We start from the raw sequence: 55,170 nt of genomic DNA on the forward strand, positions 1-55,170 counted from the left end.
GCGCGGATCAGGCCGCCGGCGATGCGGCGCGCCCGCGCGTGCACCTCGGTCCATGTCGTGCGGGTCAGCGCGGCCGGATCGCCGGTGCGCATGCCCGCGTCGCCGCGCCGGGCGCTGTCGATCAGGGCGGTGAGGAATGGGTTCACTTGCCGGCCACCAGCCGCTGCAGGTCACCGAGGGTGCGGCAGGAGAAGACCTCGTCCTTGGTCAACGTCACGCCCAGCCGTTCGCGGATCTCGGCGACGCCGGTGGCGAACGACAGCGAGTCGAAGCCGAGATCGGCGATCAGGTCCGCGTCGGGACGCAGGTCGGCGGGGGACAATTCGAGATCCTCGACGAGGATGTCGCGCAGGGTCTGTTCGACGACGGCGCTCACGATGAATTCCTTTCGGTTCACAGGCCGATGCGGCGCTGGGCCAGCCGCCGCAGCAGCAGGTGCAGGACAACGAAAACCGCTGCCGCGACGGCCGTTCCGAGCAGCAGCCGACCGGGCCGGAAATCGCCGTACATCAGCGTGGCCGCGGCGGCAACCACGTGCGAGAACGGATTTAGCTCGATCGCCACCCGCAGCCAGGTGGGTAGGAACTCGGTCGGCATGAGTGCCTGGCTGACGAACAGCACCGGTAATGCCAACGGCAGCAGCGCGATCGGCGCCTGGGGATTGAGCGTGCGCACGGCGGCGAGATAGAACAGCGAGCTGTAGGCCGCCGACCACAGGCACATGAGCGCGAGCAGGGCGACGGCGGTCGCCGCCCCGGCTCGCAGCGGTGCGCCGAGCACCGCGAGCAGCCCGATCACCACCACTCCGGCGGGTAGGATGCGCACCGCCTCGAATCCGATCTTGGCGGCGAGCAGCTGCCGCGACGAGATCCCCTGCAGCCGCAGCCGATCCACGAATCCGGAGCCGATCTCCTCGAGCAGGGTGCTCGCGCCGTACCCGGACCCGATCATCGGGATGAGCATGACGATGCCGGGCGCGATATAGGCGGTATAGGAGCTCAGCGGAAATCCGGGCAGCTGTGCCACCCGCTGGAACATGGCCCGCACGAACACGACCAGCACCACCGGGAACACGATCGGGAACAGGAAGCCGAACACCGGTTGCCGCAGCCCCACGACCAGGTATCGCGCGAACAGCATGCCCGTGGTCACCGCGGCCGCGGGCCGCCGGGTCGCGGTCATCGGGTGGCCTCCAGAAAGGCGTCGCGCAGCGAGGTCGTCTCCACGCGCACCTCGGCTGCGGCGAGACCGGCGCCGTCCAATGCCTGTGCGAGGCGGGCGATCTCGCGCGCGCTGGCCGCACCGAGGGGGACGGTCAGCGCCGCGGTCCCGGCCACGACCGGCTCGAAGCCCGCGGCGCGCAGATCGCCGGCCACGTCCGCGGCGATGGCACGGTCGGCGGTGACATGCGCGCGGGCCCCGCGCGAACGCGTCAGCTCGTCGGCGGGTCCGGAGGCGATCAGGGCGCCCGCCTTGATGATCCCCACCCGGTCGGCCAGGGCCACCGCCTCCTCCATGTCGTGGGTGGTCAGCACGACCGTCCGTCCTTCCTCGCGCAGGTGCGAGATCACCTGCCACAGTTCGTCCTTGCCCTCGAGGTCCAGCCCGCTGGAGGGCTCGTCGAGAAACAGCAGCCGCGGGTCGTGCGAGACCGCCAGCGCGACATCGACGCGGCGGCGCAGACCGCCCGACAGCGTCCCGATCCGCTCTCCCCGCACGGCCGCCAGGCCGAACCGATCGAGCAGCGCGGCCACCCGGCGACGGCGGTCGGCATGCGACCAGCCCGCCAGGGCCAGCCCGAGTTCCAGCTGTTCGCCGACGTTCAGCCAGGCGTCCAGCGCCACCTCCTGCAGCGCCACCCCGATCAGCGGCCGCAGCCGCCGCACCTCGTCCAGCGGCACCCCGAGCACCCGCGCGGTCCCGCTCGTCGGCGCCAACAGGGTGGTGAGCATGCGGATCGTCGTGCTCTTGCCGGCGCCGTTGCGGCCGAGCAGGCAGTACACGCTGCCGCTCGGCACCTCGAGATCCAGGTTGCGCACCGCGCTGCGGTCGGCCCCGGGGTAGGTGTGCGACAGCCCCGTGGTGACGATGGCGTTCATCGCTCGGCTCCGCGCCGCACCGCGCCGAGGGTGCGGATCAGATGCTGTCTATACCGCGCGCCGCCGGCGTCGAGGTCGACCTCGGTCTCGGTGCGGACCGGCGTCGCCGACCCCTCGGCGAACTCCGTGGTCTGGTGGATCGTCCCGCGCACCGGCCCGCTCAGCGTCAGCTCGGCGTCGATGGTGGTGAGCCGCACCGGTTTTCCATTCCATTCCCCGTCCCGATCGGGACCGCGCCCACTGGCGCCGGTGAGGTCGACGCCGCCCGCGCAGTGACCGCGCACCGCTTGCCGCGTCGCCTCCGGGTCCAGACGCGGCGGATCGGTGAGCACGCAGTGCACGGCCAGGCGGGTGTCGCTCGGATCGGTGAGGGCCAGCGCGGTGAGGTAGCGTCCGGACTCGGTGGTGACGATCGTGGTCACCTCGTAGGGGAACGGCCGATCCGCGCCGTAGTGGCTGACGACCGACTCGCCCGGCGCGGCACCCGGGCCGACGGTCGCCACACCGGTGCCGGTGAGATCGGTCGTCGTTCCCAGCGAGGTCATCGATCCGGTCAGCCCCTCGGCGAACGCGCCGTGCGCGAGCGCGGTGTCGCGCACGGCCCCCGGCGGGTTCGCCGCCCGGGATGGCAGTGCGTACCGATCCGCCACCGGCGCGCCCGCCTCCGGATGCACCGCGCCACACCCACTCACGGCCCCGAGGGCGACCATCGCCGCGGCGTACCGTCGGATCATCCTCGCCCCGTCAGGTGCGCCTGAAGCCGACGATGACGGTGCCGGAACAGCAATGACAGGCAGACGCGCAGCACCGAACCCCAGCCGGGAATCAGGCCCAGCGGGGTGCGCGGCACGAAGGAGACGGCGTCGACGACCTCGGTGCGCTCGCCCAGCGGGCGCAGCGTGCGCTCGTGCACCCAGGTGCTCATCGACATCATGGTGGACTGCTCGCGGAAGCGGCGGCCCGGGTCGATCTCGGCGACGGTGATGTCGTCGAAGTCGATGGGCACCGCGCCGAACAGCAGAAAGAAGCTGCGGCCCAGGCGGGTTCCCGGTTCGATATCGGCGATCGTGCGGCCGCGGAAGGGGGCCGGGACGGTCATCTTCAGGTAGGGGCTCAGTTCGGCGTTGATGCCCGCCGGGGAGGTGACCGCGGCCCAGACCTCCTCGATAGGGGCGTCGACGACGCTCGTCATGTCGATGCGCTGGGTCGTTCGTTCGAATGTCATGGTGTCGCTTTCGTGGTCGGTGACATCAGTCGGTGCAGGTCGATAACGGCGGGAATGCTGTCCGCGCCGATGTAGTCGGGCAGCAGCGGGCCGATCTGTTCGAGGGCGGGCCCGAAAACCAGCCGGTACCACTCGAACAGGGGGACGACCAGCGCCACGGTCAGGTAGCGCACGCCCTCGCGGGTGAGCTCGTCGGCGAAGGACGCCCACAGCCGCTCGACGACGCCGACGCCGCGGTGCGAGCGCCGCACCGCCTGGGTGGCCAGCTCGGCGACGGCCTGCGGGGCAATGTGTTCCACGCGCCGCGCCCACTCGGGGAACAGCGCCGCGTCGGCGAGTGTGCTGAAACTGTGGTGACCCAGGCCGGGCTGCCAGCGCAGGGCGCGCAGCACCGCGATGGGCTCGGTAGCCGGGGCGGCGAGGCCGAGATAGAACTCCGACCCCGACTCCCAGCGCCGGTAGTGCACCATCTCCCCCGCCGCGTCGTCGGCCGGTGCGGTGTAGCCGTTCTCCCGCCCGAACACTTCGTACTCCCAGCGCTTGGCGCCCGCGAATTCCTCGTCGCCGCACCGGATTCGACGCACCGTCAGCTCAGATCCGGACATCGGCGCTCCGTTCGGCCCGCACGCGCGCGAGATCGGCTCCGCAGGAGGCGATCTCGGCGATCAGCTCGCGGGCGAGATCGACGGTGCACACCGGGTTGACGAAGGTCAGCTTGAGCGCGGCCGCGCCGCCGACCCGGGTCCGCCCGATCAGGGCGCGCCCGGTCTCGGCCAGGACGCGCCGGATGTCGGTATTGAGCGCGTCGAGTGCCTCGTGATCGAGGTCGGCTGTCTCCCAGCGGATCACGACCGTATTGGTGGTTCCCGCGCCGAGCACCCGCAGCGCGGGCTCGGCGTTCGCCGCGGCCCGCGCCGCCGCCGCGGCCGCCACGGTCGCGTCGATCCACCGCGCAACCGTGGCGCGGCCGAGGGCGCGCAGGGTGACCCACACCTTCAACGCGTCGAAGCGCCGCGTGGTCTGCAGCGACTTGCCGACCAGGTGCAGCGCGTCCGCACCCTCGTCGTCGACCGGATTGAGGTAGTCGGCATGCCCGGCGATCAGCGCCAGGCTGTGCGCGTGGCGCACGACCAGCGCACCGCAGCTGATCGCCTGGAACAGCAGCTTGTGGAAGTCGATCGCCACCGAATCGGCGGACTCGATGCCCGCGAGCAGGCCGCGATGCCGGTCGCTGAGCAGCAGGCAACCGCCCGCGCAGGCGTCGACGTGTACCCAGACACCGCGTTCGCGCGCGATGGCCGCCACCCGGGCGAGCGGGTCGATGACGCCGAAATCGGTGGTGCCCGCGTTGGCCACGATCGCGATGACGCGCTCACCGGCCCGTTCGCAGTCGTCGAGCGTCCGCACGAGCGCGCTCGGATCGAGCCGACCCTGCCCGGTGGTGGCCACCGGCACGACGGCCCGCGCGCCGAGCCCGAGCACGCTCATCGCGCGGGCGATGGTGAAATGCGTCTCGGCGGTGCACACCACGCGCCAGCGGGCGGCCTCGGGCGGCAGCCCCTCGGCGCGAATGTCGCACCCCAACCGGGTCCGGGCGTAGTGGTCGCGCGCCAGCAGCAGCCCTTGCAGATTGGATTGTGTTCCGCCGCTGGTGAATACGCCGTCGGAGGACTCGTCGTAGCCCACGGCCGCGCACATCCAGCGCACCACGTGCTCCTCGACCACGCTGGCCGCGGGGCCCTGATCGAAAGAGTCCATCGACTGGTTCAGCGCGCTGAGCACGGTCTCGGCCGCCAGCGAGGAGATCGTCGGCGGGCAGTGCAGGTGCGCGGTGTAGCGGGGGTCGGCCACCGGCGTCGAATACGGGATCATCAGGCGCGCGACCTCGTCGAGCGCGGCGTCGAGCCCCACGCCCCGCTCCGGAGCCACCGGGACCGCGCGAATGCGCTGTCGCAGTTGGCCGTACCCGATCGGGACGGTCGGCTCGGCCAGGCCCGCGGTCACCAGGTCGGCGGCATGGATCAGCACCTCGCGGTAGCGCCCGAAGCCCGCGGGGGTGAGGAATTCGGTGCGGGGATCCGGGGAGCTCACGCGACCTCCACCGCGCCCGGGGCGTGGCACACCCTCGCCACGGCGTCGGCGAAGATGTCGACCACGGCGGCGATCTCGGCGGCCTCGATGGTCAGCGGCGGCAGGAAGCGGATCACACTGCCGTAGCGGCCACCGGTTTCCACGATCAGGCCGGAGTTCAGGCATTCCCGCTGGAGCTCGGCCGCGAGCGCCGGTGCCGGTGCGCCGGTGCCGCGGGCATCGGCGGACAGCGCGGGATCGATGATCTCCACCCCGGCCATGAGTCCGGCGGTGCGCACCTCGCCGATCAGGTCGGTCTCGGCGGCGATGGCGCGCAGACCTTCACCCAGCAGCGCGCCCATGGCGGTGACATGCTCGCCCAGCCGGTTCTCGGCGGCATAGCGCAGGACGGCGGTCGCCGCGGCGAAGGCCAGCGCATTGCCGCGGAAGGTACCGGTGAACACGCCGGGCTCCCAGACATCGAACTCGCGGCGGATCACCAGGACCGCGATCGGGATACCCGAGCCGAGGCCCTTGGAGATCGCGATCATGTCCGGTTCGATCCCGCAGTGCTCGAAGGCCCACGCCCGGCCGGTGCGGTAGACGCCGGCCTGGATCTCGTCGGCGATCAACGGGATCGCCGACGCATCGGCGGCCCGGCGCAGCGCCCGCGCCCAGCGCGGCGGCGCGGGAACGACACCGCCCTCGCCGAGCACGAATTCGCTCACGATCGACGCCGGATCCACCAGACCGCTGTGCGGATCGGTGAACGCGTCCGCCACCGCGCGCACGGCCAGGTCCACACCCGCCTCGCCGCCGACGCCGAACGGGCACCGATAGCTCTGCGGGAACGGCAGGAACCGCACGTGCGGGCCCAGCGCCACCCGCGGGGTGCGCAGCGCCCCACCGGAACTCACCGACCGCGCCGCCCGGCTGCAGCCGTGGAAGCCGCCCTGCACCGCGACGTGTTCGCGGCCGCCGGTGGCGATCTCGGCCGCGGTGAGCGCGGCTTCGATGGCATTGGCCCCGCTGGGCGCGCACAGGTGCACCACGCAGTCCTTTGCCAACCCCGGCGGCAGTGTCTCGGTCAGCGCCTCGACGAAGGCGTCACGGGTGGGGGTGTGAAAGTCCAACGACAGCAGCGGTTCTCCCGAATCGAGGGTTCGCCGCACCGCCTCGGTCACCACGGGATGATTCCAGCCGAGCGAGACCGCGCCCGCTCCCGCCAGGCAGTCCAGGTACCAGCGACCGTCGTTGCCGCGCAATCGAACTCCGCGCGCCTGCACCGGAACGATCGGCAGCCGCCGGGAATAGGTCGACACCCGCGACTCGTAGGCACCGATGCCGGTCATGGCCGCACGTCCTTTCTGATCGTCTCGTCCTTGCGGGTTCGCGCGAGCAGCCGCCGCAGCGTCGCCCACAGCGACGGATCGGCGGTGTCCCAATAGCCGCCGCCGGCGGGAATGGCCGCGGCGAGCCGCCGCCGCGCCCGCGGCAACGCGTGATACGGCAGCCACGGAAACAGGTGATGCACGGCGTGATACCGCAGCCCCAGCGGCGCCCACAGCTCGGCCAGCAGCGCACACGAGGTGTGGTCGACCGAATCCAGGATCTGGTCCGGGAACGACATGGGCGCGCCCGCGCTCTCGTAGCGGTGCGACGCCAGCACCCGCAGCCAGTTCACAAACAGCACGACCGTGATCACCGCGTAGGCCTCGGCCAGTCGAATCCACGGAATGCGGCCCGTGGCCAGCAGCACGGCGACCAGCACGCAGTAGCCGAAGCACGCCGCCTCCTGCACGAGCCAATGCCGCGGCAACCGTCCGGCGGGCAGGGGGCGCACGAATTCGGCGTCGATCGCCAGTGCCGACCCGCGCGTCAGCACCCACCCGCGCACGCCGGGCAGGATCCAGCTCACCGGGGCCAGCACCAGAAACCGCGCGATGAACACCGGCAGCCCCACCACCGCGGTCAGCGGCGTGAGCAGCACCCGCCACCGCGGACCGGTCGCGTAGTCGACATACTCGCCGTCGGCCGCGGTCCCGTAGGTGCGCGAGGCGTGATGCTCCCGATGGAATTCGTAGATGAATTTCGGTACCAGCAGGGGAATTCCGACCAGCAGATGCCAGACGAGGGAGAATCCGCGCAGGCCTTCTGCGGCATGGACCAGCTCGTGTACGAACAGCACCGCCCGATAGAACGCCGTGGCCGCCACCAGCACGCACGCCGCGGCCCACACCGACACCGGGTCGTGCACCGGGAACAGCGCGAACGCCGTCGCCCCGACCGCGACCGAGGCCAGCAGGTCCGTCCAGTAGATCCACGCCACCGGCCGCTTCAGATCGATCACCAGACGTCGCGCGTCGGACAGAGAAATACCCAGGGCCCCTTGCGATCCCACCCCGGCGACGACGGTCATCGAGCACTCCCCTCGACCAGATCACGGAACAGCCGCTCGACCGAGGTCTGCCCCAGTCCCAGCTCGTCGATCGCCCGCCGCTGGCTGTAGTACAGCCGCCGCGTCATCAGCTCGGCGTTCTCGGGGACCAGCAGCGACGATCGCAGCGGATCGGCGCGCCGACGAGCCAGGCCCGCATTGAGGCGCGCGACGGCGCGCAGCGCCGGGGCGGGCACCGTCCGGATGCGGTCGTCGCGGCCGAGCGCGGCCGACAGCGCCGCGCCGATCTCGAGGTAGGTCAGGTTCGCGGTACTGAGGAGGTAGCGGCGCCCGGATCGGCCGTGCCGCATGGCCTTTCGGGTTCCGTCGAGGAAATCGCGCACCGCGCACACGGCCGTGCCGCCGGGCGGCGCCGCCCGCAGGAGTCCGCGCCGGGCGGCATCGACCAGCCGCGACCAGCCCCAGCGCGGATCGCCGCCGGGCGCGTAGACCGCGGTCGGATTGACCACGACGACCTCGAAATCGTCCGTCGCGGCATCCAGGACGAGCCGCTCGCCCCAGAATTTCGTGGTGCCGTACGCGGTGGCGGCCACCGAGGTCCGGGCGTCGAAGGTCTCGTCGGCGACCGTCCCGTCCGGCGGGTACCCGACGGCGGCGCTGGAGGACACGTGCACCATGCGCCGCACCCCGGCCGCCGCGGCGGCCCGCGCCAGGTGATACGACCCGAGCGCGTTCACCTGCCACATCCGCGCGGCCAGCGCGTCGAGCGGCACCGCGATGCCCGCGAGGTGGTACACCCGCGTCACGCCCCGCACCGCCCGCGCCACGGCCTCGGGATCGGTGATATCGCCGTAGCGAATCTCGAGGTGCTCCACCAGATCCGCCAGCCCGCCCGACCCGTCCTCCGGCCGCACCAGCGCCACCACCGACTCCCCCTCGGCGACCAGCGCACGGGTCAGCGCCGAACCCAGACACCCGCTCGCCCCCGTGACCAGAATCGGTTCGCTCATCCGATCGCCCTCTCGTAGATCCGGTACCGGCGCGCCGGAGCGGCCTTCATCTGCGCCACCAGCGCCTTCGACCAGTGGTTGCGTTCGTGGATCCAGGTGGTGGCGACCTGGCGGTAGCGACCCGACAGCACCACGTCCGCGATCTCGCCCGCCACCACGCGGCCCACGCCCAGCCCGGCGTGCTCGGGCGCGACGCCGATCATCACCACCACCGCGGTATCGATGCCGCGAATACGGTTGTCGCGCTGGGCGATCAGGCGCGCCGCCAGCGCCGGGGTCACCCGGCCCGACCTCGGGGTGATCTGATTGAGATCCGGCACGAGCATGGCGAATCCGGCGGGTCGCCCGTCGACTTCGACGATGCGGATCAGCGCCGGATCCAGCACGGCCCGCAGATCCTTCGCGAGCGCGGCGAAGACCGGCGCGCTGATCGGCACGTGCTCGGGGTGATCGTGAAACGAGTCGTTGTAGATGCGGCGCAGCAGCTCCACCTCCGCGCCGAAATCGCTCATATCCGGTGCCCGCACCCGGATCCGATCGGCGGCCAGCACCTTCCGCGCCCGCTGCCGCAGCCGCTCGGCCTGCGCACCGTGAGCCTCGCGAGTCCAGCGGTAGGTCGTGGTATCGAAGCGGCGCTCGAATCCGCACGCGGCCAGCAGCCCGGCGTAGTAAGGCGGATTGTGCGGCTGCATCAAGGTCGGCGAGTGGTCGAAACCCTCGACCAGCAACCCCATCTCGTGCCGCGGCGAGTAGTTGTAGGGCCCGGTCAGCGTGGCCGCGCCGCGCTCGCCCGCCCAGCGCCGCGCGGTCCCGAGCAGCTTCCGCGCCACCGCGACATCGTCGGCGCAGTCGAAGAAGCCGAACAGGCCGTAATCGCCGTAGCGGCGGCGGTACTCGCGATCGATGCTCACGGCGATGCGGCCGACCGGTCGCCGGTCGCGGTAGGCGACGAAGTGCGCGATCTCGGCCTCGGCGTGAAATGGATCGGTCTCGCGCATCCCGGCCGCCACGGTGCGGCGCAGTCCCGGCCGCCAGTGCGGGTCGGCGCCGCGAACAAGCCACGGCATGGCCACGAAATCACGCCTGTGCGAACGCTTTTCGACGGGACGAATGGTGACGGTCATCGCTTCGGCATCGCGATGCCGAGATCATAGGCGAGCTCCGGATTGCCCTTGCCCTTCCACAGCGCACCGTCCATGTAGAAGTGATGGAAGACGAAGGTCAGCGGGATCACGCCCAGCAGCACGGTATCCAGCTGCCCCGCGACCACGCCGAGCACCGCGAAGCCCAGGACATACAGCGGCAGGGCCCTGCGACTGGACAGCCTCGCCAGCAGCAGCCGCCGCTCGGCCGGATCGGTCGACAGCCGGAACCGGGTGTTGTTGCGGGTCCAGTTGATCAGGTGGTACTGCAGGCTGTGCGTGGTCGTCGCGATGAGGATGAGCGCGAACAGATCCGACACCAGCAGATACGACAGGTTGTACGACACCACGGCCAGCCCGAAGGTCGCCCACGACATCGCGGGCAGACCCCGCCGCCCGGCGCGGCGCAGCCGCAGCTGCTCGCCCGCCAGCAGCGCCAGCAGGATCGCGGCGATACCGAAGCCCGCGTACACCACCGGCATCGCGATCGGCGGCGTCGGCACCGTCAGCTCCGAGAACGGCAGCCGGTGCCCCAGCACCTCGTACTCCGAGAAGCGCAGTCCCTGGCTCGCCCGGTAGACGAACGGCGCGAGGCACGCGGCGAACAGGCTGTATTTCAGCAGCTTGCGCGGACCCTTGTAGCCGTTCTTGGCGGCATAGATGTTGATGATCCCGAAATGCTGCTTGAGCACATGGAACACCTGCCAGTACGCCCACACGGCCACCACGATCACCGTGGCCCCGGAGAACATCAGCGCGCTCAACACGGCCGCGACCGCCACCCAGCTCACCAGGTAGTGCCGCCAATACCGCTGCCGCTCACGCGGATCCAGCCACACCCGCGCCGAGGTCGCCAGCACGTGCGGATAGTCCGACAGCACCGCGAAGGCCACGGCCGCCACCAGGAACGCACCCTTGTGCACGGTCGTCAGCGACAGGACGACCGACAGCAGCGCACCCAACCCCAGCACCAGCACGATGTCGACGCGGGGGCTCACGAACCAGCCCGGCCGCGCGGACCGCTCCTCGCGCACTATCGGCTCCTCGACAGTGGTTGACATGACTCCTCCTCGGAACGGCGACCCGGACATCGACACATTATTGAAAACGACTTTCATTATCAATCACTGTGATCCGGATCTCGAATGTGATCTTCGGTGCTCACCGAGGACGAACTGCCCTGCTTATCACCGGGAGATCGCCGAGAATTTCTCCCGCGACGGCGCGTGGGGCGGCTGGGTGGGACGGTGACGGCCGAGGAGATGCGCCACGGCACCGTGCTGCGCGACTCTCTGGTGGTGACCCGCGGCGTGGATCCGGTCGCGCTCGAGCGGGCCCGCATGACGCATCTGACCCAGGGGTTCGCCCCGCCAGTGGATCGGCAACCCGACGGCGAGGCCGGCTTCCTGTATTCGGTTGCCTACGTGAGCTTTCAGGAGTTGGCGACCCCGATCAGCCACCGCAATACCGCGAGGATGTGCGGCGATCCGGTGGCCGATCGGATGCTTACAGCGCGTCGCCCTCGACGAGAACCTGCACATGATCTTCTACCGAACCCTGTGCGGCACCGCCCTGGATCTGGTTCCCGCTCGGACCATGGCCGCGATCGGCACCCTCGTCGAGAACTTCCGCATGCGCGGCCCCGGGATGCCCGACTTCCGCCGCAACGGGACCGGAGCCCGACCCGAGGGGTCACATGTCGATGCCGCCGTTGACGCTCCAGACCTGCCCGGTGATGTAGGAGGAGGCGTCTGCCGCGAGGAAAGCTACGGCGCGCGCGATTTCATCGGGGTGTCCGGCTCGCCCGACCGGGATCTGGCCGGTGAGTTTGGTCATGACCTTGTCGGGGATGGCGGCGGTCATCTCGGTGGTGATCAGTCCTGGGGTGACGGTGTTGACGGTGACGCCGATGCTGTCGTCGGTTTGCCTGCCGGCTTTGGCCAGGTGGTAGGCCGCCTCCCTGGCGAGGGTCTTGGTGAGTCCGAACAGGCCGGATTGGAGGCGGCGTAGTTGGCTTGGCCGATGTTGCCGGTCTCGCCGACGAGGGAGGAGACGTTGACGATGCGGCCGGTGCCGCGGTCGAGCATGTGGGCGAGGGCGGCTTGGGAGAGGAAGAAGGAGCCGGAGAGGTTGACGGCGAGGACGCTGTTCCAATCGTCCTCGGTCATGGTGGCGACGGTGCGGTCCTTGGTGATGCCGGCGTTGTTGATCAGGATGTCGAGTCGTCCGTGGGTGTCGATGACCTCGGTGATGGTGCGGCGGCAGTCGGCGGCCGAGCCGACATTTCCGCGGTGCGCCGAAACGGCGGCGGCGTGCGGATCGGTGTGTTCGCTGAGTTCGGCGACGAATTGTGTTGCGCGGTCGCGGTTTCGGCGGTAGCCGACCGCTACGGACGCGCCCTGGTCGGCGAGGCGGCGGGCGATGGCCGCGCCGATGCCGCGGGTGCCGCCGGTGACGAAGGCGACGCGGCCGTGCAGCGCGTCGGTGGTGGATGCGGGAGCGGGTGCCGGGAGTGTGCTCACGGGTGGTTCACCTGTTCTGGAAGATGGCGCGGTGGGGGGATCCGGCGTCAGTGGCGGAGGGTTCCGGCATCGGTGACGGAGAGCTGTGGGGCGTCAGCGGCGGAGATAGCGGAGGGCCGCTGCGGCGGCGTTCGCGCCGCACATGCCGTGTGCGCCGGGTCCGGGCGGGGTGGCCGCCGAGCAGATGTATCCGCCGGGCACGCCGATGGCGTACGGCGACAGCGTGATTCGAGGTCCGAACAGCAGTTGGCGGATGTCCTTGGAGCCGGTCATGATGTCGCCGCCGACGTAGTTGGGGTTGTAGGCGGCCATCTGAGTGGTGCTGCGGACGGTGTAGCCGAGGACGCGGTCACGGAATCCGGGTGCGAAGCGCTCGATTCGGGCGATGATCGCGGTGGTCGCGTCACCGGTGTAGCCGTTGGGCACGTGTGCGTAGGTCCACACCGGATGGACACCGCCGACGGAGCGGGTCGGATCGGCGAGATACTGCTGTCCGACGAGGACGAACGGCTGTTCGGGCATGAGTCCCGCGTGAATTCGGCGTTCGGCGGCGGCGAGTTCGGCGAAGGTGCCGCCGAGGTGGACGGTTCCGGCGCGGCGGGCGTCGGGGTTGGTCCAGGGCACGCCGTCCTGGACAGCGAAATCGACCTTGAACGCGCCCGGCCCTTGCCGGAATCGGCGGAAGGAACGGGCAATTCGCGGCGGGAGCGCATCGCCGAGGATTCCGGCGATCGCGTCGGGCGCGAGGTCGAACAGGGTGACATCGGCTCGCGGCAACTGCGACGCGGTCTCGATGCGGGCGCCGGTTTCGATCTTGCCGCCGAGGTCGCCCAGCAGGCGCGCCAGCGCATTGGTGATCGATTGCGAACCGCCGACCGCTACCGGCCAGCCGTGGCGGTGTCCGGCGGTGAGGATGCCGAGCCCGATCGCGGAGGTCATCGGGTAGTTCAGTGGCCGGAAGGCATGCGCGGCAACGCCTCCGAACAGGGCGCGAGCCTGCGCTGTCCGGAAGCCTCGGGCCAGCGTGGCGGCCGGAAGCAGGGTCGGGAGGCCGAAGCGGGCCAGCGTCAGGGGATGGTGCGGAGCGCGCAGCAAGGGTCGCATGATGTCCTGAGCCAAGGCGTCGTACCGGTCCGAGGGCCCATCGAACAGCATCCGCCACCGGCGGGCGTCCTCGCCGAGTCCGGCGCAGGTCGTCTCGACCGAGCGATGCAGTACTCCGGCGCTACCGTTGTCGAGTGGATGGACACAGTCGATTTCCGGTGTCCGCCAGGTCAATCCGTAACGCTCCAGGCCGAGTCCGGACAGGAACGGCGAGCCGACGGCCATCGGATGGGTGGCCGAGCACTGGTCGTGCAGCAGACCGGGGATGATGGCCTCATGAGTGCGGGTGCCGCCACCGATCTCGGTCGCGGCCTCGAGCACGGTGACCTGAACGCCGGCGAAGGCGAGGTGGACGGCGGCAGCGAGCCCGTTGGGTCCGCTGCCGACCACGATGGCGGTGGTCATGCCCGTGCTCCGTGTCTCTGCTCGTGCCGCACGGGTTCGGATCCGGGAGCGAGATCGGCTTGGGGGGCAGCCTCTTTCGCCGCGGGGATCGACCAGCTCACCTGCAGTGGGATCGGGCCGTTGGGCAACCAGGGTTGTTCGGCGACCGCGTCGGCGACCGTCCAGACGCCGCGCTCGATCACGCCCAGCGCGGCGTCGATGACCTTGTAGTGCTGGACTCTGCTGCCCCACGCCTGCGACTCCACCCAGACCACGATCAGTTCGCCGGGTTCGAATCGCGCCTCGCGTTGCACGGCGGCGATGAGATCCTCGTTGTGCAGATGGCCGTCACCGAAGTTGAAGCCGATCAACGAGTTACACGTGAATTCGCCCTCGCGGACCGACCGGCTGTCGATGTCGGGCAGCTTCTTCAGGAGCACCGAGAACAGTCCACGGCCCTGACTGTGCATGGTGCGCCAGCCGATGGTCTGCTGCAAGGTGATCTCGGCCCATGGCGGTTCGTAGCCGAATTCGGTGAACTGATCCACCTGATTCTTCGCCGAGCGGGTGACCCGGTTCAGCTTGGCCTCGGCGCCGGGGGTGAAAGCCCATACCGCCGAGGCCCAGTTGCCGGCGTACTGGCGCATCGAAGGCAGGAACGAGACCTTGTCGGGCCGGAGGTTGCCCAGGATCGGGAAGAACAGCAATCCGGCGATGAGTATGACGGCCAGCCAGGGCGAGGATATGTCGGTGACCGCGTAGCCGTGCCAGTTGGGGAAGCCGAGGAACAGGAAGACCGCCGCGTAGGCGAACAGGATGTTCCACTCCAGCGGGACGGCCAGCGGGAACGTCGAGGTGATGAACAGGTGGAACACGACCATCACCACCACCGCGGGCACGGTCAGCCACGGCGTGGGCGAGAGCAGCAGGGTCAGCGGGGCGACGATCTCGACGGCCGTGCCGCCCACATGCGCCATCAGGCTCGCCACATGGGAGGGGCGCAGGTCTCGCGGGAAGTCGCGGTAGTGCGCACGTTTGATCCGAGCGAACGGCATCGACGGGCTGTTGCTCACCATCGGCGGCACCACGAGGGCGAAATGCTTGCCGAACTTCGAGACGCCCGCGCCCACCCAAACCACCACGATCAGCAGCTTCAGCGCGATGATCATGTCGGTGAACGGCAGCACGGCGAAGAAGAACAACGCGGGCAGATACTGTTCGCCGCGGGCGGCGAGGAATACGGTTTTGTCCCGCAAGCCATTCAGGATCAGCAGTGCGATCGGTGCGATCAGCAGCGCCGGACTCACCAGGCCCGAGGTGTTGTCCGCCAGTACCGACGTGAGTGAATCGCTGTGCACGCCAGGGGAGACCAGCGCGACCGTGACGCTCACCAGGAACGCGGTGTACAGGGCCACATCGAACAGCGAGCGCCGATCGCCCGAGGTGAATGGCACCCACTTCCAGGGCCTCAGCCGAATAGTGCCCGGACGGGCCCAGAACAGGATTCCGCCGGTCATCGGTTTCACCTTGCCCGCCAGTGGGCCCCAGGACCCGGCGACGCCGATGGCTTCCAGCAGGACGGTCCAGAGGATGGCCTTCTGGTAGACGATCGGCTGGTTCCACCATTGCGAGACGTGCCAGAAGGCGGGCAGGTGCGAGGTGGTCGTGGCGATGGCGATGCCGCCGAGGGCGTACAGCAGCACGAGTTTGGTGATGTAGACCAGGTGCACCATGCGGGGGGAGCCGAATCCATGTTCGGCCCAATGGGTGGCCAGTATTCGCATGCGGTCCATGAGCGGGAGGTTCAGGAAGGTGTCGGGGTCGACCTTCGGCAGGTCGGGTGTGGTGAATCCCATGATCGAATTCCTTGTCGGCGAGTTGTTTCGGGGTCAGTGACCGCTGGCGGCGGGGGTAGCGAGGCGGCGGAGCGCGGGTTTGTCGATCTTGCCGACAGCGTTCTTGGGAAGGTCGTCGAGGATCGTGATCTGCACGGGCAGTTTGTATTTCGATAGGGCGCGGCGGAGGTGACGGTCGATCGCACCGACGTCGAGCTCATCGCCGGAGGCGAACGCGACGAACAGCACCGGCTGCTCGCCGTAGACGGGGTCGGCGCGCCCGATGGCGGCTGCCTCGGCGATCTGCGGCAATTGGTATGCGGCGGTTTCGATTTCCTTGGGATAGATATTCTCCCCACCTCGAATGATCATGTCCTTGGCGCGATCGACGAGCACCAGGTACCCGGCGGAATCGATGCGGCCGATATCGCCGGTGCGCAGCCACCCGTCGACCAGGGTTTCGGCGGTTTCCTCGGGCCTGTTCAGGTAGCCGCGCATCACATTCGGGCCGGCGATGAGCACTTCACCGGGCTCGCCGTCGGGGACCGGCGAGCCGTCGGCGGCGACGATGCGAATCGTCTGACCGGGCAAGGGAATTCCGACCGTGCCCGGCTTGCGTGGACCGGCGAGCGGGTTGAGTGTGCTGGCGCACGTGCCTTCCGAGAGCCCGTAGCCCTCGATGATCGGCACGCCGTAACGGGATTCGAACCCGTTGAGCAGTTCCACGCTGGCCGGGGCCGCGCCGCAGATCGCGAACCGCACTGCGGACAGATCCGGTCGAACCTGCTCGGGCAGATTCGACAGCATGGTGTAGATGGTGGGGACGGCCGAGAAATAGGTGGCGCGGCCGGCTTCGAGCCGAGCGAAGAAGCTCTGCGCGCTGAATCGGCCGGCGATGCTCGTGCTGCCTCCGGCGAGCAGGGGCGACAACACCGAGACGACGATGCCGTTGACGTGGAACAGCGGCAGGATCAGCAGGCATCGGTCGGTGACGGTGAGCGACAGCGCACCGATGATCATGCGGCACATGGCGTTCAGATTCGCGTGATCGAGCATCACGCCTTTGGGGCGACCGGTGGTGCCGCTGGTGTAGATCAGCAGCGCGAGCGCGTTTTCGGCGTGGTCGGCGGGAACCGGCGCGGCGTCCGGGTCCGCGGCGGTCAGCTCCCGGACCGTGATCGTCTTCGCTGCCGGAAGTTCTTCCGAGAACCCCAGGGCGACAAGGACTTTCGCTTCGGCGTCGACAAGCTGATACGCCGCCTCGGCAGGTACCAGGGACGGGTTCATCGGGGTGACCGCCGCGCCCAGTCGCCAAGCGGCGAACAGACACACGATGAGATCGGCGGTGTTGGGGAGCATGACCGCGACCACGTCTCCCGCCCCGATGCCGTGCGTGCGCAGTGCATTGGCCGCCCGGCGGACGGCGGTGAGAAAATCGGTGTTGTCCAGTACGTTTTCGTCGTCGGCGAGGGCGGGTCCGTGCGGGTGCGCGGCGGCTCGGCAATCCGGTAGAGCGGAGAGGTTCATCGGCAGTCCTTGCGAGCGGTGATGCGATCGAGGGCCAACGATAGGGTTCGGCGGCCTGGGGATCGCCGTCGCGAAGTGACGACATTCACACCGTCCTTTGTCTCCGGAAGACAAAGGACGGAGCCGGAAACCACGACGGTCACCGGCCGCGGAATCTAGGGTGGAGCAGTGACGAGCACACGTCACGAGGACGCCAACGCAGACCGCTTCGTCGCGGCGATAGCCGCCCGCATGACCGCACGGGTGACGCAGGTCAGCGCTGCCATCCGGGCCTCGCTCGAGGAAGACATCACCCAACTTCGCGGGGATCCGCGCACGGCGGAACTGCTCGGGGCGAGCGTCGAAGCCAATGTCGTCACCATCTTGCAGGCGCTGCGCTACGACTTGCCCGTCGCCGGTATCCAGGCGCCGCCCGCGGCGATCGAGTACGCCAGACGGCTTGCCCAGCAAGGAATCCCGGCTACCGCCTTGATTCGGGCCTACCGCCTCGGCCAGCGTCGCATGACCGATCTGGTCTTCACCGAACTGCACACCCTGGCCATCCCGCCGGACGAGCGGATCGCCGTGGTAGAGCAGATCACCGCGATCCTGTTCGACTACATCGACCGCATCACCGAACACGTGGTGAGCGTTTACGACGACGAGCGTGAGCGCTGGCTCGACAATCAGCACAGCATCCGGGCGCTGCGCGTGCGTGAGGTGTTGGGTGGGCGCAAGGCCGTCGATGCCGATGCCCTCAGCGAGACCATCCGATATCCGCTGCGCTGGCGTCACCTCGCCCTGGTGCTCTGGTACCCCGAATCCGAGGCCGACAGCGACGCGATCGCACGCCTGCAACGGTTCGTTCGAGAGCTGGCCGAAACCCTGGGTGCGGCGGCGAGTCCGCTGTCGGTGACCGCGGATCGGGTCAGCATGTGGGCCTGGCTGCCCTACCGCGCCGAGCCTGGCGATGTGGTCGGTCAGCTGCGCGCGTTCGTCGCCGGCCGCCGCGATGCCCCGGACATCGCGGCGGGCGCCATCGGCGCGGGTGTCGAGGGTTTCCGAGGTTCGCACCGCACCGCGCAGCGGGCCCGCACCGCCGCCGTGGCCCGTGGCCTGCCCACGGCGACCGTGGTCGCGGCGAGCGATCCCGGGCTGATGACTGCGGCACTGCTGGGCGGTCATGTCGGCGAGACCCGCGAATGGGTGGACGAGGTGCTCGGTGAGTTGGCCGGCGACAACGAGAACGACGAACGCCTGCGCGACACTTTGCGGGTCTTCCTGCGGACCGGATCCAGCTACAAGGCCGCTGCCAGCGAGCTGGATCTGCACTTCAATTCCGTGAAATACCGGGTGGGCCGGGCCGTCGCGCGACGCGGCAGGCCGATCGGCGACGACCGGCTCGATATCGAACTCGCCCTGCTGGTGTGCCACTGGTTCGGATCCGCGGTGCTGCGCCCGGCCCCGAGTCGATAGCCACGCCGTGACGACAACGATTGCCCGCTGTTTCGTCTTCCCGAGACAAAGGCATGCGGTTGCGCGCGTCCTACCGTTGTCCCAGGCAGCAATGGTGCGACCGGAATTCAAATCGCTACAGCGATGGGAACACGGCTACAACAACCTCGGCGCTGGCTGGACGCTTCCGTTGAGATGGCTGCCCCGGCGAGGGCACGGCGCATGGTCAGGGTGTAGGTGATCGGGCATACCCCGACGCCGAGGGTGTGATCACGGAATCCGAGACTGATAGCGAACCAGTATCGGCGGCAGTAGGATCATGAGCGGGTCGATTCGGGTCGGTGCGGACCTGCGAGCGGACCCGGTTCTGTCCCACCAGTTTGGGAAATACCATGTCCAAAGCCACATTCTCAGTAGATGGACTGCACTGTCAGGGTTGCGTCCACACCGTTGAGCAGACGCTGTCCGCGCTGGCGGACGTGCATTCGGTCACCGTCGACCTCGATATGCGGGGCGTGTCAGCGGTGACCGTCGACGCAGACCGCGAGATACGCGCGGAGGAGGTGCAGAAGGCCCTCGATACGACGGGGAATTTCACCGTCGTCTGAGCCTCGGCCGACGCACGGATTGCCAAGGGGTATCAAGAGTTCGTCGGGTGGTTCCGAGCGCTCGGTCATGCCGGTCACGGTGTAGACGTTTGGCTCGTCGCCGAATCCTCTCTCGAGCGCGTCATCCCGCGGCTGCACCCAGATGTTCGGCCTCGGCCTCACCGCCCACACCCTGGGCATGCGGCACGCCTGCGCCGCCGACCACATCGCCGCGATCGACAACACCACCCGCAAGCTGATGGCCGACGACGACTCGACCGCCCGCCACGATCTTGGCCTGGTCGCGACCTCGGCTCGGGCCTATTCGGCGACTGGCCGAAGTCGAGAGCCGTTGGCAACCAGGCGCCCAGACGATCAGCTGGGCCAACGACGCGCACCACGCTGCTCCGGGTCTGTGCTGGGTCTATCCAGGCGGCTGGGCAATCCCCGCGGCGCAGTCGGGGCAGGTGCCGTAGAGGTCGATGTGGTGTTCGAGGTCTACGTATCGGTGGCGGTGGGCAATGCGTTCGGTGTGGTGTTCGAGTTCGTCGATGGCGAATTGTTCGGCGCGGCCGCAGATTCGGCACAGCAGGTTGTGGTGATGACGGGTGTCGTGGCGGAGGCGGTAGAGGAATTCACCGTCCTCGGCACGTTGAGTCTCCACCACCTGTTCCGCGGTGAGGCGGTGCAGGATTCGGTACACGCTGGTGAGGCCGATGCTGAGGGCGGACTCGGCGCGGAGTTCGGTGTGGAGCTGTTGGGCACTGCGGAAGCGGTCGTCGCGCGCCAGCAGTGCGAGCAGGGCGCGCTGGCGCTTGGTGCGGCGGGTGGCCGCGCCGGTCTCAGGTGAGCGAGGGTGCCGTGGTGGCATGTTCTCGGTGGCGTCGGAAACGGTCGAAGAGGAAGGCGGCCAGGTAGCCCGATGCCGCGACGGCGATGATGGTGAAACTGGCTGGAGCGGCGGGGATTTCGTAGGAGAGCACGATGCCCGCCCAGACCGCCAGAGTGGACAGTGCGGCGGAGAGCCAGAACGCGGTCCATGGTCGATCGGTGAGGCGGGCGGCGGCCGCGGCCGGCGCGGCGAGCAATCCGAGCACCACGACGGACCCGACGAGCGGGGTGGCCTCGGCGACGGTGGTGCCGACGATGGCCAGGAACACCGCGCCGAGGACGCGGGCCGGTACGCCCGTCGCGCGGGCCACGGCGGGGTCGATGGTGGCGAACAGCAGCGGCCGCGAGATCACCAGGAGCACACCGATCGTCACCGCCGCGATGACCGCCGCGATGCTCGCCGCCGCGGCATTGATCCCGAAAATGCTGCCGAACAGGATATTCGCGTTCGCGGCGCCGTTTCCGGTGCTGCGGTGGGTGGTGTAGTAGGTCAAGAAGAGCACGCCGAGCCCGAGCGTCCAGGAAAAGAACGATCCGATCGCGACATCGTCCGTGCCGCCGCGGATTCCGCCCAGACCCAGCGCGGCTCCGGCCACGATCGCCGCCACGAAGAGCCCGAGTCGTAAATTCATCCCGGCCGCCAGTGCGGCCATGGCCCCGGTGTAGGCGACGTGACCGAGCGCGTCACCGGCGAAGACCTCGCCGCGTTGCACCAGGAAATACCCTGCCAGGCCGCACAACACGGCCACCGCGGTGCCCGCCAGGAAGGCGTGGGCGATGAAGGGATGGGAGAACATGCCGGGCAGAGAACTCATGCCGTCACCTCCACCGGTGATCGATCGGCTCGCCGGAACGACGCCCGGGCTCGCCCTCGATCGCGCCAGCGACGCCAGCCGAGGCTGAGCAGATAGCAACTGAAGGCGAAGGTGCTGACCCAGAATCCGATCGGATAGGAGGAGAAGAACGCGCATCCCATCCCCGCCCAGGTGACGGCGAGCGCGATCGCGATCGACACGACGATCCCGCGCCCGGGACGCGTGGCCAGCTGGTGAGCCGCGGCGGCCGGGGCGACGAGCAGCGTGAAGACCAGCAGGCTGCCGGTGACCTGGCTGGTACCCGCCGCGGCGACACCCAGCAGCACCAGGAAGCACGCACCCACGATGCGCACCGGAATCCCCTGCGCGGCGGCTGTTTCCGAGTCGATCGAGGCCCACAGCAGTGGCCGTCCCAGCATCGCGAGCAGTGTCAGGCACGGTACCGCGGCGACGAGCAGCAGCGTGACTTGCTCGTCGGTCACGCCCGCGATGGTGCCGAACAGCAAGTTGGTCAGCCCGGACAGGAACCCCTTGTACAGGCTCACGAACAGCATCCCTGCCGCCAGCGCGAACGCCTGCACGGTCCCGATCACCGCCGACTGCTCTCCGCCGCTCCGCGACCGGACCGACCGCGGCAAGGCCGCGATGACCAGCGCCGCGGTGATGCAGATCCCGAAATATCCGTAGCCGACCGCTATTCCGAGCCAGGTGGCGGCCGCCGCACCGGGGAACCCGACCACCGCCAGAGTGTGCCCGGCGAAACTCTCGCGCCGCAACACCATCACCCAGCCGACCGCCCCCGCCACCACCGCGACGATGGTGCCCGCGCGCACGGCGTTGACCATGAACGGGTAGGACAGCATCAGTCGCAGGTCCTGCACCAGATTCCAGCTCGCTGCCGGGTTCATCGCGCCTGCCCCGCTTCGGGATTCGCGATCGTGTGCCCAACCGCGACGTCGGGTTGCCCCACAACCACCAATCGCCCGGTGCTGTCGCGCAGCACCTCGATCCGGATCCCGTAGAGCGCCGAGAGCTGCTCACCGGTGATGACCTCCTCGGGCGCCCCGGTCAGTGCCGCGCCGCGCGCGACGTACACCAGCCGATCCAGGTACGGCAGAATCGGATTCACATCGTGGGCGACCATCACGACAGCGACCCCCTCGGTTCGGCAGATATCGCGCAGGAGCCCGCTGATCCCGGCCTGACTGGGCACATCGAGGCTGTCGAGGGGTTCGTCGAGCAGCAGCAGCCGCGGTTTGCGGATCAGCGCCTGCGCGATCAGCAGCCGCTGCTGCTCCCCGCCGGAGCATTGCCCGATCGGCCGGTGCGCGTAGGCGCTCGCGCCGACCAGTTCGATCACCTCGCGCAGCCGCCACTGTGCCGCCCGGTACCGCTGGGGCGCAAGAAGTTTCGACAGCCACGGAATCGGCGTCCCCCAGCGGGCGCCGTCGAGCCCGAGCCGGACGATGTCCACGCCCCGGATGCGCACACCGGTGTCGAACGCCCGCCGCTGGGGCAGATAGCCGATACCGGCATTGTGTCGCCCCGCCCGGCCGCCGAGAACCTCGAGCGTGCCCGCGGTCGTCGGCGTCAGGCCCAGAATCGCTTTCAACAGTGTGGATTTCCCGGCCCCGTTGGGACCGAGCACCGCCACGAACTGCCCCGGTTCCACGTCGATCGAGACGTCGGACCAGATCTGCCGACCGCCGACCGTCGCCGCGATCCCCCTCATGTGGACCACGGGCGGTTCGGTCGACGGTGTCGAAGACTGCGGCGAGACCGCGACGGAATCCGTCGCGACCCTCGCCTGCGTGCCGGTCATCTACTTGCCGGTCGCCTTGTGCAGCGTGTCTTCCAACGCCTGCAACTGGGCCGACTGCCAGTCCTGGAATGCCGCGTCGGCCGGGGCGAGGGTCTCGGTGACGGTGCTGACCTCGATGCCCTGCTTCTTGGCCGCGTCGACCTGGGCCTGTACGTCAGGGGTGCTGTTCTGGCTGTTGTAGACGTAGACCTTGATCGCCTTCGTGGCGATCTGCTGGTCGATGGTGGCCTTGTCCGCGGGTGCGGGGTCGGTGCCCTCGCTGATCGCCTTCAGAAATGCCGGCGGCGTGATCAGGTTGAGCCCCAACGCCTCCGACAGCGGCGAGAAGATCGACTCACTGGCCCCGACCGGAGTCCCCGCGTACTTCGCCTTGATATCGGCGATCAGGCCGTTGTACTTGGCCAGTGCGGTATTGACGAATTTGATGCGCTGGTCGTCGAAATACGCCGAGTCGGCCGGATCGGCCTTCTTGTAGTCGGCGGTGATCGCGTCCACGATCTTGGCGACCGAGTCGGGCGAGTACCACTGGTGCGGATTCCCGTCCTCGGGCACCCCGAGCTGCTTGCCGACGCTCAGCTCGACGCGGTCCTTGCCCGGGTCGGCCGACAGCAGCTTGTCCGCCCACGCGTCGTAGCCGATTCCATTGGCGATGAACACCTTCGCGCCCGCCACCGTGCGCGCGTCTGCGGGTGTCGGCTCGTAGTCGTGCGGGTCGGTGTCCGGGTTGGCGATGATGCTGGTCTCGTGCACCTTGTCACCGCCGAGCTGCGCGGCGATGCTGCCCCAGGCATTGATCGTCGCCACCACCTCGAGCTTGCCGCTCGACGAATCCGACGAGTTCGACGACGTACTACACGCTGTCGCGGCTCCGAACAGCGCCGACGCGCACACCGCCGCCACCATCATCCGTGTGCCGAAAACCAGACCAGACATCCCGCAACCCTCATCAGATCTTGAAACTGAAAACCGTTGTCATAAATGTAACAGGGCGTTCGCACGCCCTCCAAACGAAATTTCACATCGCAATCAATCCGATAAATGCGCACATTAATATGTGAAAACGCAATTGCAAGTAGGGAGAGAAATACGGCGGAAGGAAAAATCGCGAGCGCAGGAACACACACCGAGCACGCCGGCCACGAGCACACTCACGGCGAAAGCTGCGGCCACGCCGACGACGAGCTGCGCGCACTGCTCGAGACCGCGGGACTCCAGCAAGTCCAGGTCACCCGGGTCGACGACGCATACCAACTCGCCGCCGGAGTCCGCGCCGCCGATCCGACCGGCGACACGGACAACGCACCCGCCGAACGCCTTCGGGACGACGTGCACGGATAACGAGAGGGCGGCTCCCGGCGGCGAGGATCAGGCGCGGTAGTGATTGAGCTTGTAGCGCCCGAATCGCTCGCGGAGTATCAGGCTCGCGGCACGCAGCCCAGCCCGGCGAGCCAGCGGCACGCGATCACGCAGGCGATCCGGGAGCCGGGACAGATCGCCCGACTCCAGCAGCCGCAGGCCCAATCCCCAGCCCTCGAGCTCCGCGGGATCGTCACAGGCCCAGCGCATTCGAGCCGAAACCCGCTTCATGGCATCGTGGCGGTCCTGATGGTCGATCATCCAGCGCCCCGTGGTATCGGTGACGATGTCGGCGCCGGGGAAGTTCTCGGCGATGAGCGTCACCGCGCGACGGACATCGGCCTCCTCGAGGTAGACGAGCACGCCCTCGGAGATGAAGAAGTACGGCGCCGGAAAGGTTTTCACGACAGCTACCCAACCCTCGTCGAGGACCGACGCCGCCAGCATCCGGCGCCGATCGGATTCGACGAAGAACTGCGAGCGCAATGCCATGGCATCGGGCAGGTCCAGATCGACCCAGTGCAGACGGCCGTTGTCGACCCGTTCGAACCGGGTGTTCAGTCCAGCACCGATCTCGACGACGGTGCCTTCGGGATGGGCGTCCAGGAAGTCCAGCACCCAGGCGTCGATGATGCTGGTGCGCACCACGACTCCGAACAGGCTGCGGCCGCCGTCGAACCTGCCGAAGTCGTAGTCGATGGCCCGCACCATCTCCACCGCCTTCGGATCGCGCAGCATCGGACGCGGCTTGCCGGTCTCGGTGGCCCGCCCGTAGAGCGGAATGAGCAGCGTCTCTTGGACTTCACCCAACTGTGCGGCATCGATCGCCATACCCAGCTCCTTATTGAAATACATTTTCAATAAGGATATCGGCTTCCGCCACAGCGGTCGACAGCGCCGAGTTCGGGTCCGGGCCGCACGGTCAGTCGCAGCTCGCATACGGGCGGGAGGGTGGTTCGCCTGCGAGGATGTATCGGTGGTCGAACTCCGCCTGCCCCAAACGTTCCGGACTGGCATGTCCTCGACATATGTGCTTGCGATACTGCTCGCGGCCGGGATAGCCACGCAATCGGTGCTATCGGATGCGGTCGGCAGGGTGGCGCGGCTTCAGACCGCGACGACGGTCTTCGCGGGCGTATTCATTCAGGCGGTGCCGTTTCTGGTGCTCGGCGTGGTGATCAGCGGGGCGATCGCCGCGTTCGTGTCGCCCGCCCTGCTGCGGCGGGTGCTGCCGCGCAACGAGACCGCGGCCATCGGCGTGGCGGGGTTGGTGGGAATGGCGTTGCCGGGCTGTGAGTGCGGCGTGGTCCCGGTCGCGCGACGGTTGATCGATCAGGGTGCGCCGAGTTCGGTGGCACTGGCGTTTCTGTTGTCGGCGCCGGCGATCAATCCGGTGGTGCTGGTCGCGACCGCGGTCGCCTTTCCCGGCGAGCCCGGCATGGTCTGGGCGCGGTTCACCGGTTCGCTCGGTACCGCCCTGGTGATGGGCCTGCTCTGGGCACGGCTGGGCCGACCGGCCTGGATGCTGCCGCGACCCGGGGGGCACGATCACTGCGCGACCGGGCGGACCCGCTGGGAAGTGTTCACCGAGGCCGCTCGCCATGATCTATTGCAGGCCAGCGCGTTTCTGGTGCTCGGCGCGGCCGCCGCGGCGGCCCTGCATGTCCTGGTTCCGCCGACCTGGTACCAGCACCTGGCCGGGCAGATGACACTCGCCGTGCTGGTGATGGCGCTGCTGGCCATCGTGCTCGCGCTGTGCTCGGAGGCCGACGCCTTCGTCGCCTCGAGCATGTCGGCGCTGCCGCTGTTGCCTCGGTTGGTGTTTCTGGTCGTGGGGCCCGCGGTCGATGTGAAGCTGTTCGCCATGCAGGCGGGCACCTTCGGCCGACGGTTCGCGATCCGCTTCTCGCCGTTGACCTTCGCCGTCGCCGTCGGCTGCGGCGCCCTCGCCGGCTACATCTTCCTCGGGGGTGCGCGATGAACCGAGAATCCCAGAATGTGCTACTGGTGCTCATCGGCGGTGCGGTGCTGCGGACCGCGCTCGACGGGCACTATCTGCGCTACGTGAAACCGGGCATGCTGCCGTTCCTGCTCATCAGCGGTGTGGGCTTCGTGCTGCTCGGCGCCATCGCCATCGTGCGCGACATACGGCGCGGCCATCCCGCAGACGCACATGAGCACGGGACCGGACGAGCGCAGTGGTCACTGCTGGCCCCGATCGCCGCGCTCCTGCTCGTCGCCCCGCCCGCACTCGGCGCGGCCGCCCTGCCGACATCGCCTGCCGCGCAGGTGGCCCCGGCCGCGTCGACCGCCGACGACCCGGACCCGCAACGCCCCTTCCCGCCGCTGCCCGACGACCCCGCACCCACCCTGTCCATCTACGACCTGGTGAACCGGGCACTGCTGGACTCCACCCACTCCCTCGACGGCCGCGAGGTGACCATCAGCGGTTTCCTCGTCGGCATGGGCGCGGACGGCCAACCCCGCCAAGCCGGTTCCACCATCGAGCTGGCCCGCGTCCTGATCACCTGCTGCGTCGCCGACGCCCAATACATCTACGTCCACCTCTCCGGCATCACCGAACCCCTCGCCGACGACACCTGGCTCGAGGTCCGCGGCACCGTCGACCCCGGCAGCGCCCAACGCGACCACGGCAAGATCCCCACCCTGCTCGTCAGCGACTACCACCAGATCCCCAAACCCGACCACACCTACGAACGAGCCCACTAGCAACCTCGGGGCCATGCACAGCGCAAAATCGGATGTTCTGCGACACAGTCGATCTCACCCGTAGACCGCTCGGCCCCGCGGCATGAGGGTGCGTTCCGTTGGCTCGCATCGGCCGACGGAACGCGACTTACGGCGAGAGAGTGGGCTTTCACGGAGGTGCCGGAGTTGGTCGAGGCCGAGGCGCAGATCGCGATGGGAGCCGGGACGGCTGTCTTGCTTGCCGAGTAATTCTGTGATGACGAGGCGCATCCGGCGGTATTGGTGTGGCTCTCACATGGCTTGCCGACCCGGGGCGGCCGATTCACGGATAACCCACCCCGGGTCGGCTCCAAGTGACGTCATTCACCGATAAGTGGCGTCAGAGCCCCTCCAAAAAAGAGCGCGGACAGCTCACAATGGCAGCACATGGGCACTACCGACCCGTGCCGCCAAGTCGCGCCGGAAGCGCCGACAGGCTGGAAGGGCAGTGACGGGGCTGGGAAGGGGTTCCGGCAGCCCGAGCGCCGGGATCAGCGCTACGCCATATCCGCGGAAAAACCCGGTAGGGAGCCTGGGGCGGTAATTCCGATTCGCAGATAATTCTGCGTGTCCAAGAAACCACAGTTCACGTGATCCGAACCGCCCGATCAGAGCCATCATTGGCTGATTCGAACCCATTCGTCTGATGTGGGCTCGGCGCGCGGAGTGGGCTTGCGCGGCCGATTTGTTGCCTGGCAAGTGTCGGAGTCGCCGGGGGCGTGCCGCGGCTGGACGAATTCGAAACCAGCAGCATCTACTACGCCGCCACCCTCGTGGAAGCCCAACAGTGCCGTGACCAACCGGCTCTCGTTGTGGGAGGCGGAAATTCGGCAGGGCAGGCCGCACTGTTCCTGTCTCGCTTCGCATCTACGGTACGGCTGGCGATCCGCAGCGAGGGCCTCACCTCGAGCATGTCGCGTTACCTGATTACCCGGATCGAACAGACACCCGGCATCCAGCTGCTCCCGCACACCGAAGTCGGCGAACTGCTCGGCGACCGCAGTTCGACCCGTTGGAAAGCGAAGAACGGCGTGATGAGTGGGCTCCTCCAAGAACACATCGGCGGAAACTCTTACATTCTCTGTCGCTCGGGATCATCGGCGCGGTCGAGGTGGTCGGGCTCGGCGCCGATGAAGACGAACAGCGGCTACTGCCGTGGGCCCGGCATGGCGGTAAGCCGGTCCGGGAGTTCAGAACTTGTCCGGAAACTGGGTGATGATGCCCTGGCTGAGGATGTCGGCGACATGCAACATATGTGCCTTGTCCTCGTCGAACGTGGCGTCCGCGTCGCCGTAGTCGCCGCGGAGGACATCGACTCCGAAAGCGGCCGTCAGGTCGATGTGCATGACCATCGCCTCACGCAACTCCTGCTGCGACCAGTTCGGGTTGATCGAAGCCAACAAATCGGCGATTTCTCGAGCGTTGACGTACCAGTCGGCGAGTGCTTTGTCGGCTGCCGGTTTGTCGCCGCTCCTGGTGGCGACAAGGAACGGAGTAGACCCGAAGTTGTGCTGAGTCAGCAGAACTGTGAGCCGCGTGGCGACCTCCGGGCCGTAGTACGGTGCGAACGCGCCAGCGATGTCGACCCCGTTGCGCAGCACTCGCTCGGTAGTGGGCGGCACAGCGAGGGTGTCGTTGGCGAACGCGAGGAAGGACGCCCGGGTCCCGTCCAGGTGCTCGCCCCACAGCGCCCGCATCTCGGTGCAGATGCAGACCTTGGTTTGCACTGGCGCGACAGGCGAGTCGTGGAGCACCTGCGCCGACGCGATGGCCGCAGAATTGTAAGCGGGGAGAACGCCGCTGGACAACGCGAGCGCTGCCATCGCCGCCGCGGTGACCGCACAGTAACGGGCAGTATGTTGGATAAACATGATGGCGCCTTTCTGAAAGAATCCACCGTGGTCGGGCCCTGAAACGTCGCGGAACTGAACCGGTCCTGCCCGATAGTGGTTGGAATTTACCCGGCAGCCTCGCCGAAGCGCTGGAACGACTCGGATCTCGGGCGTGATAAAAGTGTTCCTCACGAATTCGGCACGAATCCCCACGGAAACCAAGCCGATTCGGCGCGCCCGGCAGCGCTCGTTCACCAACCGCGCGGATACAGATTGCGGCAGTTGGTCATCACCACGGGGTTCCACGCTGATGGAGTTGCCCGGGAGATCAGAAATGCCACTGGTTGTCTCGCGCCGGGAACCGCAAGATCAACCGGGCCCGAAGGCAAGACCCTGAAAGAAGCCCTCCGCGCCCGAATACATTGAATTCCTGAGTGCAGGCAGTTCGATCTTGTCCGGTGGGCGCGTTGGCCTCCATTCGTAGAGATTTCATGCGAATCGCCCCTGAGCTGTCTGCGCGCGAGCGACAGCTACCCGGCCATGGTGGCGCAGCTGGTCGGGGCCACACAGTTCGTGGACGTCAGCTGCGTCGGCGCCTCCACCGAGTACGCGACGCTCGACCCACCGATACAGCAGAACCAGACCGGCGACTACTGCCATCACCAGCACGGCGATCGCCACGACCGGCCACCGATCCGAACCCCCGGAATAGCTCATCTCCCGCGACAATCCCTCCGCCGCGGCTGTCCAGGACCACAGCACCGCAACACCCGACAGCACGACCAACAGCAGGGCGAGCATCACCGACCGCAGCGCAACGCGACGAATCCCCGCGGGCGGTGACGGCATCCGGCGAATGTAGCTGCCGAGATGCTGAGAGCCGTGAATCCCACCCGTGTCGGCAACTGCCGACCCGTACGGCGCGTTTCGGATCGATACTGATCCCGGCCCCCTCGCGGTCGCCGACACTCCGGGCCTGCGCTCTGCCGCCGGCGTCTATTCCGCGCCGCCGCCCTCCCGTGGCCGGGTGGCAGCGTCGGCATCACCCGGATGTGTGGGTACGAGGCCCCGGCGGACGCGGCGCGGCCGAACCGTGGGAAGTGGGCCGCCTCGGCTCGAATATCGGCGGTAGTCCCGACCCACCCTCGAACGTGCGCGGAACGTCGGCCCGGCGGCGCTCGCGGTGTCGAGCTATCGGCGGCGTGCCCCGCGGAGGCTGGTGGGGAGCGGGAAGGCTACCGGGTGCGGGTCGTTCGCCGGCTGCCTGCCGCCATTGACTCGGTGTCATGCCGTAGGCGGCCCGGAAACGCCGGGCGAAATGCGTCGCATCACGGAAGCCGTGGCCGTGCGCGATGGCCGCGATCGAGCGGTACCGCGATTCGGGCCGAGCCAAGATATCGCGCGCGCGTTCGAGGCGCTGGGCGATGATCCACTGCTCGAGACTGAACTCCGCGCGAGCACACGCCTTGTACAGGTAGCGCACCGAAATATGGTGTGCGCGAGCGATACCGGCCGGATTCAGGTCCGCGTCCAGCAGGTGCCGAAGGACGTAATCTCGAACCTGGGTCACCAGGATGTCCTCGGGAACGGCCGTGCCGTCCTCGCTACCACCGGCCGCCGATCGCAGCAACGCCCGCACCAGCTCCACAGACGCATCACCCAGCTCCGGCGCTGCCGGGTCTGCCTGCAATGCCTCGGCGCAATCCCCCAGCCGGACAATGTGATTCGCAACCAGCGGACCGAGCGCGCTGCGTCGCGGCCCGCCCAGACCGGCGCGGATCGTTTCGCTCGGCAACCCGAGCGCGTCCTCCGCGATGAACAGGGTGGTGACCCCGCCGCCCTGCCAGTCGAGCTCGTAGGGAAGGTCGAAATCCATGAAGAACAGATCACCCGGCACGAGTTCATGCTCCGTGCCGTCCTGCATCAATCGAGAACAGGTGTACTGCTGGACCTCGACGGCGAGCAGCGGGCTCGGTGAGACCCGGACCAGCCTCGGTGTCCGGACCAACTGCAGATCGGAGATTCTCGCCCGGACCAGGCCGAGCCGTCCGAACTGCCAGCCGTCGAGGCGGGCGTGGATTCCGCCGAGGCAAGGTTTGTGTGTCACATAGGCCGGTGCTGACGCCTGTTCCACCGCCGCGACCACCGCATCCGCCCGATCACCGGGATCGAGCGTATCGGTGTCCAGTAACACCGCCATGTCAATCCTCGTCCGCCAGACAGCTGCCCGCGCATTCGTTCGCAGCCGATTGTGCATCCGACGTGCGCGGGGCGGGGATGGATTCGGCGAATATTCTTCTCGCAGTGCATCTTCGGTATGTTTTCGGCACCGGCTCGAGCACACGCGCAGCGGTGCCTTTCGGTGTGGTCAGCACACATCTTGGTCCGGAAGCTAGGGCCGAAACTGCCCTAGCCCCTTCCTACGGTGGGTTTCACACAGATGATCACCGGCGGCCGCCGCACCTCGAATGCCCCCGTCATGGTGCATTTCGGCCGCAATGACGACGTCGTGCCCGAACACGTCGATGCCACCCTGGCCGCGGACTGGTGCGAGCGGGGCGCGCCGGTCATGTTCGGCGATCATCTGAAAACCCAGCCGATTTTGACCGGCATGCTGGTCGATCACGTGGTCGACTACCTCGTCGCCATGTCGACCTCGTTGAAGTCCTGATCGACCGCTTCGACGACGAGCCCGCCCCGGTCACCTGCCCGCGTCAGCGATCGGATGCGGCGATCAGGCCGACGAGCGCCGACCTGGCCTGCAGCAGCGCGCTGATCTTGTCGTCCATATCGCGCAACCGTTCGCGGAGAATGGGAGTCGCGCAGTGTTCCAGCCCCGGCCCCGGTCCCTCGACGCAGGGCAGGATCTCGTGGATGACCGAGGTGGACAGGCCCGCGGCCAACAGGTCTCGGATCTGTTCCACGAGCCGCGGGGCATCGTCGGCGTAGCGGCGATGGCCGCCGCCGGTGCGAATCGGTGCGAGTAGACGCTGCTCCTCGTAATAGCGCAGCAGACGCGGGCTGACCCCGGTGGAACGCGCGAGCTCCCCGATACCCATCACGACGTGATTCACCTCACCGACGCTTGAATCTCACATCCATGTCACGTTCTACCGTACCGGTATGGCCGATTTCGTTGTCCAACAGGATGGTTCGGCGGTAACCGCCGAGGAGCTGGCGCCGCTCGCGTTCGCGGGTTACGCGCATTTCACCGCCATGCAGGTCCGTGATCACCGGGTGCGGGGATTGGATCTGCATCTGCGGCGACTGACCACGGCGTCGGAGAAGCTGTTCGGCCGGGCGATACCCGAGGAGCGGATGCGTTCGTATCTGCACACGGCGGTCCAGGCCGGACCGCCCGATATCTCCCTGGCCGCATTCGTGCACTCCACCTCGGGCGAATTCAGCGCCGCCGAGGGAGATCCGCGGATGCTGATTCGCACCAGCGCCCCGTCGTCGGGCCCGTCCGGTCCACTGGCCCTCACCACGATCGAACACGAGCGCTTCCTCCCCACGGTCAAACACGTCGGCGAGATCGCCAAGACCTACACCCTGCGCCAGGCCGTCGCCGCGGGCTTCGACGACGTCGCGTTCATCGACCGCCGCGGACGCATCAGCGAGGGCACGATCTGGAACCTCGCATTCTGGGACGGCGACGCGGTGGTGTGGCCCGAGGCCGAAATCCTCACCGGCACAACATCAGGCATCCTCGAGCGGCAACTGACCCGGCTCGGCATCACCCAGCGCGTCGAGCCGATCACCCTGGCCGACATACCGTCGCTGTCCGGAGCCGTGGTCATGAACTCCTGGACCCCGGCCGTCGCGGTGCATCGAATCGACGACGCGCTCGTGCCACCGGCCCCGGAGTTCGTCGATTTGCTGCACCGGGCGTCTCGATCCGAACCGCTCACGGCATTCGACGGGCGTGCCGGTGCGCACTCGTTTAGCATGGCGGGCAAACGATCTGGCTGATGCGTTCGGAGTGGGGGGCCATGTCCTTTGCGGTGGATCCCGGCAGTCTGCATGCCGCGGCCGGGAATATCGAGTTGTTGAACGATCAGCTCAGCCGGGAGCCGCTGCTGGGGGCCGAGGGCGCCGCCGACAAGATGCCCGAATCGGCGATCGCCACCGCGCTGTATCGCACCGGCCCCCTCAGCGCACAGGTCCGCAATGTGATATCCCAACGCCTGCAAGCGATGTCGGGCCTGTTCACCGTATCGGCCGACACATTTCACGACACCGACCGGGACGCGGCCGATCGCCTGGCCGCACTCGGCGACATCAACCCCGGGAAGTAGCTCCCACCATGGGCATTCCGACCCGCAATCAGGTATGCCGTTGGGACACCAGCGGATTGGCGTCCGTCGCCGCGGCCGCGACGCATCACGCGGATACGATCGTCGCCATCGCCAGGGGCGTGCACACCATCGTCCACGACGACCTGATCTGGTCGGGCCAGGCCCGCCAGGCGGCCGAGGACCGCGCCGACCGGGAACAGACCCAACTCGGGGCGATCGCCACCGCCTACGACCACCTCGCCGAGGCCTGCGCGGGGGCCGACAACGCGATGGGTTTCGTAATCGGTGAGATCAAGACCATCCTGAAGACCTACGAGATCGCGCCGCTCAGCGTGGACGACGCCTGGATCGTGCACGGGGTCCAGGACGAGAACGCCGAGGGCGCGATTCAACTCGCCAGACTGGCCGGGCTGGCCAAGACGCTCGGTGAGGACGATGTCACCTGGAGCGGGAAGATCAACGCCGCGAACGACGAACTCGATCGACTCGCATCGCAAACCGCGCTCGCCGCCGCGATGAGGTCACTGTTCCAGTTCCAGGGCCAGGACCCGCGGGTGAGCGCGGATCGCATGACCGTCTCGGCCGCCGCGTTCCAGCAAATATTCGGACGCCCGCCGACCAGCCCCTCCGACTGGTCGACCGCGGAGGCGCTGAATCCGAAGAGTTACACCCCGGAATTTCAGGGCGTCCACCCCGAAATCCGGGTCGTGCGCATCAATCCGGTCCCCGGACAGGGCGTGGTGCGGATGTCGCAGTACATCGAACAGCGCGATGTGTCCGATCCCGATTTCCCGATGCGCCCGGGCGCGCGCGATCTGGGTAACAATCGCACCGCCGATCCGAATTTCGATCCCGAACATTCGAAGGTCACCACTTATATCGACTACGAGAACGGCATCGTGGTCATGCGGCAGAATCCGTCGGTCCGCGAGAACGACGACGGTTCGCCCGGACATGTCACGGTCGGCGCGCCCGACGGACGGGTGTGGCAGAACCCCGATGGATCGGTGCGCATCCAGTACGAGGCCACCAACCCGCTGGCCCCGGGCATCGCGACGAAACCCCCGTTCTCCGACGGGCATCACGTATCGGTCAACGGCGATCTGGTCATCTCACCGGGCCCGAACGGGGTCACGGTCAACGGAACCCGCACCGACTACCCGTCGATGGAGGTGTATCAGGACGGCCCCGACGGCCGAACTCGATTCTCCTATGTCGACCCGGCGAAATCGGGAAGTTCACTCGGCCCGGCCATGAATCTGCCCTTCCATCACGACATCGGGCTGGGCCCCACGGCTTTCCGTCCGTTCCACGAATGGAACAACCAGTACGATGTGCCCGGGAATCCCAAGCCATCGACCACATTCGGACCCGTGACCGATCCTCCTCGGGTGCCGGTACCGAAACAGCAGGGGACGATCTGAATGTCGTTTCGATCCTCGCCCGACCGCGAATACCACTGGGCGACAGCCACCTGGGGCGTCGCGGGCTGGTTCGCCCTGCAGACCCTGGTTTTCGGAATCGCCAAGGCCGTGATCCACGCCGATCCCGACGGGGCCGTCCTGGGCGGCATTCTCCTCGCCACGGCCGTGGGAATCGTCGGCGCCGCGGCGCTGCGCTGGCGCGCGAGCCCGAGGACGCGCGGACTGGCCACGGCGGCGATCGTCACGGCCGCGCTGTGGCTGGCCGCCTCGGTCGTGGTCGCGCTGGTCTACGTGGCGACCGAATAGGATCGCGTCGTGACCCCGGAGCCCGTGCACACCTCCGCCCCGCCGCGCGGACCCTGGTTCGGCCCGACGTCGTTTCGCACCGCGTCGATCGCCATGTGCGTCAATGTGTTCCCCGTGCTGATCGTCTCGTATCTGATCGTCGTCCTCGGCGTGGTGTACGCGGTCGAACTGATCGCCGTGCCGGTACTGTGCGCGATGAGAGGGCGGGCGCGTCAGATCGGAACCGGCCTCGGCGTGTCACTGGTCGGAACGCTCGCGTGTTTCGTTCTGCCGCCCGCACTGGCGGCCCTGTTCGGGCAGTGAACCTCAGGCGGCCGCGGGCGCCGATGTCCGGACGACGGGGCGCTCCTCGCGGGGGCGCAGGCGGCGCAGGCCCGGAATGTCGAGCATACGGTCGGCCGGGCGCAGGGCCCAGGAGACCACCGCGCAGAGGGTGAAGGCGCCGGTGTAGAGCAGGTGGTTCACCGTCGAATTCGAGGCGAGGTGGGAGGCGAAGGCGCCGGTCAGCTCGAAAAACGTTCCGGCATAGGCCCATTCCTTCACCAGGGGGAATTTCGGGGCCAGGATGGTCAGAGCGCCCAGGATCTTCCACACGCCGAGGATGGTCATCACATAGGTGGGGTAGCCGAGGGCGACCATGCCGTCCTCGGTGCCGCCGCGGTGGATGAGGTCGGCGACGCCGCCGGATATCCAGACGAAACCGAGTATCAGGGTGGTGGTCCAGTAGCCGATCCGGCGGGCCGTGTTCATCCGCATGACAGTTCTCCTGCGTCCGCGATGCGACCGGGATGGTCGCGCCGTCACCTCCATGACCGGCGCGGCGGCCGGGATGTGACGGCGCGGTCGGAGCTCACCGGCGTCCGTCGGTCGCCTCGATCAGGTGACGCCGCGTCACACCCTCCGCAATATGACGATTCGGACGAGACGGCCCGTGGGATTGCCGACAATGAGTCATGGATCAGGAATTATGGTGTCCGCTGGAGAGCTCGGTCCATCCGATGCTGGAAGTCATGGAGGCGGAGAGCATTTGGTGGCTCGACCGGCACCGTGTACTGCCGGTGGGCCGGCTCCCGGCATTCCGGGCGGGCTCCCCGGCGGCACTCGGCTCGTATACCTATCCGCGCGGAACGCTCGCGGGAACACAACTGGCGTCCGACTTCATCACCTGGCTGTTCGCTTTCGACGACCTCTACTGCGATGGCAATCGAATCGGCAGCGATCCCGTCGAATTCAGCGCGGTCGTCGGCGACCTGATCCAGGTCCTCGAAGCGCCGGAATCGGTGAATTCGCACGAACTTCCGGTCGCGCGAGCGCTGCGCGATCTGCACCGACGGGTCGGGGAGTCGAGTTCGGCGGTTCAATGCCGACGCTGGGCGGACGACACCGAGAAGTATCTGCTCGCCAAGCTGTGGGAGGCGGGGCGGCGACGGGCCGAATCCCTTCCGCCCCTGGCCTCCTACGTGCATATGCGCAGACTCGGCGGAGCCAATATCGCCTGCCTCATGCTCACCGATATCAGCCTGGGCCGCGAGGTACCGGCCGAGGTGATGTGCGCTCGCCGGATGACCGAATTGGTCAGGGCCGCAGCCGATCTCGCCGACCTCGACAATGATCTACTGTCCTATGCCAGGGAGAGCGGGCCCGACGAGGAGTTCCCCATCAACGGGGTGACCGCCGCGGCCCAGCACGGCGCGCGCGACACCGCCGAGGCCGTCGCACGCGTGCTGGAGTTCAGGAATACGCGGATGCGCACACTGCTCGAGATATCCGCGCATTTCGCCGAATCGCCGGATAGTCCCGCCGCCGAGTGCGGGCAGGTGACCAAACCGTCGCCCAGCACCTCCCTGACCCGATCGAGCAGCGGTCCGCCCTTGTCGAAAACCCGATCGCGCCGCAGCAGCTCCTGGGTCAGCGCGGGATCGCAGACCGCGACCGCGGTGACCGGCCCGAGTCCGATACGGACGAGATCGCCGTGTGCCGGTAGGGAACTCAGAAATCCGAGCGGGTCACGCAGCAGCGAAATCATATGCCCCAGCAGCGGCAGCCGATGCGGGAGGACAGCGATCGGCGACGAGTCCGTCATGACAACTCCTGACCTGGGCCGTGAGCCACATCATTTGCCATTGTCGAACGCGCGCCGCGCCGCCGCTGCCGGTTCGCGTCGGTTGTCGAACAACCTCCCGTTGTGACCGGCCGTGCTGTCGGTTGTTTGACCGCACGACCGAGCGTCGGCTTCGATCTGTCGACTATGTGGGGCATGCGATCGCCGGGGCGGGAGTTCGAATGGCTCTGGGGGGCTTATGCGGTGAGCGCGGCCGGTACCTGGCTCGCCTTCGATGCCTTCCCGCTGATCGCGATTCGGGTGTTGCACGCCGGACCGAATGAGGTCTCGTGGCTGGCGGCCGCGGGTCCCGCGATGGGAGCCGTGGTCGCTGTTCCGCTCGGGCCGTGGGTCGAATTCCGGCGCAAGCGGCCGGTTCTGGTGACGATGGATCTGCTCCGGTTCGCGATACTGCTGAGTGTGCCCGTCGCATACGCGCTCGGGCGGCTGAGTATCGCGCAGCTCGTCGTCGTAGCCATCGTCCTCGGCGCAGCGGATATCACCTTCACCGCCGCGAGCGGGGCCTATATGAAAGGTCTTGTGCGGCCCGAGGATCTACTCGTCGCCAATGGACGATTCGAATCCACCACCTGGACCGCGACCATGCTCGGCCCGCCGCTGGGCGGCGCGGCGATCGGATTGTTCGGCCCGGTGGTGACCGTAGTGCTCAACGCGGTCAGTTTTCTGCTCTCCGCCATGGGAATTCGCGCGATCGGCGGGCATGAGCCGCGGCCGCGAAATCACGCCGAACGGCGATCGCGCGCCGCCGACCTGCTCGCGGGCTGGCGTTTCATCCTGACCGATCCGACGCTGCGCCCGCTGCTGTTCAACGTGCTGCTGGTGAACGGGCTGATCATGGCGACCGCGCCGCTGCTGGCGGTCCTCATGCTCGGGCCGTTGGGTTTCGCGCCATGGCAGTACGGTCTCGCGTTCGCCGCGCCCTGTATCGGCGGTCTCATCGGTTCGCGGCTGGCGAGCGGTCTCGTCGCCCGCTACGGCCAGCACCGAATCCTGTTCGCCGCCGGGTCTTTCCGCGCGTGCTGGCTCCTGGGCCTGATCCTCATCCGTCCGGGCGTCACCGGCCTGATCCTCGTCATCGCCGTCGAATTCGGCCTGATCACCTCCTGCGGCCTCTTCAATCCGGTTCTGGTCACCTACCGTCTCGAGCGAATTCCGGGCGACCGCATCGCCCGCACGCTGTCCGCGTGGTCGGTCTCGACCAAGGCCGGTATCGCGGCCATGACCGCGCTGTGGGGCACGCTGGCCGCGCTGATCGGGACCCGCACGGCCATCGCCGTCGCGGGCCTGCTCGTGCTGGCCACCCCGCTCCTACTGCCCCGCCGCGACCGCACGCCGACGCCGGTCACGGCGTGAGGTCATAGACCGAGTTCGCTCGACGCGGCCGCCGTACCCTCGATCCGCGCGTCCGATGGCAGATGTTCGGCAGGAAGCCAAGTTGCACGATCGGCAACAGCGAGTATGGCTGTAGCACAGCATATTTCGAAAGCCACCCGCTCCGCGGTGGCGCACAGCCCTCTCCTGTTAGCCACCTCACAGCTATCTATACCGATCGGTTTACCCGCGCTACGCTACCCGAAGTAGACCGATCGTTATATCGACGAGGAGGCAATGCGATGGCAAGGAAGATGACTCCGCGACTACTGCGCTTCGGCCTCAATATCTGGCCTCCGCTGCTGTTCAGCGGCATCCGGGTCACCGAGGTCGCCGACGACTGGACCGCCGCCACCGTGCGGCTGAAGCTCAATCGCGCCACCCGCAACTACGTCGGCACGGCCTTCGGCGGATCGCTGTCGGCGATGACCGACCCGCTGTTCATGCTGCTGCTCATGCAACAACTCGGCCCCGACTATCTGGTGTGGGACACCGCCGCCGAAATCGAGTTCAAAACCCCCGGCCGCACCACACTCACCGCGACCATGCGGGTCCCGCCCGAGATCACCGACGATATCCGCCAGCGCGCCGCCGATGGCTCCAAGACGCTGACCTGGTTCGAAACCCAGATCGTCGACACCCGCGGCCGGGTCGTGGCCGAGGTCCGCCGCCAGGTCTACGTCCGCCGCAAGGCCGAGGCGGGGATTCGCGAAACGCTCGTGACGGAAATGTAACCGACCGGCCGTTTTGCCAGTGTTACCGTTCGGCTATCGGCCGGCGCGCGGCCCCGGATGCGGGAGGCGAGGCGAATGACGAGGTCATGGCGGACGCTGGGGAATGGTCAACTGGTCCGGCTGCGTGACGATATCGAATTCCGGCGGTACAACGGCCGCCGACCGGGCCGGGGTCTCGAGGTGACCTCCGCCGACGGCACCCGCCTGCACGTCGAGGTCTCCGGTCCCCGCGACGGCTATCCCATTCTGCTCAGCCACGGTATGTGCGCCTGTATCGACTACTGGGCGAACCAGATCGAGGAACTGTCCCTGGAGTATCGCGTGATCGCCTACGACCAGCGCGGCCACGGACACAGCGCGCGACCGCGCCGCAGCGGTTTCACCGTCCGCCATCTCGGCGACGACCTCGACGCGGTCCTCGAGGCCACGCTGCGCCCGGGCGAGCGCGCCCTCGTCGCGGGACATTCGCTGGGCGGCATAGCGATTCAGTCCTGGGCGCATCGCCATCCCGAGGCCGTGCGCCGCCGCGCCGACACCATCGCCCTGCTGAACACCGCCGCGGGCGATCTGCTGTACGGCTCGGATCTGCTGCCCATCCGCCTGCCGCGCTCGGTCACCTTCGGCCTGCTCGGCTCGACCCCGATGCCGACCCGCATGCCGGGCCGGACCGCCCTGCTCACCTCGGTCGTCATGTCCCGCTCGGCCTCTCCCGCCGCCCGAGCGTTGCTGCAGGAGCAGGTCCTGACCACCTCCGTGGCCACCCGGCGCGGTTTCGCGGGCGATCTGCGGAAGTTGCGCTCGGGCAGCCTCGATCCCGCGGGTCTGGTCGCGCCGACCCTGGTCATCGGCAGTGTCGACGACCGCGTCATCCCGATCCGGCAGTCCTACACCCTGGCCGAACGCCTACCCGATCTGATCGGCGTGATCGAACTGCCCGGCGGCCACAACGGACCATTGGAACAGCGGGTCGAGGTCAACCGTCAGCTGCGTCGATTGGCCAAAATGGGTACCGCCACCGACTGACGCGGCGCTATCGGCTCGCAAGCGGCTCCGCCGCAACCCGATTCGCCGGGCGAAGGCGCAGCTGGGTGCCGTGGATCATCAGGACGGCCGCGGTCGCGAGACCCAGGGACAATCCGCACCACACGCCCGCCACGCCGAAACCCAAGGGATAGGCCAGGATCAGGGCCGCGGGCAGCGCGACCAGCCAGTAGCCGATGGCCGAGAGACCGAAGCCCAGGGCGGTGCGGCCCTCGCCGCGCAGCAGGCCGACGCCGAGATTCTGACCCGCGTCGAAGAACTGCAGCACGGCGGCGAGGGTGAGCAGGGTGTGGGCGATGGCCAGCGCCGCGGCGCTTTCGGCATCGGTAGCGACGAGGAACGGGCGCAGCACGACATCCGGGATCGTGAGGTAGCACAGCGCGCTCAGCGCGGGGGCGATGGCCGCGTAACGGACGGACTGCCGCACCAGACCGCTTGCGCGAGCGAGGTTTTCACTGCCGATGGCCGCGCTGATCAGAGTGGACGCACCGTGGGAAAGGCCGGTCGCCACCTGCAGCACGATGTAAACCATCTGCGACACCACGCTGTGGGCGGCCAGCGCGGCCGGGCCGAAGGTGCCCGCGACCAATCCGAGGGCCGAGAAGATGCCCGCCTCGGAACCGAACGTCAGCGAGATCGGGACGCCCAGGCGCACCAGGGCACGGACCGTCGGGCGCGGTGCGGACAGAATGCGTAGCGACAGTCCGGCGCCCAGTTCGGGATCGCGGCGCAGGATCGTCCACAACACGGCCGTTGCGAGCAGGTAGCCGGTCGAGGTCGCCACGCCCAGGCCGGGAAGGCCGAGGGCGGGCCAGACACCCCAGCCGTGCGTCAGAACCGTTGCCAGCGCGGCATTGACGCCCACCCAGCCGATGGCCACCAGCGCCTGCGCGCGCGGTCGCCGCATCCCGATCGAATACGAGCGCAGCGCCTGAAACCACAGATACGGCACCACGCCCGGGGCCAGCGCGACGATCATGGGCCGGGCCGCGGCCAGCACGGCCGCGTCCTGTCCGAACCACTGCAGCGTCCAGCCCAGCCCGATCAGCGCCAGCGCGCCCGCGCCACCGGCGACCGTCGCGATGAGCAGACTCGCGCGCAGTACCTGACGAACATCGAAATCGGCTGCGATGCCGTCTTTTTCGTCACGTCCGGCCGCCGCGGCGACGTGATTCTCGGTGCCGATGATCAATCCGACGCACAGCGAGCGAATCTGGTTGAACAGCAACAGCGCCAGCCCGCCCGCCGCCACCTGCCGTACCCCGAGCGTCGCCATCAGCGCGACATTGGTGGTCGACACCGCCACCTGGGCCAGTTGCGCCACCGAAACCAGCGCGGCGAGTACGGTCAGTCCGCTGCCCACCCGGCGAGCCACCCACACCACCTCCACTCGAATCGGAACGCAAAACGCATGGTGGAGCTGGGAACTGCCGGAACGGGGTCGCCGGTACGCCGGCGAACGGACGCGATATCCTTCCGAGCAGTATAGATAGCCTTGCAGTAGCTGTAGGCGCTTCGGCGTCGAATCTCTCTCACCTCACGTATCCGCTCGAGCAGGAGGACGTATGGATTGGGAACGGTGGCAGCGCAGCTGGGACCGTCAGCAGGAGCTGTATCTGCCCGATCGCGAGGAGCGATTCCGGGTGATGCTCGATGTCGTCGAGGCCGTGGCCGGTCCGACGCCCCGCGTGCTCGACCTGGCCTGCGGCACCGGCAGTATCAGCCGTCGGCTGTTCGCGCGACTGCCCCACGCCACCTCGATCGGAGTGGATCTGGATCCGGCGCTGCTCACGATCGCGCGCGGATCCTTCGCCGATGATCCGCGCATCCGGCTCGTCAGCGCCGATCTGCACGCGCCCGACTGGATCGCGGAGATGCCCGACGAGCCCTTCGACGCAGTGGTCACCGCGACCGCGCTGCACTGGCTCACCACCCCGCCGCTGCTGCGGCTCTACGCCGATCTGGCGAAACTGCTTCGCCCGGGCGGGGTTTTCCTCAACGCCGACCACATGCCCGAACCGGGACGACCGCTGCTGCACGCCGCGGACGACAACATCCGGCGGACCTATCAGGACCGCGCCCGCGGCGCGGGCGCGCTGGACTGGGAGGGCTGGTGGGCGGCCGCGGCGGCGGAACCGAATTTGGCCGACGCCGTCTCCGCCAGCCAGGAGATCTACGGCACCGACGACAGCGGCGACACCCACCCGGCCGACTGGCATATCGCCCGCCTGCTGGAATCCGGCTTCCTCGAGGCCGGCGTGGTCTGGCGCTGCTTCGGCGACGCCATGGTGGCCGCCATTCGATAGGCATGACCCAGAAATCAGCGTGACGACGCGAGTGCGCCCTCCGGATTAGAGTGAGCCCCATACGAAGTGGGCGTGTCGGAGGCGCTGGTGGAACAAGTCTTTCAGGTCGACCTGCGCGGCATCGTCGACCTGCTCAGCCACCATCTCTACGGCAGCCCGCGGGTGTACGTGCGCGAGTTGTTGCAGAACGCGGTGGACGCCGTCACCGCGCGCCGTGTCGCCGACACCCAGGCGCCCGCGCGGGTGTGGATCGAAACCCCCGAACGCACCGGTGACGGCAGTATCCGGGTGCACGACAGCGGTATCGGGCTGACCGAACCGGAAGTACACACGCTGCTGGCCACCATCGGGCGCAGCGGCAAGCGCGACGATCTCGGCTTCGCCCGGCACGAATTCCTGGGTCAGTTCGGAATCGGGCTGCTGTCCTGTTTCCTCGTCGCCGACGAGGCGCGGGTCCTGACCCGCTCGGCGCGCGGCGGGCCCACGGTGGCGTGGACCGGTTCGGCCGACGGCCGCTACCGGGTCGCCGTGGCCACCGAACAGCGCGCCGAACCGGGCACCACGGTGATCCTGCTGCCTCGACAGGGTATGGAGCACTGGGTCACCGGCGATACGGTGACCGAATTGGCCACGCTGTTCGGCGGTATGCTGCCGCTCGAGGTCCTGGTGAACGGCCGCATCGTCACGCGGCCCGAATTACCTTGGCGTGCTCGATATTCCACGCCCGAAACGCGGAGGGCCGCACTGTGGGGCTACGCCGAGGAGACCTTCGGTTTCACCCCCTTCGCGACCATCGATCTGAGCTGCGCCGAATCGGGGGTCACCGGCGTCGCCTTCGTCCTGCCGCATGCCGCCAATCCGGCGGGCAAGGCCGGACATCGGGTCTACCTCAAGCGCATGTTGGTCTCGGAGAGCGTCACCGGCCTGCTTCCGGACTGGGCGTTCTTCGTCCGCTGCGTCATCGACACCGGCGAACTGCGTCCGACCGCCAGCCGCGAGGCCCTCTACGAGGACGATCTGCTGGAGGCCACCCGCGAGGCGATCGGCGCCCAGATCCGCGACTGGCTGGTGGAACTGTCCACCACCGATCCGGCGGGGCTCGCGGAGTTCCTGGACGTCCATCAGCTGGGAGTGAAGGCGCTCGCCCTCTACGACGACGAGATGCTGCGGTTGGTGGACCGCTGGCTGCCGGTGGAGACCAATGCCGGACGTCTGCCGCTGGCCGAATTCCGCCGCCGCTTCGGAACTTCGGTGCGCTACACGCCGTCGGTGGAGGAGTTCCGGCAGCTCTCGGCCGTATCCAGCGCACAGGGTCTGGGATTGGTGAACGGCGGCTATGCGTATATCACCGACATCCTCGAGCGGCTGCCCGCGCTCGATCCGGACATTCGCGTCGAGCGGCTCGATCCGAGTGAGCTGGCCACCCACTTCGATCTGGTGGATCCGGCCACCGAACTGGCGCTGCGCCCGTTCGTGAACACCGCCCAGCACGCCCTGGACCGGCTCGACTGCGAGGTCGTGCTGCGCACCTTCGAGCCGTCCTCGTTGGCGGCGCTGTATCTGCTCGATCGCGAGACCCAGCACCGAGCCGAACTGCGCAGTACCCGCGCGCTCGCCGACGACCTGTGGTCCGATGTGCTCGCGGCCTTCGACACCGCGACCGGACCCGACCGACCACAGTTGGTGCTCAATCAACGAAATCCGCTGGTGCGCAAGATATCCGGGATCGCCGAGGCGCGCCTGGCCACCATGGCGGTCGAGGCGCTCTATATCCAGGCGCTACTGCTCGGTCAGCATCCGCTGCGACCGGTCGACACCGCCCTGCTGAACCGCTCCTTCGCCGGTCTGCTCGACTGGGCCGTGCACGACAGCCGAGGCACGTTCTGATGTCGCATTCCGAACATCATCTGTACCAATTACTCGGCCAGGCAGATCAACTCGAATACGGCGACAGCAAAGACGCACTGCTGGAACAGGTTCTGCGGCATGCCGAGGCGGGCGGGCACACCCGAATCGCCTTCGACACCCGGATGCGGCTGGTGCAGTCCTACACCCTCGGCATGCACCCGGCCAAACTCTTCGTCCCGTTCGCGCGCTGTCTGGCCGATTACGATCGCGATCCGGCGACCTATGAACCGTGGGTGACGCACACTCTGCGCTGGTACTTCAAATACGCGGTGAACGCGCTCACCGATTTTCCGGAGGTGCCCGCCGACAAGGCGCTGGCCGCACTGGATCAGATGGAGCGTCGCTACCGCGTGGAGGGACAGAGCCTGCACGCGGTCTACGCCGCCCGCCACCGCGTGGCCGCCCATATCGGCGACTACGCGGCCGCCGACCGGTGGTACGAGAAGTGGTGCACCACACCGCGAGACGAGAACTCCGACTGCGAGGGCTGCGATCCGTCCAGCAAGGCGGTCTATCTCGTCGAGCGCGGCCGCGACGCCGACGCCGACGCCCTGGCCACGCCGGTCCTGCAGGGTGAGCTGACCTGTCACGAGCAGCCGCAGCACATCCTGTCCACCCTGCTGCTGGCGTATCTGCGCACCGGGCAGTTCGAACGGGCCCGCAGCGCACACCGCCGGGCCTATCGCGTGCTGCGCACCCGCCCGCAGAGCCTCGACGATATCGGCGCGCATCTGGAGTTCTGCGCCCTGTCGGGCAATCAGGCCCGCGGCCTCGAACTGCTCGACCGGCATCTCGGCTGGCTGGATCGCGCGCCGAATCCCCTCGCCGCCATGCGTTTCGCCGCCGCGGCGGCGCTGCTGCTGCGCACCGTCGTCGCGGCGGGGCACGAGACGACGACCGTGCGCCGACCCGCGCACGGGGAACGCCCGGTCGCCGACGCGACGGTCTCGGCGTTGCGCGCGGAGCTGACCGGCGAGGCCCTCGCGATCGCCGCGCGCTTCGATCGACGCAATGGCACCAACCATCAGACCACGCTCGTGCGGGCCGTACTGGACCGCGAACCCCTCGTGGACCGGCTGCCGCTGTCACCCGGCGCGCAGCTGCGCGCACTGCCAGCGGCCGCGTATCCCGCGGCGCGCGAACCGGAAACACCCGGGCGCACCGCCGCGGAGATCATCGAGCGCGCCGAACACGCCCTGGGTCGCTACGACGAGGAGACCGCCGCGGCGCTGCTGCGGCGGTTGGATCCGACCGACGATCCGGCGCTCGCGGCGCGAACGACCGTCCTGCGCGCCCGGCTCGCGACCGATCCGGCCGATGCGGAGCGCGGCTTACGCCGTGCCGCGGCGGAATTCGCCGCGTTGGGCGATGAGAACCAACAGCAGGCCAATCTGGGCCGACTCGGTGTCCTCCTGTGCGAGCGCGGTGCGATCGATGCGGGACTGACACTGCTGCGGACCGCGTACGACCATCTGACCCGGCATGGGAACGATACCGAAAAGCTGCTTGGCACAACGCGGCTCGCGGCGGGCCTAGCCGTGGCCGACCATATCGACGAGGCGCTGCCGTTGCTCGCCGCCGCGGCTTACCTCGCCGCCGCCTCCGGCGATCCCGTGGCCATCGGCGATGTCGCCGCAGAGCGGATGTCCCTGCCCGCCCGCGATTCCGACGAACGGGCCGAGGCCATCGCGGCGGCTCGGCGCGCGCTGTCGGCATTCCGGGAGGCCGACCTTCCCCTGCTGTGCATCGCCGCGGCCCAACGACTGTCCCGATTACAGTGGGAGAACGGCGATCCCGAGGCGGCCCTCGCGGCCGCGGACCAGGCGTTGGCCGCCCTGCCCCCGGACGCCCCGGACGACTATCGGTTCGCCGCGTACGGCCTGCGCGGCACGCTGCTCAATCAAGCGGGCCGCGCGGCCGAGGCGATCGCCGATCTGCGCACCGCCATCGCCGCCGGACTGCGCCACGGCATCGCCGAAGTTCCCTTCCGCCAATGGGATCTGGCGGCCGCCTATCGCGCGACCGGACAGCTGCTCGATGCCACGGATCTGGCCGAGGACGCGGTGGACGGTCTGACCGCGATCGATCAGACCGAGGCGGCGCAGCACTGCCGCTATCTGCTCGCCGGTCTGCACCGCGATCTGCGCGAATACGAGCCGGCCCTCACCCTATTGGAGCAGATTGCCGAATTCGCGAGGGACAGCGGGGATCTCGACGCCGAGGGCAGGGCGCTGACCGAGGCGGCCGCGGTGCTGGATCTCTTGGACCGCGACGACCTCGCCGCGCAGCGCCATCGGGAGGCCGGTGAGGTGTTCCGGCGGGCGGGTAATCTCGCGCGGCTCACCCGCTGTCGCACCAGCGAAGCGATGTCGTGGCGCTGGGCCGGTGATTTCGACGCGGCGGCCGCGGCCCTGGCCGAGGCCGAACAGGCGCTGCGCGAACTCGCGGCCACCGATACCGAGCCGAATCTGCTGGCCTGGCATCGAGCCGAACTGAGCCACACCACATCCCGCGTGCTGTTCGGCAGCGGGCGCGCCGAGGAGGCCGAACCGCACGCCGCCGCCGCGGCCGCCGGATATCGCGAACTCGGCTACGCGGCCGATGCCGCGCGCGCCGAACTGGTGCACGGCCGGATCCTGTTGGAGCTGGGCCGTCCGGACCGGGCCGTCGCGGTCCTCGGCCGGGCGTTGGCCGAGGTCGAGGCGGACGACCCGGTGCATCCGGTGCTCACCGATGCCCTGGGCGCGGCCCGCGATCAGTGCACCGGGAAATCGAAGTAGGTATCGGGGAACGGCTCGTCGCGCAGCGTGAAATGCCACCACTCCTCGGGCAGATTCTTGAATCCGTGATCGGCCATGGCATCGCTCAGCAGCGCGCGCAGACCCCGCTGCGCCCCGCCGATCGCCGGGTTGGCGGTATGCGCCGCCGGATCGAAACAGTCGAAACCCGTGCCGAAGTCGAGCGAATCGTCGTGAAATCGCTGCTCCGCGGGCAGGACACATTCGCGCAGCGCATCGCCGGGGTGATACTGCTCGGCCGTCGGCGCGGGCAGCGCGACGATGGTGAGATCCACCGTGCTGCCGCGGGTGTGGCCCGACTTCTCGGCAATGTACCCGTCGCGGAACAGATTCGACTTGTCGACGGTCGGGTAGAACTCCTGTTTCATCTTCATATCACCGAGATCGCGCGCCCAGGAGACGAATTGGTCGACCGCGCGCTGCGGCCGGTAGCAGTCGTAGGTCTTCAGGCTCAGATTCATCGGCCGCAGTTCGCGCTGCACCTCGGCCAGCGCCGCGGCGGCCTGCTTGGTCAGCAGGCATTTGGGGGCCTCGTAGCCGTTGATCCGGGAGCCGATGAAGTTGTGCTCGCCGAAATAGCGGGCATCCACCAGAATCGACGGATCGGCCTCGGTGACCGAGACGAAATCCGCCTCGCTCGGCCGCGGTTTCGCCGGATCGGCGCAGCCTCCGCCCAGTCCCACCACGCATATCAGCGTCAGCGACCCCACCCAGCGCGGTAACGACCTGCGCATGACTCTCCTCTCCCTCAGCACCGCCCGCGAAAGGTGCGGCGGAGATCGTCGACCCACAGGTCGGGAATCTCCCAGGGGATGAAATGTCCACCCCGGTCGTGCGCGGTGACGTTGACCAGGTTGTACCAGTCCCCGCGCGGACTCGCCCGGAAATGCTCGACGCGTTCGTCGGTTCGGACGCCGGGTGGATTCTCGTAACCCACCAGGGTGAGGCCGGTGGGCGCCTCCACCTGCGGATGCCGGTCGTGGCTCGGGGTCCAGGGGTAGCGATTGTTGTTGGCGTAGGTACGAATCGAGCTGGGCAGGGTGCCGGTGGCCCAGAAGATCGTTGCGTGGGTGAGGATTTCGTCGCGTCCGAAGACGGTGTCGACATCGCCGTCGCACCACGCCGCCCAGCGCTCCAGGATCCAGGCCAGCATGCCGACCGGTGAATCGGCCAGGCCGTGGCCGAGGGTGCTGGGCGCGAGCATATGGGCGGCGAGATGGACCGCGAAGCGTTTCTCCAAGGCCACCAGGCGCTTTCGCACCTCGTCGGACCAGTCGTCCGGAATCGGATGGCCGCCGCTGAGATCCCAGGCCCGGTCGCCGTTGAACAGGGTGAGCATCTGCCCGGAGCCGATGTGAATCCCGTACAGCTCCTCGGCATAACGGTGTCCGAGCTGCCCGGTGACCAGCGCGCCGACATCGCAGCCCGCAGCGGCGTAGCGGTCGTGGCCGAGGATTTCGGTCATCAGCGTGTGCCAGAGTTCGGCGATCTTCCAGAAGTTCATATCCGGCCGCTTCGGCAGCGGGCCGGAGAAGCCGAAACCGGGCAGCGACGGCACGATCACCTCGAACGACTCGGCCGGATCGCCGCCGTACGCGCCCGGATCGGCCAGCGGGTCGATCACCTTCGACCAGTGCCAGAACGTCCACGGCCAGCCGTGGCTCAGAATCAGCGGCGTCGGATTCGGACCGACCCCGGGCCTACGCAGGAAATGCACCGGCGCTCCGTCGATTTCGACGCGGTAGTGCTCGTAGCGGTTCATGGCCGCCTCCGCCCGCCGCCAGTCGTAGCCGCTGTGCCAGTAGCGCACGAGTTCGCGCAGGTAATCGCCGGGCACGCCGTAGGACCAGTCCGCATTGTCGACATCGTCGAACCATCGGGTCCGCGCGAGCCGTTCGCGCAGATCGGTGAGGATCTCGTCGGGGACGTGGATGGGATCGGGGCGCAACGGAAACTCGCGGGTCACGACTCCAACCTATAAGCGAGCGCTGTCATCCATACGTCTAAATCAATTACCCATTTGTAAAGTAGCGTGTTAGCGTGACGCCGTGCCCGCACATCGCACCCCCGAACCCGATGCGCGCGTTCGCGATGCCGAACGCACCCGGCGCTGCCTGTTGGAGGCGGCCTTCGACGAGTTCTCCGCGCGTGGATTCGCCGGGGCCCGAGTCGGCGATATCGCCGCCCGGGCGGGGGTGAACAAGCAGCTGATCACGTACTACTTCGGCGGTAAGGCCGGGCTCTACCGGGCGCTGCAACAGCAGTGGCTCGACCGTGAAGCCGATTTCGCTGATCCGGATCTGCCGCTCGGCGAGGTGGCCACCCGCTATCTGCACGACGCCCTGACCGATCCGCGCGGTATCCGGCTGGCGGTCTGGCGGTCGCTGTCCGAGGAGACTCCGGTGGCCCCGTCGACCGGCACGGCCGACCTGGCCGATGCCGAAAGACGCCGCACACGTGGCGAAATCGCCGACGATCTGGATTCCGCCGCGGTCCGCCTGGCCGTGATGGGCATGGTCGTGGCGCCGGTGCTGCTGCCGGATGCCGCGCGCGAGCTGTTCGGCGTCGATCCGGGCACACCCGAATTCGAGCGGCGCTACGCGGATCAGTTGCGGCGCATCATCGCTCGCTTCGCACAACCCAGAACCGAAGAAGGAGAAGCCCAGTGACATATCTGGTCACCGGCGCCCGCGGCACTGTCGGCCGCACCGTCATCGATCGACTGCTCGCCGCCGGAATTCCGGTGCGGGCCACCAGTTCCCGTCCGCAGGAGACCGACCTACCCGCGGACGTGGAGGTGGTCGGACTGGATCCGGCCGACCCGGCCACCTACGCGGCCGCCTTCGACGGCGTGGACCGCGTGTTCATGTACGCCGCCGACGCGGGCGTCGACGAATTCCTCACCGCCGCACAGGGTGCGCGGGTGGAGCACATCGTGCTGCTGTCCTCGCTGGCGGCGCAGACCCCCGACAATTTCATCGGCAACCGACATGTGGCGGTGGAGCGTCCACTGCTGGCTTCGGGCCTGCCCGCGACCATTCTGCGTCCGGGGGCCTTCGCCACCAACGCGAATATGTGGCGCGATTCGATCCGCACCGAACGCGTTGTGCGCCTGCCCTTCCCCGATGTGCAGCAGAGTCCGATCCACGAGGCCGACCTCGCCGATGCCGCCGTCGCCGCGCTCACCACGCCCGGACACGCGGGCAAGGTCTACCCGCTCACCGGCCCCCAGTCGCTGTCGTTTCGGCAGATGGTCGACCTGCTGGCCGATGCGCTGGGCGAGCCGATCCGGATCGAGCGGATCAGCTTCGAACAGGCCGCCGAATTCGTCTACCGCCCGGTGCTCGAGCTGTGGTCACGACTGGGCGACGAGCCCGCGCAGGTCGGGCCGACCCTCGAATCGGTCACCGGCGAATCCGGTCGCACATTTTCCCGGTGGGCAGCCGACCACGCGGACGATTTCCGGTAACACCTATTGAAATCCGGCCCGTCCGGGAGTTCGATCCATACATGCCGCCGAAATCGGGCGGATGATCGGTTCGAAAGGCGAACGGATGGATCGGGCCACCTTCGAGGACTACCTCGCCCGCCACAATGCCGGGGATTACCGGTCCATGGCCGAACGCTACTTTCACCCCGAGATAGTCATCGAAGTGGCCGGTCATCCGGTCGTCCACGGGCGCGACGCGGCGCTGCGCCGGCTCGACGCGGTCGTGCGGGATGTGACCTCGACACTGTTCGCCTACGATCTCGAGCTCGACCCGGGCGGCCTCGAGGTCTGGGTGGATCTCTACGAATGGGCCGAATGCCGCCACGACGGAAGTTCACTGTTCGGCGTGCCGATGCGCGCCGGACAGATCCGGCTGGTGCCGCTGCGCGCACACTTCATTCTGCGCGGCCTGCGATTCGGCTGCATTCTCGTCGAATCCGCCGACCAGCCGATCGAAATCGACGATCGGTTCGGGCTCAGCACGAATCGCGGATCCGATCGCGCCCGCTGGATCGAGCAGTACCGGCACGGAAAACGGGCCCACTACTAGGAGTCAGCGCGGCCCGGTATGCGGTTTGGTCCCCGGTTCCTGCACGGGTTCGGTCTGCGGCGCGGCCGGGACGACCGGTTTGGGCAATTTGTCGGTGGCATTCGCTCGGGTCACCTCGGCGTCCACGCCCGGAAACGAGACCGGCGTGGTGGCGGGCGGCTGATTCAGGCGCAGCGCGGAGGTCAGATCACCGAATGTGTCGCGCCGCCACGCGGAGATATTGGGTTCGCGAACGCCGGTGAACCACTCCAGGAATCGCAGGCACGAGGTGTGGTCGAAACGTTCGGTGGCCACCCAGCCGCCCGCGGTCCACGGCGACACGATGATGGTCGGCACCCGATATCCGCCGCCGATCGGATCGCCCTGGACGAACTCATCGGGCTCACCGGCGCGCGGCAGCGGCGGCACGACGTGATCGAACAGGCCGTCGTTCTCGTCGTAGGTGAGGATGAAAACCGTTTTGGCCCACAGTTCTCGATTGGCGGCCAGGGCATTGATCCGGTCGGCGATGTATTTCGCGCCGTCGGCGGGCCGATAGTCGGGATGTTCGCAGGCGGCGGCATTGGGCAGGACCCACGACACCGCGGGCAGCGTTCCGGCGCGCGCGTCACGTTCGAATTGTCCGATCGGCGAGGTATCGATGCCCCTGCGCCGCAGCGGTGAATCCGCGGGCGCCTGCTGGTAATTGCGAAACAGCTCGAACATGTTCAAGCCGTAGTCGTCGATCTCGTTGTAGACCTTCCAGCTGATCCCGGCCTGTTCGAGCCGTTCGGCATAGGTGGTCCAGCCGTAACCGCCGGGCGCGCGGACATTGCTGATGATCGGGCCGCCGCCCGTGCCGCCCGGATCTATCGTCCCGGTCATCCACATCATGCGATTGGGCCAGGTCGGTCCGAGCACCGAGCAGTGGTAGGCGTCGCATACGGTGAACGCGTCGGCGAGCGCGAAGTGGAACGGGATATCGGCGCGTTCGTAATAGCCCATGACGTAGGGCCCGTTCTTGCCGTCGGCCTTGCGATGCGCGGGCAGCCAGCGATCCATCGCGCCGCCGTTGAGCGCCTGATGCTGGACGGCCCAGGCGTGTGAGGTGGACGGGATCTTCTGCACGCTGTTGCGGTAGGTGTCCAGGTGGAACGGCAGCGTATAGCCGTCGGGATTCTGCGCATCGGGCTGTTGGAACACCGAGGTCCCATCGGGAAAGCGCAGGGCATCCGGATCGGCGAAACCCCGTACGCCCGGCATGGTCCCGAAATAGTGGTCGAACGAGCGATTCTCCTGCATCAGCAGCACCACATGTTCGATCGGTTTCGGCGCCACCGGATCGGCCAGCACCTGGCGCACATTCGGCGGCATCGCCGCGAACGCGGCGGCCAGCGCCGCACCCCCGAGAAATCGCCGCCGCGTCAAACCCCGTGCGGTCGTGTCCGATTCGCTCACCGGTCGTCCCTTCACTCGCTCGAGCAGGCGAGCACACGCTACGACGCCATGATGAACATTCTGTTTCCAGCCGGTAGCACTTTTCCGCTACCCCTATTCGGCCTCCGCGCTCCGATGTTCCAGACCCGTGCGCTCGAGCATGTCGAGCAGCAGTTCGAAGGCGGCGTCCACCCGGTCCCGATCGCCGGTGGTGATGAGATCGATCTGCAGACCGCGGACCTGGGCGAGCACCACGGTGGCGGCGGTGGCGACCGTGCGGCGCGGCCAGCCGTAGCGAACCAGCGATTCCTCGATGAGGGCGATCCAGGTCGTGATCAGGTTCTCGGGCAGGGCCGTGCCGCGCGCATCGGAATAGCCTGCCGCGGCCGCCAATTCGAACAGCACGCGGAACTGCCGCTGTTCGCGTGGCTGACACAGCCGATCCCAGATCGCCCGCATCAGTTCCGATCCGGTGGTCGCCTCGCTCAATTCCTCGGAGAGCAAACGGGATACGAAATCGGTGCGAATACGCTCGAGCACCTCGGCGATGAGCGCGTCCTTGGTCTCGAAATGCCGGATGAGTGTCGCGTGACTGACCCCGAGCGCGGTCGCCATCGGACGCAGCGACAGTTCGGCTACACCGTGGTCGAGCACGTACTCCGTGGCCGCCTCGAGCAGCTCCGGGCGGCGATGCTGATACCGGAGCTTTCGGCCGTCGATTCGGATTTCGCTCATTGCGGTGATCGTAACTGGTCAGCCATTGATTCCAGGTAGACATACCGATCGGTTGCATAACCGAGTGGAACTGCTATCTTCGAGGAGGAGCTCGAGGAGGGCCTATGCGATACGACGAATACCGAGCCCATGACGCGGTCGGTCTCGCTCGGCTGGTCGCCGAGAAACAGGTACATCCGACCGAATTGCTCGAGGTCGCACTCGCCCGCTGCGCACAGGTCGATCCGGGGCTCAACGCGATCAGTCTGCTCATGGAGCAGGCCGGGCGGGCGCGGGCCGCCGGGCCACTCGACGGGCCGTTCGCGGGGGTGCCCTTCCTGGTCAAGGATCTGCTGCAGGACTTCGCGGGATATCCGACCGCCTCGGGAACCCGTCCGCTGCAGGCGATTCCGGCCGAGAGCCACAGCCTCATAGTGCGGCGCTGGCTCGATTCCGGATTGGTGATCTTCGGCAAGACGACCACGCCGGAGTTCGGGATCAAGGCCTTCACCGAGACCTCGACCTACGGCGCCACCCGCAATCCCTGGCATCTCGGCCGCACGCCGGGCGGTTCGTCGGGCGGTTCGGCCGCTGCCGTGGCCGCGGGCGTCGTCCCGATGGCGGGCGGTAACGACGGCGGCGGTTCGATCCGGATTCCGGCGGCCTGGAGCGGGCTGTTCGGCCTCAAACCGGGTCGCGGACTACTGCCGTGCGGACCCGGTGGCGGCGATTACCTGCACGGGCTGGCAACCGAGGGCGTGCTCTCGCGCAGTGTGCGTGACACCGCGGCCATGCTCGACGTTCTCGCCGGGCCCGATCCGGGCGCACGGTACTACCACGCGCGCCCGGACCACGTGTTCACCGAGGCCGTGCGTCAATCGCCACGGCGGCTGCGCATCGCCGTGGCATACGAATCCCCGATCGGTTCCGCGGTGCACGACGAGGCGATCCGCGCGGTCGAACAGACCGCAGCGCTGCTGGAGCAGCTGGGCCACCACATCGACTACGCCGCACCAGAATTCGACGGGCGACAGTTGGCGTTCGACTTCGCCACGGTCTGGATGGCCCATGCCGCGGTGACATTGGATCGAACCCGTCAGCTCACCGGGGCGTCGGAATGCGAATTCGACTTCGACACCAGGGCATTGGCGGCCGCCGGGCGCGCGGTGCCCGCCCACGAACTGGTCGCGGCCTACGAACGCTGGAACGACTACACGCGGGCCTTGGCCGCTCTGCATGCCGACCACGACCTGATGCTGACACCCACCGTCGCCGAACCGCCGCCGCGGGTCGGCCGGACCGCGACGCCCGCGGCCATCGAACTACTCACCGGACCGCTGCTGGGTCTCGGCGCGGGCCGGGTGCTCACCCGCAACCGGGTGTTCCGCGAATTCCTTTTCGCCAATATGACGTCGGTCCCGTTCACCCCGCTGGCCAATATCACCGGGCGACCGGCCATGAGCGTCCCGCTGTATCGGACACCCGACGGCCTGCCACTGGGCAGTCAGTTCGTCGGCGCGCCCGGCAGCGAATATCTGCTGCTGCAGCTCGCGGCCGAACTGGAGGCCGCACGCCCGTGGGCGCAACTCGAGCCGCCTGAGCCCGAGCCCGCCCACGGCCAGGTGCGGATCGCACGGTAGAACGAGGGTCGCGGTCGGTGCCGTCGTCGCCGAGGCGGCGGCGGCACCAACCTGTATCCGAGGTGGTGTGCCCCTCAGGATGAGGCGCACCGGTAGGTATTCGGCGCACGAGAGCTTCCGGCTGGGAACTAATCCTCAGTGGGCCCTCAGGAAGATCATCTACTATTTACGTACGTAGATAGTAGATGATCCGGAGGGCAACGACGCCATGAGACGAACCCCAGCACCGCGCATCCGACGAGCGATCCTCG

At 68.1% G+C, this 55,170-nt stretch carries 56 protein-coding genes and 3 pseudogenes (1 of these 59 only partly in view); 26 read left to right on the top strand and 33 right to left on the bottom strand.

The window, feature by feature from the left end; translation table 11 throughout:
- Positions 1–142: 142 nt before the first annotated feature.
- The 12 genes from NP4_RS31475 to NP4_RS31530 are packed head-to-tail and all read right to left on the bottom strand — an operon-like array spanning position 143 to position 11,005.
- Positions 143–376, bottom strand: coding sequence for a phosphopantetheine-binding protein (locus NP4_RS31475; protein ID WP_082876397.1), 234 nt, complete (start codon positions 374–376; stop codon positions 143–145).
- A 17-nt stretch (positions 377–393) separates the two neighbouring features.
- Positions 394–1,182 (bottom strand): ABC transporter permease, encoded by a 789-nt coding sequence (locus NP4_RS31480; protein WP_068005723.1) that lies wholly within the window; start codon positions 1,180–1,182, stop codon positions 394–396.
- A complete protein-coding gene (locus NP4_RS31485) occupies positions 1,179–2,099 on the bottom strand; it encodes an ABC transporter ATP-binding protein (RefSeq protein ID WP_068005725.1) in 921 nt (306 codons plus the stop codon). The genes NP4_RS31480 and NP4_RS31485 overlap by 4 nt, the downstream gene beginning before the upstream one ends.
- Positions 2,096–2,833, bottom strand: coding sequence for a hypothetical protein (locus tag NP4_RS31490; RefSeq protein ID WP_068005727.1), 738 nt, complete (start codon positions 2,831–2,833; stop codon positions 2,096–2,098). The genes NP4_RS31485 and NP4_RS31490 overlap by 4 nt, the downstream gene beginning before the upstream one ends.
- Positions 2,830–3,324: an Rv1443c family protein gene (locus tag NP4_RS31495; RefSeq protein WP_068005728.1), complete on the bottom strand. Its 495-nt coding sequence runs from the start codon at positions 3,322–3,324 to the stop codon at positions 2,830–2,832. The genes NP4_RS31490 and NP4_RS31495 overlap by 4 nt, the downstream gene beginning before the upstream one ends.
- On the bottom strand, positions 3,321–3,929 hold the full coding sequence (locus NP4_RS31500; protein ID WP_068005729.1) for a hypothetical protein: 609 nt from the start codon (positions 3,927–3,929) through the stop codon (positions 3,321–3,323). Before NP4_RS31500 ends, NP4_RS31495 begins: the two co-directional genes overlap by 4 nt.
- Entirely contained in the window at positions 3,916–5,415 is a 1,500-nt protein-coding gene (locus tag NP4_RS31505; RefSeq protein ID WP_068005730.1) for a pyridoxal phosphate-dependent decarboxylase family protein, read from the bottom strand. Before NP4_RS31505 ends, NP4_RS31500 begins: the two co-directional genes overlap by 14 nt.
- The gene (locus NP4_RS31510; RefSeq protein ID WP_068005734.1) at positions 5,412–6,746 is read right to left on the bottom strand and encodes a diaminobutyrate--2-oxoglutarate transaminase family protein; all 1,335 of its coding nucleotides are present in this window, start codon (positions 6,744–6,746) and stop codon (positions 5,412–5,414) included. The genes NP4_RS31505 and NP4_RS31510 overlap by 4 nt, the downstream gene beginning before the upstream one ends.
- Complete coding sequence (locus tag NP4_RS31515) at positions 6,743–7,813, bottom strand: fatty acid desaturase (RefSeq protein WP_068005736.1); 1,071 nt, start codon at positions 7,811–7,813, stop codon at positions 6,743–6,745. The genes NP4_RS31510 and NP4_RS31515 overlap by 4 nt, the downstream gene beginning before the upstream one ends.
- Positions 7,810–8,802, bottom strand: a complete 993-nt coding sequence (locus NP4_RS31520; protein WP_068005738.1) for an NAD-dependent epimerase/dehydratase family protein — start codon at positions 8,800–8,802, stop codon at positions 7,810–7,812. Before NP4_RS31520 ends, NP4_RS31515 begins: the two co-directional genes overlap by 4 nt.
- Entirely contained in the window at positions 8,799–9,926 is a 1,128-nt protein-coding gene (locus tag NP4_RS31525; RefSeq protein ID WP_082876385.1) for a hypothetical protein, read from the bottom strand. The genes NP4_RS31520 and NP4_RS31525 overlap by 4 nt, the downstream gene beginning before the upstream one ends.
- Positions 9,923–11,005: a hypothetical protein gene (locus NP4_RS31530; protein ID WP_068005744.1), complete on the bottom strand. Its 1,083-nt coding sequence runs from the start codon at positions 11,003–11,005 to the stop codon at positions 9,923–9,925. Before NP4_RS31530 ends, NP4_RS31525 begins: the two co-directional genes overlap by 4 nt.
- Before the next feature lie 112 nt (positions 11,006–11,117).
- Between NP4_RS31530 and NP4_RS40345 the strand changes: the two are divergent.
- Positions 11,118–11,615, top strand: a pseudogene (locus NP4_RS40345) (acyl-ACP desaturase); the annotation flags it as partial.
- Between the two features lie 21 nt (positions 11,616–11,636).
- Here the strand turns inward: NP4_RS40345 and NP4_RS42880 are convergent.
- The 5 genes from NP4_RS42880 to NP4_RS31550 form a co-directional block, all read right to left on the bottom strand.
- Entirely contained in the window at positions 11,637–11,807 is a 171-nt protein-coding gene (locus NP4_RS42880; RefSeq protein ID WP_255285598.1) for an SDR family oxidoreductase, read from the bottom strand.
- 11 nt (positions 11,808–11,818) lie between these two features.
- Complete coding sequence (locus NP4_RS31535) at positions 11,819–12,466, bottom strand: SDR family NAD(P)-dependent oxidoreductase (protein ID WP_255285595.1); 648 nt, start codon at positions 12,464–12,466, stop codon at positions 11,819–11,821.
- A gap of 93 nt (positions 12,467–12,559) precedes the next feature.
- Positions 12,560–13,975, bottom strand: a complete 1,416-nt coding sequence (locus tag NP4_RS31540) for a phytoene desaturase family protein (protein WP_068005746.1) — start codon at positions 13,973–13,975, stop codon at positions 12,560–12,562.
- Positions 13,972–15,810, bottom strand: coding sequence for a DUF3556 domain-containing protein (locus NP4_RS31545; protein ID WP_068005748.1), 1,839 nt, complete (start codon positions 15,808–15,810; stop codon positions 13,972–13,974). The genes NP4_RS31540 and NP4_RS31545 overlap by 4 nt, the downstream gene beginning before the upstream one ends.
- Before the next feature lie 33 nt (positions 15,811–15,843).
- Positions 15,844–17,316 (bottom strand): class I adenylate-forming enzyme family protein, encoded by a 1,473-nt coding sequence (locus NP4_RS31550; protein ID WP_068005750.1) that lies wholly within the window; start codon positions 17,314–17,316, stop codon positions 15,844–15,846.
- A 231-nt stretch (positions 17,317–17,547) separates the two neighbouring features.
- Here NP4_RS31550 and NP4_RS31555 point away from each other — a divergent pair, with 231 nt between their 5' ends.
- From NP4_RS31555 to NP4_RS42885, 3 genes and pseudogenes are all read left to right on the top strand, one after another.
- Positions 17,548–18,771 (top strand): PucR family transcriptional regulator, encoded by a 1,224-nt coding sequence (locus NP4_RS31555; RefSeq protein ID WP_082876386.1) that lies wholly within the window; start codon positions 17,548–17,550, stop codon positions 18,769–18,771.
- 371 nt (positions 18,772–19,142) lie between these two features.
- Positions 19,143–19,358, top strand: coding sequence for a heavy-metal-associated domain-containing protein (locus tag NP4_RS31560; RefSeq protein ID WP_068005892.1), 216 nt, complete (start codon positions 19,143–19,145; stop codon positions 19,356–19,358).
- Positions 19,359–19,506: 148 nt separating this feature from the next.
- A pseudogene (locus NP4_RS42885) lies at positions 19,507–19,608 on the top strand (HoxN/HupN/NixA family nickel/cobalt transporter); the annotation flags it as partial.
- A gap of 153 nt (positions 19,609–19,761) precedes the next feature.
- Here NP4_RS42885 and NP4_RS40350 read toward each other — a convergent pair.
- Genes NP4_RS40350 through NP4_RS31585 form a run of 5 tightly spaced genes read right to left on the bottom strand, consistent with a single transcriptional unit; the run spans position 19,762 to position 23,798 of the window.
- Positions 19,762–20,208, bottom strand: coding sequence for a Fur family transcriptional regulator (locus NP4_RS40350; protein ID WP_082876398.1), 447 nt, complete (start codon positions 20,206–20,208; stop codon positions 19,762–19,764).
- Positions 20,180–21,043, bottom strand: a complete 864-nt coding sequence (locus NP4_RS31570; protein ID WP_068005757.1) for a metal ABC transporter permease — start codon at positions 21,041–21,043, stop codon at positions 20,180–20,182. The genes NP4_RS40350 and NP4_RS31570 overlap by 29 nt, the downstream gene beginning before the upstream one ends.
- On the bottom strand, positions 21,040–21,951 hold the full coding sequence (locus tag NP4_RS31575) for a metal ABC transporter permease (protein WP_068005759.1): 912 nt from the start codon (positions 21,949–21,951) through the stop codon (positions 21,040–21,042). Before NP4_RS31575 ends, NP4_RS31570 begins: the two co-directional genes overlap by 4 nt.
- The gene (locus tag NP4_RS31580) at positions 21,948–22,865 is read right to left on the bottom strand and encodes a metal ABC transporter ATP-binding protein (RefSeq protein WP_068005761.1); all 918 of its coding nucleotides are present in this window, start codon (positions 22,863–22,865) and stop codon (positions 21,948–21,950) included. Before NP4_RS31580 ends, NP4_RS31575 begins: the two co-directional genes overlap by 4 nt.
- Complete coding sequence (locus NP4_RS31585; protein WP_245998656.1) at positions 22,866–23,798, bottom strand: metal ABC transporter solute-binding protein, Zn/Mn family; 933 nt, start codon at positions 23,796–23,798, stop codon at positions 22,866–22,868.
- A 105-nt stretch (positions 23,799–23,903) separates the two neighbouring features.
- Between NP4_RS31585 and NP4_RS41315 the strand changes: the two genes are divergently transcribed.
- Positions 23,904–24,203: a hypothetical protein gene (locus tag NP4_RS41315; protein WP_147288088.1), complete on the top strand. Its 300-nt coding sequence runs from the start codon at positions 23,904–23,906 to the stop codon at positions 24,201–24,203.
- 27 nt (positions 24,204–24,230) lie between these two features.
- Here the strand turns inward: NP4_RS41315 and NP4_RS31595 are convergent, their stop codons facing one another.
- Positions 24,231–25,076 (bottom strand): class I SAM-dependent methyltransferase, encoded by an 846-nt coding sequence (locus NP4_RS31595; RefSeq protein ID WP_211335970.1) that lies wholly within the window; start codon positions 25,074–25,076, stop codon positions 24,231–24,233.
- Between the two features lie 160 nt (positions 25,077–25,236).
- Here NP4_RS31595 and NP4_RS31600 point away from each other — a divergent pair, with 160 nt between their 5' ends.
- From NP4_RS31600 to NP4_RS43125, 3 genes and pseudogenes are all read left to right on the top strand, one after another.
- Entirely contained in the window at positions 25,237–26,202 is a 966-nt protein-coding gene (locus tag NP4_RS31600; protein ID WP_068005768.1) for a permease, read from the top strand.
- Entirely contained in the window at positions 26,199–26,951 is a 753-nt protein-coding gene (locus NP4_RS31605; protein ID WP_068005770.1) for a TIGR03943 family putative permease subunit, read from the top strand. The genes NP4_RS31600 and NP4_RS31605 overlap by 4 nt, the downstream gene beginning before the upstream one ends.
- An 830-nt stretch (positions 26,952–27,781) precedes the next feature.
- Positions 27,782–27,961, top strand: a pseudogene (locus NP4_RS43125) (NAD-binding protein); the annotation flags it as partial.
- A 198-nt stretch (positions 27,962–28,159) separates the two neighbouring features.
- Here NP4_RS43125 and NP4_RS42890 read toward each other — a convergent pair.
- From NP4_RS42890 to NP4_RS31620, 3 genes are all read right to left on the bottom strand, one after another.
- Positions 28,160–28,840 (bottom strand): hypothetical protein, encoded by a 681-nt coding sequence (locus NP4_RS42890; RefSeq protein WP_068005773.1) that lies wholly within the window; start codon positions 28,838–28,840, stop codon positions 28,160–28,162.
- Between the two features lie 450 nt (positions 28,841–29,290).
- A complete protein-coding gene (locus tag NP4_RS31615; RefSeq protein ID WP_147288089.1) occupies positions 29,291–29,650 on the bottom strand; it encodes a hypothetical protein in 360 nt (119 codons plus the stop codon).
- A 193-nt stretch (positions 29,651–29,843) separates the two neighbouring features.
- Positions 29,844–31,001: a helix-turn-helix domain-containing protein gene (locus tag NP4_RS31620; protein WP_068005777.1), complete on the bottom strand. Its 1,158-nt coding sequence runs from the start codon at positions 30,999–31,001 to the stop codon at positions 29,844–29,846.
- A gap of 225 nt (positions 31,002–31,226) precedes the next feature.
- On the opposite strand from NP4_RS31620, the gene NP4_RS31625 reads away from it, so the two are divergent.
- Positions 31,227–31,472 (top strand): hypothetical protein, encoded by a 246-nt coding sequence (locus NP4_RS31625; protein ID WP_068005778.1) that lies wholly within the window; start codon positions 31,227–31,229, stop codon positions 31,470–31,472.
- Positions 31,473–31,515: 43 nt separating this feature from the next.
- Here the strand turns inward: NP4_RS31625 and NP4_RS31630 are convergent, their stop codons facing one another.
- A complete protein-coding gene (locus NP4_RS31630) occupies positions 31,516–31,875 on the bottom strand; it encodes a MerR family transcriptional regulator (RefSeq protein ID WP_245998658.1) in 360 nt (119 codons plus the stop codon).
- A 49-nt stretch (positions 31,876–31,924) separates the two neighbouring features.
- Between NP4_RS31630 and NP4_RS31635 the strand changes: the two genes are divergently transcribed.
- The 5 genes from NP4_RS31635 to NP4_RS31655 are packed head-to-tail and all read left to right on the top strand — an operon-like array spanning position 31,925 to position 35,132.
- Positions 31,925–32,773: an aminotransferase class IV family protein gene (locus NP4_RS31635; RefSeq protein WP_068005779.1), complete on the top strand. Its 849-nt coding sequence runs from the start codon at positions 31,925–31,927 to the stop codon at positions 32,771–32,773.
- Positions 32,773–33,099, top strand: a complete 327-nt coding sequence (locus NP4_RS31640; RefSeq protein ID WP_147288090.1) for a hypothetical protein — start codon at positions 32,773–32,775, stop codon at positions 33,097–33,099. Before NP4_RS31635 ends, NP4_RS31640 begins: the two co-directional genes overlap by 1 nt.
- Positions 33,100–33,107: 8 nt before the next feature.
- The gene (locus tag NP4_RS31645) at positions 33,108–34,523 is read left to right on the top strand and encodes a hypothetical protein (RefSeq protein WP_082876390.1); all 1,416 of its coding nucleotides are present in this window, start codon (positions 33,108–33,110) and stop codon (positions 34,521–34,523) included.
- Positions 34,524–34,829 (top strand): hypothetical protein, encoded by a 306-nt coding sequence (locus tag NP4_RS31650; protein ID WP_068005782.1) that lies wholly within the window; start codon positions 34,524–34,526, stop codon positions 34,827–34,829.
- A 9-nt stretch (positions 34,830–34,838) separates the two neighbouring features.
- Positions 34,839–35,132, top strand: coding sequence for a hypothetical protein (locus NP4_RS31655; RefSeq protein ID WP_068005784.1), 294 nt, complete (start codon positions 34,839–34,841; stop codon positions 35,130–35,132).
- 3 nt (positions 35,133–35,135) lie between these two features.
- On the opposite strand, the gene NP4_RS31660 is transcribed toward NP4_RS31655, so the two are convergent.
- Positions 35,136–35,585 carry a DoxX family protein gene (locus NP4_RS31660; protein ID WP_211335972.1) on the bottom strand — a complete coding sequence of 150 codons (450 nt, stop codon included), beginning with the start codon at positions 35,583–35,585 and terminating at the stop codon, positions 35,136–35,138.
- A gap of 197 nt (positions 35,586–35,782) precedes the next feature.
- On the opposite strand from NP4_RS31660, the gene NP4_RS41320 reads away from it, so the two are divergent.
- From NP4_RS41320 to NP4_RS31680, 4 genes are all read left to right on the top strand, one after another.
- Positions 35,783–37,018 (top strand): terpene synthase family protein, encoded by a 1,236-nt coding sequence (locus NP4_RS41320; protein WP_068005785.1) that lies wholly within the window; start codon positions 35,783–35,785, stop codon positions 37,016–37,018.
- A gap of 68 nt (positions 37,019–37,086) precedes the next feature.
- Positions 37,087–38,304 (top strand): MFS transporter, encoded by a 1,218-nt coding sequence (locus NP4_RS31670; RefSeq protein ID WP_211335973.1) that lies wholly within the window; start codon positions 37,087–37,089, stop codon positions 38,302–38,304.
- Between the two features lie 260 nt (positions 38,305–38,564).
- Positions 38,565–39,056 carry a DUF4442 domain-containing protein gene (locus NP4_RS31675; RefSeq protein ID WP_211335974.1) on the top strand — a complete coding sequence of 164 codons (492 nt, stop codon included), beginning with the start codon at positions 38,565–38,567 and terminating at the stop codon, positions 39,054–39,056.
- Between the two features lie 75 nt (positions 39,057–39,131).
- Positions 39,132–40,079, top strand: a complete 948-nt coding sequence (locus NP4_RS31680; protein ID WP_082876399.1) for an alpha/beta fold hydrolase — start codon at positions 39,132–39,134, stop codon at positions 40,077–40,079.
- A 7-nt stretch (positions 40,080–40,086) separates the two neighbouring features.
- Here the strand turns inward: NP4_RS31680 and NP4_RS31685 are convergent, their stop codons facing one another.
- The gene (locus tag NP4_RS31685; RefSeq protein ID WP_245998660.1) at positions 40,087–41,472 is read right to left on the bottom strand and encodes an MATE family efflux transporter; all 1,386 of its coding nucleotides are present in this window, start codon (positions 41,470–41,472) and stop codon (positions 40,087–40,089) included.
- 190 nt (positions 41,473–41,662) lie between these two features.
- On the opposite strand from NP4_RS31685, the gene NP4_RS31690 reads away from it, so the two are divergent.
- The 3 genes from NP4_RS31690 (at position 41,663) to NP4_RS31700 (ending at position 47,091) form a co-directional block, all read left to right on the top strand.
- A complete protein-coding gene (locus tag NP4_RS31690) occupies positions 41,663–42,403 on the top strand; it encodes a class I SAM-dependent methyltransferase (RefSeq protein ID WP_068005789.1) in 741 nt (246 codons plus the stop codon).
- 87 nt (positions 42,404–42,490) lie between these two features.
- A complete protein-coding gene (locus tag NP4_RS31695) occupies positions 42,491–44,290 on the top strand; it encodes an HSP90 family protein (protein WP_068005908.1) in 1,800 nt (599 codons plus the stop codon).
- Entirely contained in the window at positions 44,290–47,091 is a 2,802-nt protein-coding gene (locus NP4_RS31700) for a hypothetical protein (protein ID WP_068005792.1), read from the top strand. The genes NP4_RS31695 and NP4_RS31700 overlap by 1 nt, the downstream gene beginning before the upstream one ends.
- On the opposite strand, the gene NP4_RS31705 is transcribed toward NP4_RS31700, so the two are convergent.
- The gene (locus NP4_RS31705) at positions 47,067–47,843 is read right to left on the bottom strand and encodes a M15 family metallopeptidase (protein ID WP_068005793.1); all 777 of its coding nucleotides are present in this window, start codon (positions 47,841–47,843) and stop codon (positions 47,067–47,069) included. The two genes, NP4_RS31700 and NP4_RS31705, sit on opposite strands and share 25 nt — an antisense overlap.
- 14 nt (positions 47,844–47,857) lie before the next feature.
- On the bottom strand, positions 47,858–49,075 hold the full coding sequence (locus NP4_RS31710; protein WP_068005796.1) for an epoxide hydrolase family protein: 1,218 nt from the start codon (positions 49,073–49,075) through the stop codon (positions 47,858–47,860).
- Between the two features lie 82 nt (positions 49,076–49,157).
- Between NP4_RS31710 and NP4_RS31715 the strand changes: the two genes are divergently transcribed.
- From NP4_RS31715 to NP4_RS31725, 3 genes are all read left to right on the top strand, one after another.
- Positions 49,158–49,778, top strand: coding sequence for a TetR/AcrR family transcriptional regulator (locus NP4_RS31715; protein WP_068005798.1), 621 nt, complete (start codon positions 49,158–49,160; stop codon positions 49,776–49,778).
- Positions 49,775–50,578, top strand: coding sequence for an SDR family oxidoreductase (locus NP4_RS31720; protein WP_068005800.1), 804 nt, complete (start codon positions 49,775–49,777; stop codon positions 50,576–50,578). The genes NP4_RS31715 and NP4_RS31720 overlap by 4 nt, the downstream gene beginning before the upstream one ends.
- A 61-nt stretch (positions 50,579–50,639) precedes the next feature.
- On the top strand, positions 50,640–51,149 hold the full coding sequence (locus tag NP4_RS31725; RefSeq protein WP_068005802.1) for a nuclear transport factor 2-like protein: 510 nt from the start codon (positions 50,640–50,642) through the stop codon (positions 51,147–51,149).
- A 3-nt stretch (positions 51,150–51,152) separates the two neighbouring features.
- Here NP4_RS31725 and NP4_RS31730 read toward each other — a convergent pair whose 3' ends face one another.
- Both NP4_RS31730 and NP4_RS31735 read right to left on the bottom strand, forming a co-directional pair.
- Complete coding sequence (locus tag NP4_RS31730) at positions 51,153–52,502, bottom strand: phospholipase C (protein ID WP_082876400.1); 1,350 nt, start codon at positions 52,500–52,502, stop codon at positions 51,153–51,155.
- A gap of 177 nt (positions 52,503–52,679) precedes the next feature.
- A complete protein-coding gene (locus NP4_RS31735; protein WP_068005805.1) occupies positions 52,680–53,300 on the bottom strand; it encodes a TetR/AcrR family transcriptional regulator in 621 nt (206 codons plus the stop codon).
- A 104-nt stretch (positions 53,301–53,404) separates the two neighbouring features.
- Between NP4_RS31735 and NP4_RS31740 the strand changes: the two genes are divergently transcribed.
- Positions 53,405–54,919 carry an amidase gene (locus NP4_RS31740; RefSeq protein WP_068005806.1) on the top strand — a complete coding sequence of 505 codons (1,515 nt, stop codon included), beginning with the start codon at positions 53,405–53,407 and terminating at the stop codon, positions 54,917–54,919.
- 208 nt (positions 54,920–55,127) lie between these two features.
- On the top strand, positions 55,128–55,170 hold the start of the coding sequence (locus NP4_RS31745) for a hypothetical protein (protein WP_147288092.1). The gene runs 491 nt beyond the window's last position; 43 of the gene's 534 nt are visible here — the first part of the coding sequence; its start codon is at positions 55,128–55,130; the stop codon falls past the right edge of the window.

This window comes from Nocardia pseudobrasiliensis NBRC 108224 (assembly GCF_001613105.1).
Lineage (GTDB): Bacteria > Actinomycetota > Actinomycetes > Mycobacteriales > Mycobacteriaceae > Nocardia > Nocardia pseudobrasiliensis.

What these genes read in the sequence shown, in the direction of transcription:
- NP4_RS31480 (WP_068005723.1), bottom strand. Translation starts at nt 1,182, where the DNA reads ATGACCGCGACCCGGCGGCCCGCGGCCGCGGTGACCACGGGCATGCTG.
- NP4_RS31485 (WP_068005725.1), bottom strand. Translation starts at nt 2,099, where the DNA reads ATGAACGCCATCGTCACCACGGGGCTGTCGCACACCTACCCCGGGGCC.
- NP4_RS31490 (WP_068005727.1), bottom strand. Translation starts at nt 2,833, where the DNA reads ATGATCCGACGGTACGCCGCGGCGATGGTCGCCCTCGGGGCCGTGAGT.
- NP4_RS31495 (WP_068005728.1), bottom strand. Translation starts at nt 3,324, where the DNA reads ATGACATTCGAACGAACGACCCAGCGCATCGACATGACGAGCGTCGTC.
- NP4_RS31500 (WP_068005729.1), bottom strand. Translation starts at nt 3,929, where the DNA reads ATGTCCGGATCTGAGCTGACGGTGCGTCGAATCCGGTGCGGCGACGAG.
- NP4_RS31510 (WP_068005734.1), bottom strand. Translation starts at nt 6,746, where the DNA reads ATGACCGGCATCGGTGCCTACGAGTCGCGGGTGTCGACCTATTCCCGG.
- NP4_RS31515 (WP_068005736.1), bottom strand. Translation starts at nt 7,813, where the DNA reads ATGACCGTCGTCGCCGGGGTGGGATCGCAAGGGGCCCTGGGTATTTCT.
- NP4_RS31520 (WP_068005738.1), bottom strand. Translation starts at nt 8,802, where the DNA reads ATGAGCGAACCGATTCTGGTCACGGGGGCGAGCGGGTGTCTGGGTTCG.
- NP4_RS31525 (WP_082876385.1), bottom strand. Translation starts at nt 9,926, where the DNA reads ATGACCGTCACCATTCGTCCCGTCGAAAAGCGTTCGCACAGGCGTGAT.
- NP4_RS31530 (WP_068005744.1), bottom strand. Translation starts at nt 11,005, where the DNA reads ATGTCAACCACTGTCGAGGAGCCGATAGTGCGCGAGGAGCGGTCCGCG.
- NP4_RS42880 (WP_255285598.1), bottom strand. Translation starts at nt 11,807, where the DNA reads ATGACCGCCGCCATCCCCGACAAGGTCATGACCAAACTCACCGGCCAG.
- NP4_RS31540 (WP_068005746.1), bottom strand. Translation starts at nt 13,975, where the DNA reads ATGACCACCGCCATCGTGGTCGGCAGCGGACCCAACGGGCTCGCTGCC.
- NP4_RS31545 (WP_068005748.1), bottom strand. Translation starts at nt 15,810, where the DNA reads ATGGGATTCACCACACCCGACCTGCCGAAGGTCGACCCCGACACCTTC.
- NP4_RS31550 (WP_068005750.1), bottom strand. Translation starts at nt 17,316, where the DNA reads ATGAACCTCTCCGCTCTACCGGATTGCCGAGCCGCCGCGCACCCGCAC.
- NP4_RS31555 (WP_082876386.1), top strand. Translation starts at nt 17,548, where the DNA reads ATGACCGCACGGGTGACGCAGGTCAGCGCTGCCATCCGGGCCTCGCTC.
- NP4_RS31560 (WP_068005892.1), top strand. Translation starts at nt 19,143, where the DNA reads ATGTCCAAAGCCACATTCTCAGTAGATGGACTGCACTGTCAGGGTTGC.
- NP4_RS40350 (WP_082876398.1), bottom strand. Translation starts at nt 20,208, where the DNA reads ATGCCACCACGGCACCCTCGCTCACCTGAGACCGGCGCGGCCACCCGC.
- NP4_RS31570 (WP_068005757.1), bottom strand. Translation starts at nt 21,043, where the DNA reads ATGAGTTCTCTGCCCGGCATGTTCTCCCATCCCTTCATCGCCCACGCC.
- NP4_RS31575 (WP_068005759.1), bottom strand. Translation starts at nt 21,951, where the DNA reads ATGAACCCGGCAGCGAGCTGGAATCTGGTGCAGGACCTGCGACTGATG.
- NP4_RS31580 (WP_068005761.1), bottom strand. Translation starts at nt 22,865, where the DNA reads ATGACCGGCACGCAGGCGAGGGTCGCGACGGATTCCGTCGCGGTCTCG.
- NP4_RS31585 (WP_245998656.1), bottom strand. Translation starts at nt 23,798, where the DNA reads ATGTCTGGTCTGGTTTTCGGCACACGGATGATGGTGGCGGCGGTGTGC.
- NP4_RS41315 (WP_147288088.1), top strand. Translation starts at nt 23,904, where the DNA reads ATGCGCACATTAATATGTGAAAACGCAATTGCAAGTAGGGAGAGAAAT.
- NP4_RS31595 (WP_211335970.1), bottom strand. Translation starts at nt 25,076, where the DNA reads ATGTATTTCAATAAGGAGCTGGGTATGGCGATCGATGCCGCACAGTTG.
- NP4_RS31600 (WP_068005768.1), top strand. Translation starts at nt 25,237, where the DNA reads ATGTCCTCGACATATGTGCTTGCGATACTGCTCGCGGCCGGGATAGCC.
- NP4_RS31605 (WP_068005770.1), top strand. Translation starts at nt 26,199, where the DNA reads ATGAACCGAGAATCCCAGAATGTGCTACTGGTGCTCATCGGCGGTGCG.
- NP4_RS42890 (WP_068005773.1), bottom strand. Translation starts at nt 28,840, where the DNA reads ATGTTTATCCAACATACTGCCCGTTACTGTGCGGTCACCGCGGCGGCG.
- NP4_RS31615 (WP_147288089.1), bottom strand. Translation starts at nt 29,650, where the DNA reads ATGCCGTCACCGCCCGCGGGGATTCGTCGCGTTGCGCTGCGGTCGGTG.
- NP4_RS31620 (WP_068005777.1), bottom strand. Translation starts at nt 31,001, where the DNA reads ATGGCGGTGTTACTGGACACCGATACGCTCGATCCCGGTGATCGGGCG.
- NP4_RS31635 (WP_068005779.1), top strand. Translation starts at nt 31,925, where the DNA reads ATGGCCGATTTCGTTGTCCAACAGGATGGTTCGGCGGTAACCGCCGAG.
- NP4_RS31640 (WP_147288090.1), top strand. Translation starts at nt 32,773, where the DNA reads ATGCGTTCGGAGTGGGGGGCCATGTCCTTTGCGGTGGATCCCGGCAGT.
- NP4_RS31645 (WP_082876390.1), top strand. Translation starts at nt 33,108, where the DNA reads ATGGGCATTCCGACCCGCAATCAGGTATGCCGTTGGGACACCAGCGGA.
- NP4_RS31650 (WP_068005782.1), top strand. Translation starts at nt 34,524, where the DNA reads ATGTCGTTTCGATCCTCGCCCGACCGCGAATACCACTGGGCGACAGCC.
- NP4_RS31660 (WP_211335972.1), bottom strand. Translation starts at nt 35,585, where the DNA reads ATGCGGATGAACACGGCCCGCCGGATCGGCTACTGGACCACCACCCTG.
- NP4_RS41320 (WP_068005785.1), top strand. Translation starts at nt 35,783, where the DNA reads ATGGATCAGGAATTATGGTGTCCGCTGGAGAGCTCGGTCCATCCGATG.
- NP4_RS31670 (WP_211335973.1), top strand. Translation starts at nt 37,087, where the DNA reads ATGCGATCGCCGGGGCGGGAGTTCGAATGGCTCTGGGGGGCTTATGCG.
- NP4_RS31675 (WP_211335974.1), top strand. Translation starts at nt 38,565, where the DNA reads ATGGCAAGGAAGATGACTCCGCGACTACTGCGCTTCGGCCTCAATATC.
- NP4_RS31680 (WP_082876399.1), top strand. Translation starts at nt 39,132, where the DNA reads ATGACGAGGTCATGGCGGACGCTGGGGAATGGTCAACTGGTCCGGCTG.
- NP4_RS31690 (WP_068005789.1), top strand. Translation starts at nt 41,663, where the DNA reads ATGGATTGGGAACGGTGGCAGCGCAGCTGGGACCGTCAGCAGGAGCTG.
- NP4_RS31700 (WP_068005792.1), top strand. Translation starts at nt 44,290, where the DNA reads ATGTCGCATTCCGAACATCATCTGTACCAATTACTCGGCCAGGCAGAT.
- NP4_RS31705 (WP_068005793.1), bottom strand. Translation starts at nt 47,843, where the DNA reads ATGCGCAGGTCGTTACCGCGCTGGGTGGGGTCGCTGACGCTGATATGC.
- NP4_RS31725 (WP_068005802.1), top strand. Translation starts at nt 50,640, where the DNA reads ATGATCGGTTCGAAAGGCGAACGGATGGATCGGGCCACCTTCGAGGAC.
- NP4_RS31730 (WP_082876400.1), bottom strand. Translation starts at nt 52,502, where the DNA reads ATGCCGCCGAATGTGCGCCAGGTGCTGGCCGATCCGGTGGCGCCGAAA.
- NP4_RS31735 (WP_068005805.1), bottom strand. Translation starts at nt 53,300, where the DNA reads ATGAGCGAAATCCGAATCGACGGCCGAAAGCTCCGGTATCAGCATCGC.
- NP4_RS31740 (WP_068005806.1), top strand. Translation starts at nt 53,405, where the DNA reads ATGCGATACGACGAATACCGAGCCCATGACGCGGTCGGTCTCGCTCGG.